This window comes from Faecalicatena contorta, from assembly GCF_021531895.1.
Lineage (GTDB): Bacteria > Bacillota > Clostridia > Lachnospirales > Lachnospiraceae > JAFBIX01.
Genome location: NZ_JAFBIX010000008.1, coordinates 1 through 57,671 on the forward strand (window position 1 = coordinate 1; position 57,671 = coordinate 57,671).

At 42.8% G+C, this 57,671-nt stretch carries 57 protein-coding genes, 2 tRNA genes, 1 pseudogene and 1 other annotated feature (1 of these 61 running past the window's edge); of the genes and pseudogenes, 9 read left to right on the forward strand and 51 right to left on the reverse strand.

The genetic code is table 11. The features are described from left to right. Nucleotides 1–148 precede the first annotated feature (148 nt). A complete protein-coding gene (locus JQM81_RS03870) occupies nt 149–1,015 on the forward strand; it encodes a TSUP family transporter (RefSeq protein WP_235232228.1) in 867 nt (288 codons plus the stop codon). A gap of 392 nt (nt 1,016–1,407) precedes the next feature. Here the strand turns inward: JQM81_RS03870 and JQM81_RS03875 are convergent, their stop codons facing one another. From JQM81_RS03875 to JQM81_RS03905, 7 genes are all read right to left on the reverse strand, one after another. Then, nucleotides 1,408–1,887 carry a glycine/sarcosine/betaine reductase component B subunit gene (locus JQM81_RS03875; RefSeq protein ID WP_235232229.1) on the reverse strand — a complete coding sequence of 160 codons (480 nt, stop codon included), beginning with the start codon at nt 1,885–1,887 and terminating at the stop codon, nt 1,408–1,410. A 17-nt stretch (nt 1,888–1,904) separates the two neighbouring features. Beyond that, nucleotides 1,905–2,672 (reverse strand): proline reductase cluster protein PrdD, encoded by a 768-nt coding sequence (gene prdD / locus JQM81_RS03880; RefSeq protein WP_235232230.1) that lies wholly within the window; start codon nt 2,670–2,672, stop codon nt 1,905–1,907. A 167-nt stretch (nt 2,673–2,839) separates the two neighbouring features. Next, entirely contained in the window at nt 2,840–3,565 is a 726-nt protein-coding gene (prdB, locus tag JQM81_RS03885) for a D-proline reductase (dithiol) protein PrdB (protein WP_235232231.1), read from the reverse strand. A 2-nt stretch (nt 3,566–3,567) separates the two neighbouring features. Then, entirely contained in the window at nt 3,568–3,864 is a 297-nt protein-coding gene (locus tag JQM81_RS03890; RefSeq protein WP_235232232.1) for a CBO2463/CBO2479 domain-containing protein, read from the reverse strand. 16 nt (nt 3,865–3,880) lie between these two features. Beyond that, nucleotides 3,881–5,752 (reverse strand): D-proline reductase (dithiol) proprotein PrdA, encoded by a 1,872-nt coding sequence (prdA, locus tag JQM81_RS03895; protein WP_235232233.1) that lies wholly within the window; start codon nt 5,750–5,752, stop codon nt 3,881–3,883. Between the two features lie 113 nt (nt 5,753–5,865). After that, nucleotides 5,866–7,293 (reverse strand): proline reductase-associated electron transfer protein PrdC, encoded by a 1,428-nt coding sequence (locus JQM81_RS03900; protein ID WP_235232234.1) that lies wholly within the window; start codon nt 7,291–7,293, stop codon nt 5,866–5,868. A gap of 151 nt (nt 7,294–7,444) precedes the next feature. Next, nucleotides 7,445–7,542, reverse strand: a tRNA-Sec gene (locus tag JQM81_RS03905). A gap of 305 nt (nt 7,543–7,847) precedes the next feature. Between JQM81_RS03905 and JQM81_RS03910 the strand changes: the two genes are divergently transcribed. Then, a complete protein-coding gene (locus JQM81_RS03910) occupies nt 7,848–8,882 on the forward strand; it encodes a proline racemase family protein (protein ID WP_235232235.1) in 1,035 nt (344 codons plus the stop codon). Nucleotides 8,883–9,005: 123 nt separating this feature from the next. Further along, nucleotides 9,006–9,593 carry a TetR/AcrR family transcriptional regulator gene (locus tag JQM81_RS03915; RefSeq protein ID WP_235232236.1) on the forward strand — a complete coding sequence of 196 codons (588 nt, stop codon included), beginning with the start codon at nt 9,006–9,008 and terminating at the stop codon, nt 9,591–9,593. A 47-nt stretch (nt 9,594–9,640) separates the two neighbouring features. On the opposite strand, the gene JQM81_RS03920 is transcribed toward JQM81_RS03915, so the two are convergent. The 13 genes from JQM81_RS03920 to JQM81_RS03980 form a co-directional block, all read right to left on the reverse strand. Further along, entirely contained in the window at nt 9,641–9,877 is a 237-nt protein-coding gene (locus JQM81_RS03920; protein ID WP_235232237.1) for a DUF3343 domain-containing protein, read from the reverse strand. Nucleotides 9,878–9,879: 2 nt separating this feature from the next. After that, complete coding sequence (locus tag JQM81_RS03925) at nt 9,880–10,083, reverse strand: sulfurtransferase TusA family protein (RefSeq protein ID WP_235232238.1); 204 nt, start codon at nt 10,081–10,083, stop codon at nt 9,880–9,882. 50 nt (nt 10,084–10,133) lie between these two features. Next, a complete protein-coding gene (gene yedE / locus JQM81_RS03930) occupies nt 10,134–11,231 on the reverse strand; it encodes a YedE family putative selenium transporter (protein ID WP_235232239.1) in 1,098 nt (365 codons plus the stop codon). Between the two features lie 60 nt (nt 11,232–11,291). After that, the gene (locus JQM81_RS03935; protein ID WP_235232240.1) at nt 11,292–12,428 is read right to left on the reverse strand and encodes an aminotransferase class V-fold PLP-dependent enzyme; all 1,137 of its coding nucleotides are present in this window, start codon (nt 12,426–12,428) and stop codon (nt 11,292–11,294) included. A gap of 139 nt (nt 12,429–12,567) precedes the next feature. Further along, nucleotides 12,568–13,479, reverse strand: coding sequence for a selenium metabolism-associated LysR family transcriptional regulator (locus JQM81_RS03940; RefSeq protein ID WP_235232241.1), 912 nt, complete (start codon nt 13,477–13,479; stop codon nt 12,568–12,570). Beyond that, nucleotides 13,479–15,392: a selenocysteine-specific translation elongation factor gene (gene selB, locus JQM81_RS03945; protein WP_235232242.1), complete on the reverse strand. Its 1,914-nt coding sequence runs from the start codon at nt 15,390–15,392 to the stop codon at nt 13,479–13,481. Before selB ends, JQM81_RS03940 begins: the two co-directional genes overlap by 1 nt. After that, nucleotides 15,389–16,807, reverse strand: a complete 1,419-nt coding sequence (gene selA, locus JQM81_RS03950) for an L-seryl-tRNA(Sec) selenium transferase (protein ID WP_235232243.1) — start codon at nt 16,805–16,807, stop codon at nt 15,389–15,391. The genes selB and selA overlap by 4 nt, the downstream gene beginning before the upstream one ends. A 27-nt stretch (nt 16,808–16,834) precedes the next feature. Further along, a complete protein-coding gene (gene selD / locus JQM81_RS03955) occupies nt 16,835–17,875 on the reverse strand; it encodes a selenide, water dikinase SelD (RefSeq protein WP_235232244.1) in 1,041 nt (346 codons plus the stop codon). Between the two features lie 108 nt (nt 17,876–17,983). After that, nucleotides 17,984–18,589, reverse strand: coding sequence for a sulfurtransferase-like selenium metabolism protein YedF (yedF, locus tag JQM81_RS03960; RefSeq protein ID WP_235232245.1), 606 nt, complete (start codon nt 18,587–18,589; stop codon nt 17,984–17,986). A gap of 120 nt (nt 18,590–18,709) precedes the next feature. Beyond that, nucleotides 18,710–19,375: a PHP domain-containing protein gene (locus JQM81_RS03965; RefSeq protein WP_235232246.1), complete on the reverse strand. Its 666-nt coding sequence runs from the start codon at nt 19,373–19,375 to the stop codon at nt 18,710–18,712. Nucleotides 19,376–19,520: 145 nt separating this feature from the next. After that, the gene (locus tag JQM81_RS03970) at nt 19,521–20,231 is read right to left on the reverse strand and encodes a GTP pyrophosphokinase (RefSeq protein WP_235232247.1); all 711 of its coding nucleotides are present in this window, start codon (nt 20,229–20,231) and stop codon (nt 19,521–19,523) included. Between the two features lie 129 nt (nt 20,232–20,360). Further along, nucleotides 20,361–20,909, reverse strand: coding sequence for a cob(I)yrinic acid a,c-diamide adenosyltransferase (locus JQM81_RS03975; RefSeq protein WP_235232248.1), 549 nt, complete (start codon nt 20,907–20,909; stop codon nt 20,361–20,363). Nucleotides 20,910–20,990: 81 nt separating this feature from the next. Further along, complete coding sequence (locus JQM81_RS03980) at nt 20,991–22,055, reverse strand: PTS transporter subunit IIC (protein ID WP_235232249.1); 1,065 nt, start codon at nt 22,053–22,055, stop codon at nt 20,991–20,993. A 154-nt stretch (nt 22,056–22,209) separates the two neighbouring features. Here JQM81_RS03980 and JQM81_RS03985 point away from each other — a divergent pair, with 154 nt between their 5' ends. Further along, nucleotides 22,210–22,473: a hypothetical protein gene (locus JQM81_RS03985; RefSeq protein WP_235232250.1), complete on the forward strand. Its 264-nt coding sequence runs from the start codon at nt 22,210–22,212 to the stop codon at nt 22,471–22,473. Nucleotides 22,474–22,482: 9 nt separating this feature from the next. On the opposite strand, the gene JQM81_RS03990 is transcribed toward JQM81_RS03985, so the two are convergent. Genes JQM81_RS03990 through JQM81_RS04000 form a run of 3 tightly spaced genes read right to left on the reverse strand, consistent with a single transcriptional unit; the run spans nt 22,483 to nt 26,028 of the window. Then, complete coding sequence (locus JQM81_RS03990; RefSeq protein WP_235232251.1) at nt 22,483–23,898, reverse strand: ABC transporter permease; 1,416 nt, start codon at nt 23,896–23,898, stop codon at nt 22,483–22,485. Then, on the reverse strand, nt 23,861–25,315 hold the full coding sequence (locus JQM81_RS03995; RefSeq protein ID WP_235232252.1) for a COG1361 S-layer family protein: 1,455 nt from the start codon (nt 25,313–25,315) through the stop codon (nt 23,861–23,863). Before JQM81_RS03995 ends, JQM81_RS03990 begins: the two co-directional genes overlap by 38 nt. 2 nt (nt 25,316–25,317) lie before the next feature. Next, on the reverse strand, nt 25,318–26,028 hold the full coding sequence (locus JQM81_RS04000) for an ABC transporter ATP-binding protein (RefSeq protein ID WP_235232253.1): 711 nt from the start codon (nt 26,026–26,028) through the stop codon (nt 25,318–25,320). Between the two features lie 158 nt (nt 26,029–26,186). Here JQM81_RS04000 and JQM81_RS04005 point away from each other — a divergent pair. Continuing rightward, nucleotides 26,187–26,257, forward strand: a tRNA-Gly gene (locus JQM81_RS04005). 397 nt (nt 26,258–26,654) lie between these two features. Here JQM81_RS04005 and JQM81_RS04010 read toward each other — a convergent pair. From JQM81_RS04010 to JQM81_RS04045, 8 genes and pseudogenes are all read right to left on the reverse strand, one after another. After that, nucleotides 26,655–27,587, reverse strand: a complete 933-nt coding sequence (locus JQM81_RS04010; RefSeq protein WP_235232254.1) for an AEC family transporter — start codon at nt 27,585–27,587, stop codon at nt 26,655–26,657. An 11-nt stretch (nt 27,588–27,598) separates the two neighbouring features. Next, a complete protein-coding gene (locus JQM81_RS04015; RefSeq protein WP_235232255.1) occupies nt 27,599–28,576 on the reverse strand; it encodes a D-2-hydroxyacid dehydrogenase in 978 nt (325 codons plus the stop codon). A gap of 38 nt (nt 28,577–28,614) precedes the next feature. Next, nucleotides 28,615–28,872, reverse strand: a pseudogene (locus JQM81_RS04020) (DUF1667 domain-containing protein); the annotation flags it as partial. 442 nt (nt 28,873–29,314) lie between these two features. Next, on the reverse strand, nt 29,315–30,448 hold the full coding sequence (locus JQM81_RS04025) for an IS110 family transposase (RefSeq protein WP_235232257.1): 1,134 nt from the start codon (nt 30,446–30,448) through the stop codon (nt 29,315–29,317). A 206-nt stretch (nt 30,449–30,654) separates the two neighbouring features. Further along, a complete protein-coding gene (locus JQM81_RS04030) occupies nt 30,655–31,893 on the reverse strand; it encodes an NAD(P)/FAD-dependent oxidoreductase (protein ID WP_235232258.1) in 1,239 nt (412 codons plus the stop codon). Continuing rightward, entirely contained in the window at nt 31,880–33,346 is a 1,467-nt protein-coding gene (locus JQM81_RS04035; protein ID WP_235232259.1) for an NAD(P)/FAD-dependent oxidoreductase, read from the reverse strand. Before JQM81_RS04035 ends, JQM81_RS04030 begins: the two co-directional genes overlap by 14 nt. Before the next feature lie 2 nt (nt 33,347–33,348). Continuing rightward, a complete protein-coding gene (locus JQM81_RS04040) occupies nt 33,349–33,993 on the reverse strand; it encodes a hypothetical protein (RefSeq protein ID WP_235232260.1) in 645 nt (214 codons plus the stop codon). 10 nt (nt 33,994–34,003) lie between these two features. Then, nucleotides 34,004–34,606 carry a dihydrodipicolinate synthase family protein gene (locus JQM81_RS04045; RefSeq protein ID WP_235232261.1) on the reverse strand — a complete coding sequence of 201 codons (603 nt, stop codon included), beginning with the start codon at nt 34,604–34,606 and terminating at the stop codon, nt 34,004–34,006. Nucleotides 34,607–34,875: 269 nt separating this feature from the next. Here JQM81_RS04045 and JQM81_RS04050 point away from each other — a divergent pair, with 269 nt between their 5' ends. Together JQM81_RS04050 and JQM81_RS04055 are read left to right on the forward strand one after the other, a co-directional pair. After that, on the forward strand, nt 34,876–35,670 hold the full coding sequence (locus JQM81_RS04050) for an IclR family transcriptional regulator (protein ID WP_235232262.1): 795 nt from the start codon (nt 34,876–34,878) through the stop codon (nt 35,668–35,670). Between the two features lie 94 nt (nt 35,671–35,764). Then, nucleotides 35,765–36,061 carry a GNAT family acetyltransferase gene (locus JQM81_RS04055; protein WP_235232263.1) on the forward strand — a complete coding sequence of 99 codons (297 nt, stop codon included), beginning with the start codon at nt 35,765–35,767 and terminating at the stop codon, nt 36,059–36,061. Nucleotides 36,062–36,134: 73 nt separating this feature from the next. Here JQM81_RS04055 and JQM81_RS04060 read toward each other — a convergent pair whose 3' ends face one another. The 19 genes from JQM81_RS04060 to JQM81_RS04145 all read right to left on the reverse strand — a co-directional run bounded on the left by JQM81_RS04060 (nt 36,135) and on the right by JQM81_RS04145 (nt 54,002). Beyond that, nucleotides 36,135–37,775, reverse strand: coding sequence for a Na/Pi cotransporter family protein (locus JQM81_RS04060; protein WP_235232264.1), 1,641 nt, complete (start codon nt 37,773–37,775; stop codon nt 36,135–36,137). 123 nt (nt 37,776–37,898) lie between these two features. Continuing rightward, nucleotides 37,899–38,255: a stage V sporulation protein AE gene (spoVAE, locus tag JQM81_RS04065; RefSeq protein WP_235232265.1), complete on the reverse strand. Its 357-nt coding sequence runs from the start codon at nt 38,253–38,255 to the stop codon at nt 37,899–37,901. A gap of 93 nt (nt 38,256–38,348) precedes the next feature. Further along, a complete protein-coding gene (locus tag JQM81_RS04070) occupies nt 38,349–39,353 on the reverse strand; it encodes a stage V sporulation protein AD (protein ID WP_235232266.1) in 1,005 nt (334 codons plus the stop codon). 50 nt (nt 39,354–39,403) lie between these two features. Then, nucleotides 39,404–39,862: a SpoVA/SpoVAEb family sporulation membrane protein gene (locus tag JQM81_RS04075; protein WP_235232267.1), complete on the reverse strand. Its 459-nt coding sequence runs from the start codon at nt 39,860–39,862 to the stop codon at nt 39,404–39,406. 128 nt (nt 39,863–39,990) lie between these two features. Further along, the gene (locus tag JQM81_RS04080) at nt 39,991–40,407 is read right to left on the reverse strand and encodes a stage V sporulation protein AB (protein WP_235232268.1); all 417 of its coding nucleotides are present in this window, start codon (nt 40,405–40,407) and stop codon (nt 39,991–39,993) included. Next, nucleotides 40,367–41,041: a stage V sporulation protein AA gene (locus tag JQM81_RS04085; protein WP_235232269.1), complete on the reverse strand. Its 675-nt coding sequence runs from the start codon at nt 41,039–41,041 to the stop codon at nt 40,367–40,369. The genes JQM81_RS04080 and JQM81_RS04085 overlap by 41 nt, the downstream gene beginning before the upstream one ends. Before the next feature lie 2 nt (nt 41,042–41,043). Continuing rightward, a complete protein-coding gene (locus JQM81_RS04090; protein ID WP_235232270.1) occupies nt 41,044–41,208 on the reverse strand; it encodes a hypothetical protein in 165 nt (54 codons plus the stop codon). A gap of 72 nt (nt 41,209–41,280) precedes the next feature. Continuing rightward, the gene (locus JQM81_RS04095) at nt 41,281–41,994 is read right to left on the reverse strand and encodes a SigF/SigG family RNA polymerase sporulation sigma factor (RefSeq protein WP_235232271.1); all 714 of its coding nucleotides are present in this window, start codon (nt 41,992–41,994) and stop codon (nt 41,281–41,283) included. Continuing rightward, nucleotides 41,973–42,428, reverse strand: a complete 456-nt coding sequence (gene spoIIAB / locus JQM81_RS04100; protein WP_235232272.1) for an anti-sigma F factor — start codon at nt 42,426–42,428, stop codon at nt 41,973–41,975. The genes JQM81_RS04095 and spoIIAB overlap by 22 nt, the downstream gene beginning before the upstream one ends. Then, complete coding sequence (locus JQM81_RS04105; RefSeq protein ID WP_235232273.1) at nt 42,429–42,740, reverse strand: STAS domain-containing protein; 312 nt, start codon at nt 42,738–42,740, stop codon at nt 42,429–42,431. Nucleotides 42,741–42,842: 102 nt separating this feature from the next. Next, entirely contained in the window at nt 42,843–44,195 is a 1,353-nt protein-coding gene (locus JQM81_RS04110; RefSeq protein ID WP_235232274.1) for a tetratricopeptide repeat protein, read from the reverse strand. 23 nt (nt 44,196–44,218) lie between these two features. Continuing rightward, nucleotides 44,219–44,353 (reverse strand): hypothetical protein, encoded by a 135-nt coding sequence (locus JQM81_RS13570; protein WP_004607343.1) that lies wholly within the window; start codon nt 44,351–44,353, stop codon nt 44,219–44,221. Further along, entirely contained in the window at nt 44,340–45,671 is a 1,332-nt protein-coding gene (locus JQM81_RS04115; protein WP_235232275.1) for a bifunctional folylpolyglutamate synthase/dihydrofolate synthase, read from the reverse strand. The genes JQM81_RS13570 and JQM81_RS04115 overlap by 14 nt, the downstream gene beginning before the upstream one ends. Before the next feature lies 1 nt (nt 45,672). Continuing rightward, nucleotides 45,673–47,880, reverse strand: a complete 2,208-nt coding sequence (locus tag JQM81_RS04120; protein WP_235232276.1) for an LTA synthase family protein — start codon at nt 47,878–47,880, stop codon at nt 45,673–45,675. A gap of 9 nt (nt 47,881–47,889) precedes the next feature. Then, on the reverse strand, nt 47,890–50,547 hold the full coding sequence (locus tag JQM81_RS04125; RefSeq protein ID WP_235232277.1) for a valine--tRNA ligase: 2,658 nt from the start codon (nt 50,545–50,547) through the stop codon (nt 47,890–47,892). Nucleotides 50,548–50,623: 76 nt separating this feature from the next. Next, nucleotides 50,624–50,915, reverse strand: a binding site (T-box leader). A 104-nt stretch (nt 50,916–51,019) separates the two neighbouring features. Beyond that, nucleotides 51,020–51,532, reverse strand: coding sequence for a flavin reductase family protein (locus tag JQM81_RS04130; protein ID WP_328282590.1), 513 nt, complete (start codon nt 51,530–51,532; stop codon nt 51,020–51,022). A 114-nt stretch (nt 51,533–51,646) separates the two neighbouring features. Continuing rightward, a complete protein-coding gene (locus tag JQM81_RS04135; RefSeq protein ID WP_235232278.1) occupies nt 51,647–52,591 on the reverse strand; it encodes an AEC family transporter in 945 nt (314 codons plus the stop codon). 57 nt (nt 52,592–52,648) lie between these two features. Continuing rightward, nucleotides 52,649–53,452, reverse strand: coding sequence for a protein-ADP-ribose hydrolase (locus tag JQM81_RS04140; RefSeq protein WP_235232330.1), 804 nt, complete (start codon nt 53,450–53,452; stop codon nt 52,649–52,651). Nucleotides 53,453–53,504: 52 nt separating this feature from the next. Beyond that, nucleotides 53,505–54,002, reverse strand: a complete 498-nt coding sequence (locus JQM81_RS04145; protein ID WP_235232279.1) for a DNA-deoxyinosine glycosylase — start codon at nt 54,000–54,002, stop codon at nt 53,505–53,507. A gap of 275 nt (nt 54,003–54,277) precedes the next feature. On the opposite strand from JQM81_RS04145, the gene hydE reads away from it, so the two are divergent. Further along, a complete protein-coding gene (hydE, locus tag JQM81_RS04150) occupies nt 54,278–55,336 on the forward strand; it encodes a [FeFe] hydrogenase H-cluster radical SAM maturase HydE (RefSeq protein ID WP_235232280.1) in 1,059 nt (352 codons plus the stop codon). Nucleotides 55,337–55,428: 92 nt separating this feature from the next. Then, complete coding sequence (gene hydF, locus JQM81_RS04155) at nt 55,429–56,643, forward strand: [FeFe] hydrogenase H-cluster maturation GTPase HydF (protein ID WP_235232281.1); 1,215 nt, start codon at nt 55,429–55,431, stop codon at nt 56,641–56,643. A 122-nt stretch (nt 56,644–56,765) separates the two neighbouring features. Here hydF and JQM81_RS04160 read toward each other — a convergent pair whose 3' ends face one another. Next, nucleotides 56,766–57,671: the 3' portion of an aspartate ammonia-lyase gene (locus tag JQM81_RS04160; RefSeq protein WP_235232282.1), read on the reverse strand. The gene runs 348 nt beyond the window's last position; the window shows 906 of its 1,254 coding nt (coding positions 349–1,254); its start codon lies beyond the right edge, outside the window — the gene reads right to left on this strand; the stop codon is at nt 56,766–56,768.

The window sequence follows — 57,671 nt, forward strand, 5'->3', positions numbered from 1 at the left end:
ATATTATACAAATGTTCGTTATATTATTGACATTATTTATATTTTCATGTAAACTACTAATAAGAGATGACCAAGGCCGGTTTCCAATCAGGATACCGGTCTTTTTTGTTTCTGCAATTCATATATTATTTTAAGGAGGATGAGAGATATGAGTGTAGCACATATTTTAATCTTAGTTCTTTGGATACTGACAATTGGTTTTGGTGTTTATTATGTAAAAGACATATTTAAACACAAAGAAGATTTCAAGGAGGTTAAATACGTACCAACTATTATTATTGGTGTGTTAGCTAACTTCTTCGATACTCTTGGTATCGGGAGTTATGCAACTTCAACAACAGCTTTCAAGTTTACAAAGAGTTGTCCTGACGATCTTATCCCTGGTACTTTAAATGTTGCATATGCTATACCAGTTGTTGTGGAAGCTACTGTTTTTATCCAGAAGGTAACAGTTGATCCTTTGACACTTGTTTTGATGATTGGAGCATCTATCTTGGGAGCAGTTATCGGAGCGTCAATTGTATCAAAATGGGATCTTAAGAAAGTACGTATTGCTTTAGGATGCGCATTGATTGCACTGGCTATTGTAATGGTCTGCAAGCTTCTTGGAGTAGGACCTTTTGGTATCATCGGAACTGCAAGTGGATTGACAGGTGTCAAGCTTGTAATTGGCGTACTTGTAAACTTTGTTCTCGGAGCTTTAATGATCGTTGGTCTTGGTCTGTATGCACCTTGTATGGCATTATGTCTGCTTCTTGGATTAAGTGCAGATATTGCTTTCCCAATTATGATGGGTTCTTGTGCTTTCCTGATGCCTTCAGCTGGTATTAAATTTGTAAAAGAAGGAAAATATAATCGTGCAAGTTCTTTAGTACTTACTATTACTGGTGTCATTGGTGTATTGATTGCATGCTTTGTAATCACATCACTTCCACTTACTGTTTTAACATGGGTCGTTACAGTCGTTATGGTTGTATGTGCTTGTATCTTCTTTAAAGATGCATCAAAAGCTTAGCATATTTTGATATATATTCACCATGTTGCATAAAAATAGTTTTTTCTATTGACACTCAAAAATAAAAATGCTATATTTAAAACAACTTAAATGCAAGATAACCAATGGCGGTTTTCCTGACAGGGAAACTGCCTTTTTTGAAAAATCATATGCATTAAGTCAACAACAATTTTGGTTGTTATTGCAGTTGATCCGTTGCCGATCGTTTTCCCCAAGAACGTTCTTGCATCGGTGAACTCCAATTAAATATATACATCCTCTTTATGAGGAGCATTCCCCAGCTTTGTATATACAAAACTGCAATGCAACGAGGAAAACCTCTCAATGACATACCAAAAAGAAAGGGCACGACATACAGGTCGTGCCTTTTCTTTATCATCTGTTATTTCTATTTATTTGTTTTCCTGATCTTTCTTTCTCATCTTAAGCTTCAATAACGCTTTCGCTTTCAGACAGTCAATACGATCCATATTGTTCTCACCGACAACATTTGTCTCTTCACCTGTCGCGCTCTTATTGATATCTACGATCGCATCCAGATAATCATTCACAACTACAAATTGTGCAACCGTACCATTAAAGGTAATTCCCGTAACAGGAATGCCACGCTCACCGATCTGTTCAATCGTATTTGTGTAATCGACATGGCTGTTTCCCCAGCCATCACAGGACAAGATAACACCGTCTGCACGCATACATTCTGCTGCTACAGCCGCTCTCGTACCAACAAGCATCTTGTCTTCGTTACCATCCGGAGAACCGACAAGCATGATTCCCAGCAGATCAAGGTCTGTATCTTCTGCAACCACCTCAAGAAGCGGGTCTCTGAAGTGATGTAATGATGTTTCTTTTGTTGAAGGACCAATTCCCATAATATTCTTCTCCCTTCTTACTGCATGGAACGGATAATTCCGTCTCTATATTCATTCGGTGTAACTATTACCGGCATATTGCCCATATCAATGATGGATTTTGATCCAATCGAGCAAGATGGCTCTTTCGAGAACATATGAGTATCATACATCGCCCCCTGCCCTGCGACCTGTTTGATAATCAAAACACGTTTCTTACCGGGGCGTACTATATCATGATATACATGCTTCTCCGTACACTGATTTCCATTAAATTTTTTCAGTTTTTCTCTGAAAATATTAATGAATTTATCACAAAGCAAATGTGCTTCCGTCGGACCCGGTCGTTCCTGTCCCATACCTGCTGCAAGTGTAACATCGAAGGAAATAATCACATCATTATCTCCCGGAGTACCCGCCTTATTAAGCACGAGCTGCTCTTTTAAGTTACCTTCTGATGATCCAAATTCATGACACTGCTTTCCATTCACATCTACACCGGTAAGCATCACGTATACACCGGTAATTGTATGTGTGATTCCTTCTCCCAATACTCCGAGCACTTTTGTAGAAATCGGAATAATGTCCATGATCGTGTTGGTCCAACGATCATGATCTCCCGGCTGGATTACCTGAATATCAATATCTGTAATATACTTTGCATCCTTTAATAATTCCGGGATAATATCTTTACAAACAGTCATCTTTCCGCCTGTTGTAATATCATTACGATCACCCTCAACAACCGTATCCATATGATATGCTTTAATGGTTAGGCGACGTAATTTCTGTTCCTCAACTGTCATATTTTCTATATCCTCCTTTAGCTTTTTTTGCTACGTAAACTCACTTGTCTTTATTTTATCATACCAGTATACAAAATCAATCCTTTTTTATTACTCTTTCTATAATCAATGAAAGAATCTAAAAAGGGAAATGGACAAGCCATTTCCCTCCTGATGTTTGTTGTATATTAGATTTTAGCAACATACTCGAATGGCAATGGAACGATCTTTCCAGGTGTCTGGATCTCAACCAACTGCTCAAGAGTAGCTTTTACGATAGCTGTCTGCTGTTCCACATTGTGAGGACCACCTGCATTAGCACCCATAGGTACCAACGGAGCAACCGCACGTGGAGTACCAGTCTGACGTACAACTGGTGGAAGAGCTGCAATAATAATTGTAGGAATTCCAGCCTCTTCAATCGCTCTCTGCACCAATACTGCAGAGCGGTGACAGGTACCTCATCCAGCTGTGAGGATAGCTGCATCTACGCCTTCCTCTTTCAGCATTGCTGCTACTGCAGGACCTGTCTCATGTTTGAATTTTTCCTGGTTTCCGCCACCACCCATGAATCCAGCATGGAATGGAGCTGTAGCCTTAATAAATCCTTCTTCTACTAATTCATGAAGTCTATCGATAGGGAACATACAGTTGATATCTTTATTAACATCACTGTTATCATATCCACCATGAGATACCATCAATTTATCAGATGGACATTTATCATCGATCTTTCTCCAAGTAAAGTCACCTGCAAGGTTAAATCTTTCCTGATCTACCTGATGTACACCTGCTGCTGTAGCAAGAGCAACTGTCATATCCTTCAACTCTTTCTCTACTGGTGTCCATACCATCGGTGGAGTAATTGGAACGAAGATTTCTGATTGTAATCCTTTAACAACCGTTAAACTCATTTTTATTCCTCCTCTTTCTTTAAACGAGTGCTCATTTCTGCTTGTTTACGACGCTCTTTTTCTAAATTACTGACGTACTTTTCATGGATTTCAGGACCAAGCTGCTCCGGAAAACTCATATGCCATCCAAATTCCTGACCAATCTTTGGTTCAGTATCACAGATAAACATTCTCTTCGGAGCTTTGAAAAATCCCAATCGTCCTTTTAAATCCACACTGATGCTGCAATCATCAACATCAACACAGATTCCCTCCATGTATATGATTCTGTCACCATATTTCAATCGTTCGTCATTCATTTAAAACACCTTATTCTTAGTTGTATCCTTTATCAATACGTTTCTGGCTAAGTGGAAGTGCCTGCTCATTTTCTACAAGATCAATCTTTGATCCGATAGCATCTTCGATCACTTCAATGTTCGTAGCCTTAACGTTCGGATTCCATTTCTTTTCAGCTGGTTTAATTACTTCACCTGCCATCTGAACTTTGAGCATCTCAAGAGCACGAATTGCATCTTCGTGGCAAAGTGTATTGTTTCCAAGGATTTCGTTCTCAATACCGCCTTCAGATTTGTTGTTATCTACCATTGCTGTCATGTACTTGTTACCAACTACGAGCGCTCCCTGAACTGCACAGTATGAAAGTCCTACTACAGGAACTCCTCTCATACCAATCTGCTCATGATGACTTGCAAAGTCGATATGGTTGTTTCCGAAACCTTCTGTTGTAATAAATGCACCGTCAACGTCCATCATTTCTACTGTCTGACCAAGTCTTTCAGATACATAGAACTTCTCAGCGTTGATCTGTGGAGATCCAACAAAGATTACACCACAAAGGTCAATTTCTGGATCAGCAAGTGCCTCAAGTACAAGTGGCTCTCTCCAGTAATGTCTTGTCATCTCTTTAGATGCAGGTCCGATACATGTAAGAGCGTGGATACATCCATCAAGAACTTCCAATGGGCTCATACATACTGGAAGGTTACCAAGGTCAACGTTAGCTCTTGCTCCAAGAATTCCACATGGTTCTACCGGAAGGATGAAGTTATCATGCATAGCTCCCTGTCCCATGATTTCTTTACAAATAACTACTTTCTTCTGACCTGGGTGACGAACCTGAACGAATTCCTCTGTATCTACTACAAGGTCTTCTTCAAGTTTCTTCAATGCTTCACGGATTTCCTGTGTGATAATATCAAATGCTGTATGTGCAGCCATAGGTCCACGACGTTCCATGTTTGTCTTTTCCTGAACTACGATATTACCTTTGATAAAGATTTCTCCCTTATCTGGACATCCCGGACGTCCCCACATAATGTTTTCATCCATATATCCTTCGGAAGAACCGAACTCACCGATCTGAACTCCACCTTCGTCTGTTCCTGAAAGCATCATGATAGCGCCATCGATTACTCTTGTAACGCCCTGTCCGATCTTAGCATCGCCTTCTTTTGTTGCGATTGGCTGAACATCCATGATTGTCTCAGAATATGTGTGATACTCCTTTGGTGTAACGATTTCAAGATGGAAATCTTTAACAAGATCAGAATTAGCAATTACATCTGCTTCAATACCTTCACGGATTGTAAGAACTGTTCCTTCGATCTTTGTCTCTGGTCCTCTCTTAACTTCTGTGATAGCAAAATGTTTTCTTGTAAGGCTTCTTACAACCTTTCCTTCTTTTGCTACTTCTTCAGCTGCCGGAGCTGCTGCTGGAGCTGCTGCCGGAGCTACTTCTACTACCTCAGCGCCTCCGCCAAGTGCACCAACCGGAATAGAAAGATCAATATCTTTTCCTTCACCAATGTGGATTTTAAGAACTCCGCCTGCAACTGCTGTTGCTGCTGGAGCTGCTGCTACCGGAGCTGCTGCTGGAGCCGCTACTGCTGGAGCCGCTTCCTCTGCTGCTTCCTCTGCTTCTTCCTCTACAGAATCTTTTGCTCCCTCAACAACATCTGCTGTCAGCGGTGAAAGAGAATCAAGAGTTTTTGTAAGTTTTGCTCCTAAAATTTGTCCAATTTTTAAGCATCCATCAAGATTCAATAATCCAGAGTCAACTAACTCATCAAAAATTGCTGGATCTTCAAGATTTGCTGGCTCAATAATGATTCCAGCCTCTGCTCTACAGCATAACACTGCAGGATCATTTGCATGTTGTTTCGCTGTTTCAGCTGTAATAGACATATTGTTCCCTCCTTTTAATTACTTCGCTAATTGTGATAATTAACATATATATAATTGCTTCGTAAAGAGTCATATCGGGGAATCACTCCTTACTTCTGCAATTTATACCATAACTAGTCTTCTACATCAATATCCTGGTCAACCCATTTAGATACTGTAAGCTGACGATACTGTGCGTGACCAACCGCTCTCATAACATGATCTGTCTGATGGAATACTTTAAGTCCCATCTGAGGAGCAGATGCCATAACTGTGTTTGTACAGTCTGAACAGTTACCAATGATAATATATTCGCAGCCATCTTTCTTAAACTGCATATTGTTTTTAACCTGTCCAGGACAGTTTCCAGGACGAAGGCACTTAAGTGGTGCACCCGGTTTATTCTCAATTGCCTGTTTACATCTGCATACAGACACAACTTCACCATGCATTTTCTCTGCGATCACACGCATACGTGCTTCATTACCGCCACATGCACAGACAAGAAGTCCCACTTTCTTACCTGTAAGGTCTGGCATTTTGTATGTTGTAAGGATACCACCTGTTGTCTTTGTCGTTGGCTCATCAAGCTCTACTGCACGTCCTGTGAACGCTCCACCCATGATGATTTCACCAACTTCATCCGGTTTATCCAGTCCGCCGGCTTTTTCGATCATCTCACCAACAGAAACACCGATCGGTACATCCATAAATACATGAGCTGCATTTCCACCTTTGATGTTACCGCGAACTGTCATGTTTTTGCTGATACATGGTCTCTTCTCATCAATTGCCTCAGCAATTCTTGCTGCGGTCTCAAGGTTAACAACAACGGCTCTTGCCGCTGAAGGAAGCTGTGTTGTATCAAGGTTTAATCCAAGGCACTCACGAACAACTGCACGCTCTTCTCCCATCGGGTAAATATCCGGAAGCAGATGCAATGAAATATTCTCTTCATTTTCAATTGCTGCCATCAATGTTTTCACAGCTTTTTTATTTTTCTTTTTAATTGCGAAGATTGCTTTATCAGCCTGTGTGATCTCCATACTGTATTTTACACCACGAAGGCATTTATCACACTGTTCTTCAAGCTGTCTGATGTTGTGTTCAAGTCCCGGCTCACACTCTGCTGCATTTACTAAGATGTAGCTGTATTTACCCGGCTCTTCTACATCATCGATTTCCGGATTAATCTCCGGATTCATTTCTCCAAGAGGTGTCTCAGCAAGGTTGATGTTAAGTTTAACTCCTGTCGGGAATCCAGCGCCTCCCAGACCTACAACTCCGGCTGCTTTAACCATATCAAGCTTTGTAGCATTTTCCGGCAATCCAACTGATTCATCAATTGGCACGAACTCGTCCGGCTGTTCAGCAGCTGGTTCAATAATAATACGATCATCTGTGATCTCAGCTACTTTTCCATAAACACTTGAGAAAATATTTGCTCCAAGTCCTGTAGGTGTAGCAATCAGAGTACCTTTTTTTACGTCTGCCCCTACCTCAACGCACGGTGCGCACGGAGCACCCACGTGCTGACGCAATAAAATCTGTACATTTCCCATGTCACATTCTCCTTTTCTTTTTTAAATATAAGCAAAAACGAAACTCTCCATTTCGTTTACTTATTCCCCAATCATATATTTTTGTATTTTTCTATTTATAAGTTTTATCTATGAGTATTTGCCATTTTTTTAACAGCATTTGCTTCTTTTTTGGCGAGGGCATGTGGGAATCGAACCCACCCAGGACGCTCTTAACGCCCAACACTAGTTTTGAAGACTAGGGGGCACACCAGTCACCCAACTACCCCCATAGATATATTATTTCATGCGAATTAACAATAACACACTTTCCCATATATTTCAACCGTTTTTATTTATTTTTATAATAGCAAAAAAGCATTGACTTTTCAAGGTTTATCCTACATAATGAAATTAGAAATTGAACGCGATACTAGAACTCAGTCTATTTGTTAAAAATCTGTCGTTTTAGAAAAATTAGTTTTATGCAATATGTAAAAAGGCACTAAGAAAACAAGGGGGTTTTCTATGTGTTTTTATAAACGGCTTATAGATATTATCTATGGGTCCAATTAAAAACAAGGAGGTAAAGAGATATGGCTTTACAGGCAAATGTTAATTTCGATCGTTTCGAGGCTGCATTGCAGGTAGTTGATTCTCACACTGTTGGAGAGTTCTGCCGAATCGTTATCGGTGGTTTTCCAGAGCCAGAAGGAAACACAATGATCGAAAAGAAAAAATGGATGGAGAAGAATTACGACCAGGTTCGTACAGCGCTTATGTTTGAACCAAGAGGACACCACGATATGTTCGGTGCATTCCTTTGCAAACCGGTTCACCCAGAAGCAGATTTCGGAGTAATGTTCATGGATACAGGCGGATACCTGAACATGTGCGGTCACTGTACAATCGGTGCTGTAACGGTTGCAATCGAGGCTGGTCTTGTTGAATCTCACGAAGGAGAGAACGAGGTTGTATTAGATGCACCAGCTGGACTTATCCGTACAAAAGCTATCGTAAAAGACGGCAAAGTTGAAAGCGTAACATTAACAAATGTACCTGCTTTTGTTTACAAAGAAAACCAGAAAGTAACTATCGACGGAAAAGAAATCGAATTCACAATTTCTTTCGGTGGAAGCTTCTTCGCATTGGTTGATACTACAAAACTGGATATTGGAGAGATCAATCCTAAGACTGTTCCAGAATACACTAAATTAGGTATGAAGATGCTGGATGTTATCAACAAAGAGATCCCTGTAAAGCATCCATTGCTTGACATTGATACTGTTGACCTGGTTGAGTTCTACGGACCAACACCAAATCCAGACAAAGCTTCTATGAGAAACGTAGTAATCTTTGGAGATGCTATGGCAGACCGTTCACCATGTGGAACAGGAACAAGCGCTAAACTTGCTACTCTTCATCACTGGGGAGAAATCGGCGTAGGCGAAGAATTCATCTACGAAAGCTTTATTGGATCACTGTTCAAGGGCGTAATCAAAGAGACAACTAAGGTTGCAGATTATGACGCTGTTATCCCAATGATCACAGGAAGCTGCTATCTGACAGGTGTTGCTACATACTTGATCGATCCAACAGATCCATTGAAATATGGTTTCCAGGTAGGCTAAATACAATCGGGGTTTTATTAGCATACAGTATAGGACAGAAGCGGATTATATTTAATCCGCTTCTGCTTATATCATGATATCATTTATTTTTATACATTCACCAAGAGAAAGGAATGAGTGCCGATGCCACGTAAGCGCCAATCCACCAAAAGCCGTATTGTAAAAGCCGCATGGAATTTATTTTACAAAAAAGGCTACGATAAGACTACTGTGGAAGATATCATTGCAGCGTCTAAGACATCAAAAGGCACCTTCTATCATTATTTCAAGGGCAAAGAAGCTCTGTTAAATTCTTTATCCTATCTATTTGACGAAAAATATGAGGAACTGGCCGCTGTCATCGACCCTAACTTATCGGCTTACGATAAACTTTTGTTTTTGAACCATGAATTGTTTTATATGATAGAGACAAGCGTAGACATCCATTTGCTCGCTTCCCTCTATTCATCACAATTGATCACAAAGGACAAGAAGTCTTTGTCAGACCACAAACGTTTTTATTTCCAATGGATAACTGAGATTCTGAAAGAAGGGCTGGAACACGGAGAATTCAAGAATACAAGTTCCGCCGAAGAGCTTATGAATATTTACGCCATGTATGAACGTGCCATGCTATATGACTGGGCACTTTTCAAAGGGAAATATTCTCTGAGCGAATATAGTGACAAATTGCTCCCACATGTGTTAGATTCTTTTGTAACAGGAGTATAAATTTATATATAAAAAGTCGAAGCTCATCTGAACTTCGACTTTCTTTTTTATACCATGCATTCATGCATAGCCTCTTCTTCAATTCCAGTCTCTTTCATCATGGATACAATCTGTTCTCTGTCTTCAAGATCTGCGCACCAAGAAAGCCCACAGCCCGCTGATATTGCTCTCGGGACCGGAATGATACGTCCCGGTACATTCTGCTCTTTGCATGCCTTTTCCATTGCCATTGCATCTGCAGTTGTATGGAACGTCACAACTAATTTTAGTTCTTTTTTTCTCATGTCTACTCAATCACCACTTCGAAGTATCCGTCTTTCTCCGTAGAAACTGGTTTTTTACCATGATCTTTCGCATATTTTTCTACATTCATCTTCTGATGCGGCTCTGTAACCAGTACTTTCACCGGCTCAGAAGCTCCTTTTAACGCTTCTGCTGTCAGCATAAGCGGTTCTGGACAAGAAAGACCTCTTGCATCTACTTCCTTCATATTTATTACCTTCTTTCCTAGAATACTATGTATCGGCTAATATTTCAATATTATTTTGCTTCATCTCTCTTATTTGTAAAAGCAATGATGAAACATACAACAATACAGATAATGCATGCAATCTTACCGTTCATCGGCACTGCTCCTGCAACAACTTCCTGTGTTTCAGCATTTAATGCAGTTCCACTTGCAGCAAGACCAAAATTGTGGCATAACGCTGCTCCCACAAACATTCCAATTACAGTCATCGCTGAATCAGAAGAGCCCTGCCCTGCCAGAATCAACTGACGAAGCGGGCATCCACCTGCCAGAACAGCTGCAAATCCAACTGTATACATACCAAGAATGTTCCACAGATGCTCAGAATGTGCGATGATACCAGGTGTATTGAATCCAAGGACAAAACGTCCTGTTGCCACATTAAACACCAACATTACAGCAAACAATCCTGCAATTACACTAAATAAATCAAAATTCTTCATCAAGATAATATCTCTGATACTTCCAGCGAAGCACATTCTGGACTTCTGAGCAAAAGCTCCGAAAATCAGACCGCCAATCAAAGATGCAATAATTGGAGCATGCATACTTCCTGGTCCTGCTTCACTTGCCTTCAGAAGAGATGTACACAGTGCAAGAATCAAAATTCCAAGCATAAGTACCGGAAGAACAACTCCGCTTTCTTTATTCACCAGGTGTGCTCTTCCAAGGCTGAATCCCTTTTTAAGTGCAATAACACCTGTTCCAACTCCCAGTATAAATCCAATGAACGCTACCCATGCATTCAGATCTCCTGCTGACATACGAATCACCATACGCAGAGGACAGCCCAGGAATACCAATGAACCAATGACAATGATCATTCCTAAGATAAAACGGATCATAGGAGATGAGCCTGCTGTAGAACGATATTCTTTCGTTGCTACTGAGATAATAAAAGCTCCTAATACGAGTCCAATAATCTCTGGTCTTGCATACTGTACCACTTCTGCCTGATGCAGCCCCAATGCACCTGCCGTATCACGAATGAAGCAGGCAATACAGAATGCCATATTGGCCGGATTGCCCAATGCTGCCAGACATGCCGCTACAAGTCCACAGATAACGCCGGCCAGCGCTAATTTTTTCTTTGAATCTGATAAATTCATGTTTACTCCTCCTTTAAATTCCTCTCTCTTTCACCAGACACAAAAAATGGTTGTCCCATTCTAGTCTTGTGATAATTCGCGGATCGCTTTTATTGCCGTATCCACCTCTTCTTCCGTATTGTAATGAGAAAAGCTGAACCTTACAGCCCCCTGTTCTACCGTACCAAGTGCTTCGTGCATAAGCGGTGCACAGTGTCCCCCTGATCTTGTAGAAATATTATATTCTGTAAGAAGTGCATCACTCACTTCGGAAGAATCATAATCACCTATATTCAATGTCACGACCGCGCAGCGATTCTTCGTGCTGAAATCCCCATATATTTTCACATTTGGGATATCTTTTACACCTTCATAGAATCTCCACATCAAATCCTGTTCCCGATTCCGTATTGAATCAATTCCTGTCTTTTCCAAATATTCCAATGCGGCATGAAGTCCTGCAATTCCATGACCGTTCAGTGTGCCTGCTTCTAACGCTGTAGGCATTTCTGCCGGATGTATCTTACTATAAGTCTGCACTCCACTGCCTCCAGACTTCAACGGACGAACTGACAGTCCTTCCCGGACATAGATTCCACCTGTTCCCTGTGGACCAAGCAACCCCTTATGTCCCGTAAAACAAAGTATATCAATCTGCATGTCCTGCACATCTATCGGAAATACACCTGCAGTCTGTGACGCATCTACCGCAAACAGGACACCATGCTTATGTGCCATCTCGCCAATCGGCTTTAAATCGATATAATTTCCCGTAAGGTTAGAACCATTCGTACAGATAATCAACTTGGTCTCTTCTGTAATCGCGTCCTCAATATCCTGAATGTTTAGCGTACCCTGCTCATTACTCTTCACAATTGTCAGCTTCACACCCCGGGCTTCCATCTCATACAACGGTCTCAACACCGAATTATGTTCCAACATTGTGGTAATCACATGATCCCCAGGATTAAGGATCCCTTTGATTGCTATATTCAAACTTTCTGTAGAATTATTCGTAAATGCTATCTGCCTTGCATTGGTACCATGAAAAAGATGACATAGTTTTTCTCTGGTATCATATATAATTCTGGAAGCACTTAAAGAGGCGTCATTGACGCCTCTTCCCGCGTTCCCCATTGAACTCATAGCGGCCACTACTGCATCAATTACTTCCTGTGGTTTATGCATGGTAGTTGCTGCGTTATCTAAATATATCATAATTATTGTCCGTCCTTTCCTCTTCAGAAACTCCCAACCGTATACCTATAAGTATATGCTGAATTCCCTGTTCCGTCTAATTGAAATACCTTATAAACAGCGCCAGTTATAGATCACGTCTATAACTGGCGCTGTTTAATTATTTTTCTACCGGATATACTTCTTTCACAACTTTGATAAATCTTTCTGCTGACCGAGACAACTGATAATTCTTGTTGTATACAAGATTAATATCCCTTCCCTTATCGGCCTTTGGAATCGGAAATGCAAGCACATATCCTGCTTCCGCCTCATCAGCTGTTGCCAGTTTGGATAATATAGAGATTCCCATTCCCTGACGGACAGATTTCTTAATCGTCTCCTGATTCTCGATACTTGCAATAATATCCAGATCCGACAAATCAACCCCTGCCTGTTTCAATTGCTTTTCCGCTTCTTTTCGGGTGCCGGAACCTTCTTCTCTTAAAATCACATGTTCTTCTAAAAGCCAGCTGATATCATCCGTCATGTGGTCCTTCAATTTCTGGTATTTCTCTGTATTCGGTGTAATAATAACCAGTTCATCTTTATAGAATGGCATGTATTTACAATGCTTCTTCTCCAACACAGTTCCTGTAAATCCCACATCAACCATATGCTCTACAATCTGTGTTACAACTTTCGCGCTGTCCGTCTCCATAATCTTCAGCTGCTCTTCCGGATATTTTTCATTGAATCGCATCAGCACTTTCGGAAGAAGATACTGTGCCGGTATGGTAGAAGCTGCAATCGTTATACAATGCTTTCCGCCTTCTTCTCTGGTTCCAAATCGTTCATCAATCTTCTTTTCCAGATCTACCATTTGTCTTGCATATTTATACAGATCTTTTCCATCTTCAGACAAACTGACTTCTTTTGTATTTCTAACGAACAGCCTTACATTGAGTTCCTTCTCCAAAGCTGCAACATGTGCACTGATCGTCGGCTGTGTCAGATATAACTTTTTTGCCGCTTTCGAAAAACTTCCTCCTTCTGCCACCTGGACAAAGGCTTCTAATTGCTTTAAATTCATTAGTACGCTACCCTTTCACTCTCTGCTCCTGTTTTCTTGGTTACCTTGATTCCATCCATATATTCAAGTATAGGTTTCGCACTTTTTCTACTAGTCTCAAAAATATCTCTTACCTGCGCAATCGTGATCACAGGATTCTCCTGAAGTTTCTCTTGGATCAGCTCCTTCGCATGCTGCATATATTCACTTAAAGTATACATATCGTCTGTAACCTTAACAATCTTCTGTTCTTCCAGGAGAATATTCAAAATATCATCTACTATATCTCTGGATATTCCTTTGAAATCAATCTCGGAATAACGCACGAAATCATACTTTGCTTTTGCAAATGTATCTCTCAATATCTTAGATACTTTGCCATATATCTCATCTTTTCTTACTTCATATTCCGGTGTACACAAAAATTCTTCCACTCGTTTCAAATGTCCCTCATCAATGAGTTTTTCAATGATCTTGTCAAACACATTCGGTTTGATCTTTGGGAAATGTGTAACCTGAACTTCCGCTTTTTTCATGCCATAACGATACGGATACTTATCTTCATAATTCTTTAGTGCCTGATTCAAGAGCTGGCCAGCCGCTCTTTTGCTGTCGGTATGCCATACATAGGTGTCCTTACGCATCGGAAATACGCAGACTAACCCTTGTTCCTCCAGTTCTTTGACATCTTCCTGTACTTCTTCAACAGAAAGCGCGGTTAATTTTGCCAGTTCTGTCATTGTGATCAATGTATCTTTGTGTTCTTTTACATGAAGTTCAATGACATCTGCTGTAGAACCAGATTCCTTGCGTTTCAATTCTTCGATGACCTCCTCACGGAATCGTCGCTTCACTCCTGGATTCGGTTCCAGAATCACGCCTCCTCCAATCGTTTCCATCGGTGAATAAAAACGGACAACGAACTTATCACCTCGTCTTACCGCAATCTCTTCCTCCAGCCGCAGCTGCACATAGCCACTCTCGCCCGGTCCAATCTCTTCCTTATCAAGCAAGACTGCACGACATAATATCTCACTGGTTCCCGTGAAGAAATGCAGTCTTGTATGGTTCGTCAGTATTCTCATAGATGAATCCAGGATCTGAAGTTTTACATCCAGAAGATCCGTATTCTTCATACTGTTTGGCGGCGCCAACACACAACCTCGTTTGATCTCCTTTTTCTTTACATTAGACAGATTGATTGCCACACGCTGTCCGGCATAGCATTCATTCTTATCTTGTCCATGTACCTGAATACTGCGAATCTTACATTCCTTTCCAATCGGATACATCTCCAGTGTATCTTCTTTCGTTATAGTCCCCGATACCAACGTACCAGTAATAATCGTTCCAAATCCTGACAGTGTAAATGCACGGTCAATCGGAAGTCTTGGAATTGTCTGCACGTCTTTTGATACTACTTCGTCACTGGTCATATGCACAATCGTATCTATCAGCGAATCCAATCCTTCTCCTGTCGCCGCTGATACTTTTACCACCGGTGCATGTTCCAAAAACGTTCCGTGCAGCTCTTCTTTTACTTCTTCTTCCACTAATTCCAGCCATTCTTCATCTACCAGATCACATTTATTCAGTACGATAATGCTCTTTTCGATCCCCAGAAGATTCAGAATATCCATATGTTCTCTGGTCTGCGGCATAATCCCTTCGTCTGCGGCAATTACCAACAGAACAAGATCCATACCTACCACACCGGCAACCATGTTGTTAATAAATCTTTCATGTCCGGGAACATCAATAATTCCGGCACGATCTCCGCTTGGAAGATCAAAATACGTAAAACCAAGGTCAATCGTAATTCCTCTCCTCTGTTCTTCTTCCCAACGGTCTGTATTTCTTCCTGTCAATGCCTTGATCAATGTTGTCTTCCCATGGTCGATGTGACCTGCAGTACCAATAATTATATTCTTCATAACAGGCTGGTCTCCTCCAATATATCCAGTTCTTTTAACTGGCTGATGATTAATTTAAATGTCGTCTTATCCAAAGTACGGACATCCAAAAGAATGGTGTCATTGACCGTCCTTGGGATAATCGGAACCGGAAGATGTCTCATCCGTTCTTCCAACTCCGGTACACTGATCTTGTCTGGATGAATCGTCACTGCCATACTCGGAATCCGTTCCAGCGGAAGTGATCCTCCACCAATCTGTGATTCACATGGCTGCACATCTATTCTGGCCGGAAGTCCCGCACGTTTTAACATGCGGCTAAAACTTCTGGCATCATTCCTGATCTCTTCCAATGGTCTGGTAATCATACGAAGTACCGGTATATTCTGAATTGCTTTCTCTTCAGACAGATACTCCTGCAGCACCAATTCCAATGTTGCCGCTGTAAATTTATCAATTCGAAGAGCACGGGTCAGCTGGTTCTTTTTCATCATATCGATATATTTTTTCTTTCCGATGATGATTCCGGCCTGTGGTCCACCCAACAACTTATCTCCGCTGAAACATACTACATCAGCACCTTTGGCGATTGACTCCTGTACCGTCGGTTCGTAAGTAATCCCATACTTGCTAAGGTCAATCAGCACACCACTTCCCAAGTCTTCAACAACCGGAAGATCATGCTCTTTGGCAAGCGGTATCAATTCATCAATACCTACGGTATCTGTAAATCCCACGATACGGTAATTACTCGTATGCACCTTCAAGAGTGCTTTTGTCTCTTCAGTGATTGCATTTTCATAATCATCATAATGTGTCTTATTCGTAGTACCAACTTCTACAAGTGTGGCACCACTCTGCTCCATTACATCCGGAATACGGAACTTACCACCAATCTCTACCAGCTCACCACGGGATACAACTACTTCTCCGCCTTTTGCCAGTGAACTTAGGATCAGCATCACCGCTGCCGCATTATTATTTACTGCCATGGCAGCTTCTGCTCCGGTAATTTTACATAATAATTTTTCAAAATGAGAATAGCGCTCTCCTCTGCGACCTTCTTCCAGATTATATTCCAGATTGGAATATCCGGTTGCAATTGCTGCAACTCGTTTCATATGCTCCTGGCTGATAGGAGCTCGTCCCAGATTCGTGTGGAGAATCGTCCCAGTCCCATTAATGACCATACGCATATTCGGAGTATGCATAGCTGCTACTGTTCTCTCAATATGCTCTTTCAAAAGATCAATCTGAGTCTTGGCTTTATCTTCCTCATCGCATTGACCGATATATTTTCGAAGCTTATCCATCTCTACATGGATCGCTTCCATGACCGTATCTCTGCTGTAATGAGCAATTAACTCCTGAATCTCTTCATCCTCCAGCAGAACATCTACCTTTGGAATACTGCGATATAATTCCTTCTTGTTCATCGTCTTTTCCTCTACATTCTATTCGTTTTAAAACAGACGGATTAATTTGTCACTTTTTTCTGCTACTTTTCCGATAATCGAAACCGTCGTATCCATACCTGCATTGTCAAAATCACGCAGCATGTCCTGAAGATATTCAGGGGATACGCTGATCAGCAGACCACCGGAAGTCTGCGGGTCATAAAGAAGATCAAGATAATGCTCTTCCACCGAGCCTGCTTCTACCTTACCGATAGAATATCCGCGGTTCTTATATGCACCTGCCGGAACAAGGCCCATCTTGGCATAATCGATCGCATCTGCAAAATAAGCAATATCTTTTACATTTATTTCAAATGTTACATCACTGGCAGAAGCCATCTCTACACAATGCCCCAGAAGGCCAAAACCAGTAATATCTGTACACGCAGAAACATCGTATTTCTCTACAACCTGCTTTCCTTTCTTATTCAGAGACGCCATAACTGTCTGCGCTTCTTTGATGGCGGATGCCGAAGCCATCTCTGCCTTAATGGCAGTATTCACCACACCACTTCCAATCTGTTTGGTAAGCACGAGAATGTCTCCAGCTCTGCAGCCATAATTTTTAAATATCTTATCAGGGTGTACAAAACCGGACACACATAATCCATACTTAGGTTCATCATCTTGTACAGAGTGTCCTCCTACCAGTACCGCACCTGCTTCTTTCACTTTATCCGCGCCACCCGCCAGGATGTCGCCCAAGATCGCCGGATCCAGACAATTCGGAAATCCGACTATGTTAAGTGCCACTGCCGGTTCTCCTCCCATGGCCCATACATCACTCAGGGAGTTTGCAGCCGCAATCTGTCCAAACATATAAGGATCATCTACAATCGGAGTAAAGAAATCTACTGTCTGAATCATTGCAATCTCATCTGTCACTTTGTAAATAGCTGCGTCATCGGACGTTTCAATACCTACTATTAAATTATCATCATGGAACTGGGGCAGCTTACTCAGAACCTGAGCAAGGGTCTCCGGACCTATCTTGGCCGCTCACCCAGCCGTTTTTGATAATTGCGTTAATCTGACATCAGACTTCATACTTTTGTTCCTCCTAAAAATATTTTTGCCCTGCATAGCTTACTATGCAATGAAAAAAGCCAGCTCCTGCTGTCACAGGAGTCTGGCCGTCTTACTATACACCTTACATTATGGTTTAATAATCTTTCCTGCTTTTGCCATCGTCTCAACAATGCTGTACATATTGGTCACAGAACCAACAGCCAGTTTTTCTTTTAATCCATAATAATCCAGGCAAGTTCCGCAAGTCATAATCTCGACGCCTTGTGCCTCAAGAGATTTCAGATCTGCCAAAGAGTCAGATCCTTCTGTTGTCAAAGTAGCTCCTCCATTATAGAACAGCATGGTCTTTGGCAATGTATCAAGCTGAGTTACTGCAAAGATAAATCCTTTGATCAGGACTTTCCCCAGCTCATCATTACCACTTCCCATACGGTCAGAAGAAATGACTACAACAGTGTTGCTTCTTGCGTCCGGCATACAGGTCTCTTCTTCCTGTTCCTCTGCCTTTGGAGCACCTTCCATCTGAATCGTAACTTTAAATTCGGCATCCCCTACTTTTTCAGAAGAAACTTGTCCTCCGGCACTTGCTGCCATCTTTGTTACATTCTGCACAGCAATCTCATTGTCTACCAGGACTTCAATTGTCTCTGGACCTGTAAGTGCCTGCATTGCCTTTTTGGTCTTAATAACCGGGATCGGGCAATTATCTCCCATTGCGTTGACTGTAATCATGACGCTTCCACCTTTCTTTGCAGTCTTTTTACCCTCAACACTTATAGACATATTCTATCATCGTTCGCATAAAAGGTAAATGACTTTTTTGTAATAATATGTAAAAGTTTCCGAAAAAGGCTAGAATCCACAGGTACTATAGCCCCGCCCTCTTTCGTATTCTTTTATATCAATCACACGATATGCTCCATCGGCATAATACGCAGGCTTCATCTGCCCTTTCTTAAATACCGCAAGAAATTCTTGTAATGTATGAACTTCTTCTGGGAAATAGGTCGCACACACTCCAACCTTCTCAGGTACGTGGCAGTCACTGGATCCCAATGTAAAACACCCCAGTTCCATCGCGTATCTTGCCGCTTTCTGGCAGGCCTCTACCGAAGTACTCCCATTCAGAACCTCCAGTCCATCCAATCCCCTTACCGTGCGAAGGTTCTCTTCCAGACCCCGGTTATTATTCCGAAACGGATGCGCCGCAAAACACACTCCACCTTGCGCTTTCACCAGATCAATGAAATCCTGCGCCGGGATTCTCTCTCTGGGATAATCCTCTATTCCAAACGCTACAATATCTCCTTGCAATGAAAAGAATTCAATTCCTACAAATATCGGGAATCCTGTTCTTGCCGAATATTCTGCCGCATAATCCTTCAGTCCCATATCATCATGGTCTGTAATGCAAATGGCTCCCAGGCCTTTTTCTTTCGCAATCTGTACCATCTGATCTAATGTTAGAAAACTATCTTTTGAATATGTCATTTCATGCATATGTGTGTCTATAAACATACCCTATTCTCCTTCGCCACCTTAGTATCCCTTCTCACTATATATTATATAAATCCTTGGCCTCGGCTTCAAATAGAGTTTTTTTATATTTGATGGCTATATATAGATATTATCAATATATTATCCAAAAGAAATAGGTCTGAGATCAACTCAGACCCTGTAGCTCTTGCTGATTAGGCTTCCCTATTTCTTTCCTGTTCGTACTTGCTTTTAACTCTTCCTGCTTTTCTATATATTCCTGAATTGCTTCATTTAATGACAACATCTTTTCATCCAGTGTAGACACCATCTCGGCACACTCTCTCAGATCCCGACTGATATACTCTGGCGCATTCCCTTCAAATTTATAATAAATCTTATGTTCTAGGCTTGCCCAAAAATCCATGGCGATGGTCCGGATCTGTATCTCTACTTTGGTATCGACTACACTGTCCGACAAAAATATCGGCACGGATACCAGCATATGATAACTCTTATATCCACTTTCCTTGGGATTCTTAATGTAATCCTTAATGGAAAGTACTTTCAGGTCGCTCTGATTTCCAATCATCTCTGCAAGTCTGTAAATATCAGATGTGAAGGAACAGATCAGCCTGACCCCAGCGATATCGTTAACATACTTTACCATGTTTTCAATTGATATCTCGTATCCATTTCTTCTTAATTTTTTTACAATACTTTCCGGTGACTTTACCCTTGTCTTGATATGTTCGATCGGATTGTATTGATGTACATGCTGAAATTCGTCATTCAATATATCCAGCTTGGTTCCTACTTCTTTTATCGCGGCGCTATAAAGAAACATAATCGTCTTCCAGCTGTCTACATCTTCATAATTCTTGATTGCATTCTCCATGTAGCATCTCTCCTCTCATCGGGAAGAGCTAATTCTGTACTATGTTAAGTATAACATATGAACCATGGGATGTCATGGATTTCACAATTATTTAAGAAAGAGATTATATTTACACTTCTATGCAAAATTCTAATACTCAATTCCTTCTCTCGCCATCTTTCCCAGATCATAAGGATGCTTTACCTTAACCATCTTTGTGACATAATCTGCGATTTCTAAAAAGTCATTGGATACCTCATGTCCCGTCAATATAATCTCCAATCCGCGAGGCTTATGCTGAAGGAAACTGATAAGCTTTTCTTCACTGAGAACTTGCAGCTGTACTGCACACAGAGCTTCATCCAATAACAACACATCAAACGGTGGACAGAACTTCACGATCTCGTCCAGTGCTTTATTATTATAATGACGCAGTTCTGCCTTCTCATCTCCATTCATTCTGCTTACGAACTTCACAGGTTCTCTTCCAGGAAGGCAGGTAATATTCGAGATGGACTCCAGAATCTTACGTTCATTCGAGGAATTATCTTTCAAAAATTGAAAAACAAGCACCTGAAGCCCACACCCGGCAGCCCTTACTGCCTGTCCCATAGCAGCGGTCGTCTTGCCTTTACCATCTCCATAGTATATGTGTATTCTTCCTGTGCCTGTCATAATCGTATCCCCGCTTTCGTCCATTTTGAAATCATCAACGTTACTCTCATTATAGTATTCTATTGCAAAATTGTATAGCAGAGATTTTATTTTGTTGTCTTTCTACTACATATCCAGCTTCATATCTCCAAACTGAATCCAGCCTTTTTTCCGCATGAATTCAGAGGTACCCAGAGTCACGATTGCCGGCAGAATAATCTGGATGACCAGAATCTTTATCAGAACTACTGATGCTGGTTCTGTCGTGATCATCGTCTGCCACGTCATGATCTGTCCCACGAGACCCGCTGTTCCCATACCAGAACCTGTCGCATTGCTGGTCATATGCAATACTACCGTTCCTACTGGACCTAAAATCGCACTGGATAAGATGACCGGCAGCCAGATCACCGGTTTCTTCACAATATTCGGAACCTGAAGCATAGACGTTCCAATTCCCTGGGCTAATAGACCTCCGATCTTATTCTCCCGATAGCTTGCCACTGCAAACCCTACCATATTACAGCAACATCCTACCGTTGCAGCACCTGCCGCAAGACCGGACAAATTCAGAATAATCCCCAATGCCGCCGAACTGATCGGAAGTGTCAGGATCATTCCCATCAATACGGATACCACGATACCCATCAAAAATGGCTGTTGCTCTGTTCCCCAGTTAATCAGCGAACCAAGCCATGCCATAAATCCAGAGATTGGCGGCCCAAGAATCAATCCCACAGTCGCACCCGTTCCAATCGAAACGATTGGTGTTACCAAGATATCTACTTTCGTCTTTCCAGCCACCATATGTCCAAAGAAAATACCTACATATGCTGCAATAAATGCTCCCAGAGGTTCTCCTGGTCCGGCGTAAACCATTGCTCCATCAACCAGAACCGTTCCAGCCAACAGCTTGCTCGCGAATGCACCGATCATTCCAGCCGTTGCTGCCGAAACCACTACCAATGAGGATTCCTTGAATCTATAAGCCACTGCCACACCGATACCCGCACCAGTCAGCGAAGCTGCTACCTTACCAATTACAAAAATCATATCACCGACTGTACCACCCATCAGTGTGCCGACCTGTTGAATGATTGTACCGATAATCAACGTGGCGAACAAGCCTTGCGCCATCGCACTCAATCCATCAATAAAAATCTTATCTAATGCCTTTTTAAACCTTTCCATACCCTTCTCCTCATAGTCTATGTACTTTTACAACTGTCTTGTCACTTGACAAGTCTAGCATAGTATAAAGTGGAAATCAAGCCATCCCCTTTACAGTTTTTTCAAAAAAATATATACTTTTATGTATTCATAGGGAAAAGCGAGGTATACTTTTATGTTTCGATTATGGGGAAAAGAATTTAAGGACAATAGAATGATCCGGGATACCGTCATCTGTGATGATTCGGACGATACCCGGACCCATAAGATTTTTCACGCGCTTGATGCCATATGTTATGAATTTGATCTGAGCAAACCTATCTGGCTGGATTCTACGATTGCGGAATTCAAACGTCATGACAAAGCGCGGTTTACACAGGATAATTTTGTGGATTCCATTGATTTTGACTACCTGGAAATCCATGTGATAGAAGAATAATACAATCCTCTATTCATTTCGTATTGCAGCCAATGGGCTTAAGTTCATGGCACGAAGTGCCGGGAAGTATCCGGCAGCTACTCCGACCAGCATGGCAAATCCCATGGACAATAATACCAGCCACCATGGTATATAGGATATGTTTCCATCGATTCCCATGGCTGCTCCATGACCAGTCAGGAAGTTAATCACGCCCGACATCAGGAAGCTTAGGATATTGCCAGCAATACCTCCAATCAGGCCAATGAATGCTGCTTCCAGCAAAAACATCTGCTTTATATTTTTAAGGCTGCATCCCAACACTTTGATCACACCAATCTCTTTGGTCCGCTCATAGATGGACATCATCATTGTGTTGGCAATTCCTATGGCGGCTACCAGAAGAGATACTGCTCCGATTCCACCCAAAACAGCTTGAACAATAGCGAACTGACTCTTCATGCTATCCAGATATTCTGCATTGGTCTCCACATTATAGCCCATTTCACGGATGACGGAAGCCACCGCATCCACATTCTCAATATCATCTACCTTGATCTGCGCATAAGAATAACAAAAATCTTTGTATGGTTTTCCTGACTTTGTAGTAGGCTGCCCAGGGATGACTCTTCCTGAGAATTCTTTTTTCAGTATTTGTTTTAGTGTATCCAGATCACAGTATATATTGTAGTAATTGGCATTATATTCTTCCGGACTTCCTTCTACAATTCCACAAGCTTTTACGACATGCTTTTGTACCGATTGTACAACCACCTGCTGCCCGTCGCTTCCATCCCCTGTTCCAGCAGTTGCTCCATTGCTTCCAGATCCATTATTCTGACTGTTATAATAAGCATCCTGATCTAGAATCATGAATAAAGAGTCTTTTGCGAAATCAATATCCGGTAATTCACCAGTCTCATAATACCCCTGATCTGTCCCTTTTTCATAGAACATCGTCGGAATCCCATTTCCATATACCAGCTCCAAGTGTCCGCCATTCGCATTCGGAAGCGTACCTTCATCCAGTGGTATGTTCTTTGCTTTCAGAGCTTCAGGAGTCATGGCAACCAACTGCCCCCAGCCTTCATATTTTCCCTTTAATAAGATAACTGAAAGTTCATATACTGGAGATGCCATAGCCACATGCTCCAGATCTGCCAACTGAGCAACCGATTTGTCATTGATATATTTTGTAGATTCTTCTTCATCAGACGAATGATACATCATGGATTCCCCGGCCTGCGCTCCCGTTACTTTTATAGTAGTAAGGCCGCCAGACTGTTCTACTTCCCGATAGAGAGACTGCTGCATGCCAAGCCCCAGCGAGATCATAACAACAATGGATGCCGTACCGATCAATACCCCTAGAACTGTCAGAAATGTTCTTAATTTACGCCGTTTTAAATTACTGCTGCTCATCCTCAGAAGGTCCATCCAGTTCATCCAGCAACGCCTCCTCTTCTACTAATGTCTGTTTTTTCTTCTTTTTTCGAATGATGATCACTGCTGCCGCGATGACTGCTAATGCAGCAACAAGAATCAAGATTGGAATGACCGGGATTCCTCCCTTATCTTCCGTCTCCATATCCATGGCTGCCAGATCCGACTCACTGGCTTCTGTAACTTCCAACTGAAAGTCCTTCGTCATCGTCTTGACCTCACCGGCTTCATCCTCATAGCTCAATGTCATCGTAATCTTGGCAGGTCCTTTTGTCGCTTTCTTTCCTTCTACCATTGCATCTATAGAAGCACTTGCGCCAGATTCTACATTGCCTACAAATACCTCTTCTTTGTCAATACAGCTTCCTTCAAAAGTAGCCTTTACATTATACAATTTAATCTTTCCAAGATTGTATAGATTACACATCACGTTGGCTTCCTCGCCCACTGCAATGCTCTCCGGGCTAATCTCAAATTCACTGAATTCGAATCTCGCATCCTGCTTGACCGGAATCGATATACTGGACGTTGCTTCAATCTGAGTCGCACTGGAATCCTCATACTTCATGCTCATATCGATACTGTAAGGCTTCTGAAGAAGGTCGGCTTTTGCATTGAGCTGAATGGAAATATCTGCCGTTCCATTAGCTGCGATTCCTTCCAGATAGATAGAACTTGATCCTGACGCCGGAAGAAATGCAGGTGCTGCTGTCTGTTCATCACTTCCTTCTGTCGGTGCACTCAGGTCAAATAACATATTGCTGACTCTTGTAGACTTTGAAGTATTTTTCAAATGAATCGTTAATGTAAAGTTGCTGCCTGCCCGTACTTCTGCCGGATCCGTGGTAAATCCTGTAACGATCACTCTCGGAACCGAACCTGAGCCCGCAGATCCGCCGCCGCTGTATGACACACCACCATTACTGAATCCACCTGCATCTGCTTCCTGTCCTTCCTCCTGGCTCGACTTCTTATCTTCCGGTTTTGCCGTTGTATTCACATAAAACTTCTGAGATGCTTTCACCTCATTCTCTGCCGTTAATACGAACTGAAGCGTATATCTTGCAGATGGTACATCTTCTCTTTGCACAAATTCAAATGTAAAGTCACAGGATTCCCCTGCCGGAATGACATCCACAGACTGCTTATAATCCTGATATTCTGTTTTAAATGGCCAGGACTCGCCGCTATCTCCTAATTCTGGTGCCAGAGTGACCTGACTTAGTGACTGTGATGTACTGTTTGTCACGGTAATCGTCCATTTCTGCGACTGTCCAGCCTGAAATACTGGTACTTTGTTATCTTTTGCTTTGATAGTGATGATTTCCGGCGAAGCTGCCTGTATCTCAGCTGGTTTCACCATCGTCACCACCAATGCTGCCATGCAGAATCCTGCCAATACTTTCTTTAATCGTTTCATGTTCAATCCTCCCTCTCTTGATTGCTGCGGTTATCCTCTATCTTTAATATTTTTCCATCTCGTATATGAAAAACCCGATCCGCATAAGTTGCCAGATGTGCATCATGGGTTACCATAACAAGCGTCTTCTTCTGTTCTTGCACCACCCGCTGCATCAATTCCATTACTTCCTCGGATGTGTGAGAGTCCAGATTACCGGTTGGCTCATCGGCAAATATGATCTTCGGATTCACCACCAACGCTCTTGCCACACCGACTCTTTGCTGCTGTCCGCCAGACATCTGATTCGGCAGATGGTTTTTATGTTTCTTCAGATTTACCAGTTCCAGCATCTTATCTGCTTCTTTCATACGAACTTCTCTTGGCACCCCGCGAAAGCTCAAAGGCAATGCGACATTCTCCAGCGCATTCATGGTACCAAGAAGATGAAACGACTGAAAGATGAACCCGACATTCTCCCGACGGAACCGCACCAGTTGCTCTTCATTCAATTTCTCTATATGATGATGGCTGATGATCACTTCCCCTTTGGTAGGCTTTTCCAGTCCTGCTAACATGTTCAGAAGCGTAGATTTACCTGACCCGGAAGTACCCACGATCGCGCAAAATTCCCCTTCGTAGATCTCAAAGTCCACCCCATCCAGAGCCCGAACAACTTCATCACCTACCCGGTACAACTTATAAAGGTTTTTTACTTCGATTACCTTATCCATAGGCTCCTCCTCTCTTGATTCTGCCTACAGTATACGGTATAAAAACAAATTCTTTCGATAGAAATTCTGAAAGATTTCTTAATATTGCAATTTATGGTGGAAAGTAATATAATAGACGTGTTGACAGAAATGTCACTCATAGATATTCATTGATATAAGCAGATATGGTTCATCGGTAGAACGCTAGCTTCCCAAGCTGGAAAGGCGGGTTCGACTCCCGTTATCTGCTTTAAATTATTTGTCTGCTTTTATGTATATACCATTCGATTCTATTTAAAATTCTATTTTCTTAAAAATCCCAATTTAAAATAATATATTTGCCCAGGGAGCCGTTGAGGTGCTATGTCAGCCGCCGAACACAAGAAAGGAGGTTGATGCTATGGTTACATACAATGATTTATTTACATTTGTAATTATGCTTTGTACCGTTATGACTCTTGTCATAACTATTTTCAGGCGAAAAAAATAGCGCCCCTGTCCTGGTAAGATAAGGCGCTATTCTAAATAACACTTATTTTCCGGCGGTCATTCTTCATCTGACCAACGGCTCTCTCATTAAATATATTATATGCATTTTCCAAAAACGTGTCAACACTTTCTAAATCTATCTCTCCACTCTCTCCATTCTATAATATAAAGGCAAACAGGATTGCGCTTACAAGCGGAATAGTAACCACTGATGCAAGGGTACTGGTGAAGACACAGGCGGATGCCAATGCCTGATCGCCATGGTATTTTGCGGCAAACATGGTCGTACTGGCCGCTGCCGGCATAGCAACAATAATTGCCACAATCCCAATCATAAGTTGATTGGAAATAAACAGCCTCATAATCAGCGCGATGAATATCGGTGCTGCCATCATCCGCAAAACTACTGCCAGATACACCCGCCACATCCGGGTCATGTAGCGCCCAGATGTGAATACCAGCGCACAGCCAATGGAAACCATACTTAGAGGACTTGTTACCTGATCTACAAATCCCAGAAAATCTTTTAAAAAATCCGGAATCTGGATATTTACCATATAAAAGACACAGGCGGCAACGGAACTGATTACCATTGGCGTCAGGAACACTTTTACATCCAGCGGATGATTTTCATCTTTTTTTACGAATAATGTGACACCATATGTATAGGAAAGTGTTGTAAATACCATATTGACCACAGCCGCATAAAAGATCGCATTTTCATCAAATATAATCCGAATGACCGGATAACCGATAAAAGCAGAATTACTGAACAATATCATGAATTCACAGATTCCTTTCTGGATATCAGGAATCTGGAACAGGCAGGTCAGAATTTTCGACAGAATAATCATTATCAACGCAGCAAAACCTGCCATGATAAGGAGGAGGACAACCTGCCCATTACTCAAGACCCTACTGCTCTTAAAAACGGAATACAAGATTGAACATGGCATCGTCAGATTCAATACGATTTTCGAAAGAAGTCCATTGGAATCTTCATTCATGCATCCTGTCTTTGCACCGATGAAACCAAGTCCTACCGTTAAAAACAGGATTGCCATTTGAGAGATAATCGGTATCATATTCATAACAATATACCTTATCCCTTCCGATATCCCACATCAATATCCACGATATTTTCATAATCTTTCCCCTGCATGTACTTCTCATAATTCTGAACAACAAAATCCAGGATTCTACAGATACTTGGGCTGTCTTGCTCATGTACATTGCCGGATACATGCGGCGTAATCATGACCCTCGGCTGCTTCCACAGCGAATGATATTGCGGCAACGGTTCCGGATCTGTGACATCCAACCCAACTCCCCACAGCATTCCTTCTTTCAGCACTTCCAGAAGATCTTCCGTAACAATCAGATTGCCGCGCCCTACATTGATTAAGATCGCATCCTTTTTCATCAGATGGAGTCGCCTTTTATCCAACAGATGTCGTGTCTCCAAAGTATCCGGAAGACTGCAGGAAACAACATCAGCCAGCGGAAGACATTGATCTAGATCATTCAGCGTAATCATCTCATCAAAATAATCGGGATACTCCCGCTCTCTTCTGCGGATGCCTATGATTTTCTTGACAAAAGGACGCAAACGTTTAGCAAGCTCGCATCCAATATCTCCCGCACCAAGAATCAAAACGGTACTTCCTTCCAGTGTCTTATCAAAACCAGCCATTTTCCACAACCCCCTGGACTGGTGGTTCTGATATTGAGGCAGCCTTTTACACAATGCCAGAATCATCGCCATCTCATGCTCTGCAATAGCAGGCCCATAAGCGCCCGTCATATTGCATAGCACGGCCCCTTGCCGGAACACTTCACACGTCACATACTGTCGAACCCCAGACCACGTGGTCTGCATCCATCTAAGGTTCTGACAAGCATTCAAGTCTTCCGGCTCAGGGTCACCGAGCAATACATCCGCACACTGCAGAGCAGAAATATATTCATCGCGCGTCCAGGAGGAATCACAAAAGACTACATCGCTTTTTCCCTGCGATGCTGCCATAATTCTCTTTCGATACTCTTCATCAAGCGGCAAAAGGACTAATGTATTCTGCATCTTTTTTCCTCCTTTTCGTTTCATATTATGAGGCCAGATTATTTTGAAACAGCATCCATATTCTTGGTAACAATCACATCACTGTCGAGTCCACAGACATTGGAGATAACGACCTGATTGATCCGTACCGGTGCTGTCAAACGTACTTTTTGGATTTCCTTCATAACATTAAAAATCTCTTTTTTCGGTATTGCTTTCGTCAGGCGCACACTGCACAGCGGCAGCTCAGCCCCTGAAATAGAAACAGTTGTGGCGATTGTTCTTCTCGGATCTTTCAATTCCTGATTAACGTACTCTTCTCCTCGCTGTTATGAAGTGACCTCTTGTCAAGAGTAAATTTTACATTAACAAACTTTTCTCCCGACAATTGTCACATTTGTTGATTGACAGTATCTGGAAAGAGCCAGATTTAACAGTTCCCGGCATTTGGCCACTCTGTTATTCGTGGATTGGTTACCTACAGGCTAATGGTCCGCCGTGAGTTCTGCTATCTTTCTACGTGGATCACGATTTCTCGTGCCAACAAAGTGAGGCCGCGAATAACTCGAACCTTAAAAGTTATTGGCTCCTCCCAGATACCGTCAATAGGTTTACTAGTTACTTTTTTGAGAGCAGAAATCTGCAGTTTACTGCTTATTTCTGCTTGTTTGCCCATCTCATCATGGGAAGATGGCTGTCAAGAGCTTGCCGCGAAGCGGTGCTCAACACTCTTGACCGGCAGATGAACATGATGTACCTTTATACCGTTTTCACACTGATATTATCCGTCATCATTCCCCATACAAAACATGCCAATTCTCTTGCTATTGCTGCTACAGCTACATTTCTTGCTTTGCCATGTCTTATCAATTTATAGTATCGGCTTCTCAATCTCGTATTCGCTTTATCTGCATACGCAATTATTTCCGCCGTATTACCATTCTGTCTTGCTTTCAATGCTTTTGATTTATGACCTATCGTTCCTTTACAAATTCCACCTGCCGCTTCCACCAATAACTGTCTTAAATGACTGTTACCCGCTTTAGACAAACTGGTTCTATTTGTCTTTGGTCCGCTAGAATCTTCTCCTGGTGCAAGACCTAAATAAGCTGCATAGATATTTCCCTTTGCAAACCTTGCGAAATCCCCGGTTTCCACAATCAGCGATAAAGCTGTATGTGTTTGGATTCCTAAAAAACATCCCAGTTTTTTTACCTTTTCTGCATATTTCTCCTGTGATGCCAATTCTTCAATTCGCTGATCAAATCTTTCTATTTTTGCACACTGTTCTTCATAAGAAGTCATATATTCATCTAATACTTCTCGATATAATGCAGAAAGTTCCAGTTGCTTCAACCACTTCCAATGTGCGATTGTCCACTTGCTCTGGGCGTAATGATGTCCATGTCGTAAGCATAATGCACTAATCTGTTGTTTTATCTTTTTTAGTGCTGTTTTATGATCATCTCTCATACGAATATATTCTTTCACAGAGTCATCTTCTTCGGTTGGAACATACACCGCATGATATCCTCCGTAAGACAAACACTGTGCAATCATCTTCGCATCTCTAGCATCCGTTTTTACACGGGTTCCCTGTGGTGTTAACATAGTGGTTGGCGCTAAAATCACACATTTTACATTTGCCGCCATTAACTGGTTGTAAAGAGAATATCCCAAACATCCGGCTTCATATCCACATTGAATGTCATACTGATTATCAATACCTAATTTCATTTTCAGGTTTTCAATAAACATTAAAATGTTTTTATAGTTCGGTGCTACATCAATTGTTGCAAAAATTCTGTCATCCTCACCAATAATTGGCTCCATTGCACATAAAGTGTAATTTGTACTATGGACATCCATCCCGATTCGTATTATTCTTTTCATATAAGTGGCCTCCTTTGTATGTGGTAATCCCTGTTACCTTTGTTCTTGTTCAAACTCAAGTATACAGGTAAATCCACGTATCTACAAACGTGAGGTCACTTCATATTATCTTACATAGATTACCGGAGACAATGATCTCTTCTCCTTTTTTCTGAGTCTCAATCACACAGCCATTTGGACATATAATACATGTAAAGGTTCTTTTCTCATCTTTCATATACAGACACCTCTATTTTCTCGTCAGCCTTTATTTTTTCTGCCGGAACTACAAACTGAATCATTTCCGCAGGGTTTGCCTTTGGAAGTTTTACTGTCTTTAATTCCACATCTCCCTGCTTCACTGTCACACAACATTTTTTCAATGGTTTGCGCACACGCATAGACAAGCCAAAGTCTTGCTGTCCACTGACTTTCTGTGGAATCACATGACCAATGGCAGCATCTGGTTCTACCGTAATATCGCATTTCGGCAATTCCCCATCTTTCAGATATGCAGCAACACCATCTGCCAGACGTTCTGCTTCCTGAGAAACAAAATCTACCAGATCATGAACATGAAGAACATTTCCTGCCGCAAAGATTCCCGGTACACCTGTCTGATAATTTTCATCGACAACTGCACCTTTGGTCCTGTTATCCAGAAGAACTCCGGCTTCTATAGACAATTCATTTTCCGGGATCAGGCCTACCGACAATACCAGCGTATCACAGGAGACGTCTTTCTCCGTTCCTGGGATTGGGCGCATGTTCTCATCCACCTGTACAACGGTCACTCCCTCAATACGTGTATCGCCTTTAATATTGACTACGGAATGACTCAGATATAACGGAATATCATAATCATTCAGGCACTGCTCAATATTACGCGGAAGACCGCTTGGATATGGCAGTACTTCAAACACAGCTTTTACGTGCGCTCCTTCGAGAGTCATACGTCTTGCCATGATCATTCCGATATCACCGGAACCCATAATAATGACCTCTTTACCAACCATTGTGTTAAACAGATTAATGTAACTCTGGGCAACACCTGCATTATAGATCCCAGATGGACGTGAGCCTGGAATTGCCAGCGCACCTCTTGTACGTTCCCGACATCCCATCGTTAAGATCACTGCTTTGGCCTGGACTTGAAGCAGACCATCCTGAGTAGCTGCCGTCACGATCTTATCTCCTGACAGATCTATTACTGTAGCATTGGTAATATAAGGGATCTCCAATTCCTCTACCATATCAATAAAACGCTGTGAATATTCCGGTCCGCTCAATGTCTCACCAAAACGTGTCAGACCAAAGCCATCATGAATACACTGACGCAGAATTCCACCTAATTGCTTTTCTCTTTCAATGATCAGGATATCATCAATTCCCTGCTGTTTTAATTTCACCGCTGCTGCAAGTCCTGCAGGACCACCTCCGATAATTACAACATCATGCTTCTTCATCTGGTCTCACCTCCCCTACGAACATATAGGCATTCTTCTTATTTAAAAGTATCTCTGTCTTGTCTTTATTCAATTCCTGCTGAATCTGTGCCGTGATTCTGGTTTCACAATATCCGCCCTGACAGCGTCCCATGGTTGCACGAGTACGATACTTAATTCCACTGACTGTGCTGACTCCAAGAATATTATGAATTGCCTGCTTGATCTCGGCTTTTGTAACGCATTCACACCGACAGAAGATCTCACCATAATCAGGATTCTTTTTAATCAGTTGATCCTGAACCTCTTTACTCTGTTCTGCAAAACGAACAATTCCTTTTCGAACAGGATTAAAATCAGGATTTGATGTAAGTTTTTCTGAATTCTTAATCTTTTCCACGACACGTCTTGCAAGCGGAAGAGCACTTGTAAGACCAGGTGACGTAATACCAACAACATTGACGGTACAAGGAACTTCTTCCTTCGTCTGAATCTGGAAATCCAGTTCTTCATCAGAATCCGGATTCTCAAGTGTCGGGAATACACCTGCATAGTTTCGGATGTAATATTCTTTCCTTACATATGGGAACAATTCCGCGCCCATCTTGCCAAGATGCTGGATCATTCCCTGTGTTGCATCGTAGTTCACATTTTTTCCAATCGTCTCAATGGTAGGTCCTACCAGAATATTTCCATCAATCGTTGGTGTTACATGAACATCAAATGCACCTGCTTCATTCGGTGTCGGATAGATTGGACGGGACAGTTTATCACCAACACGTTTGTCCAGAATAATATATTCTCCTTTTACTCTGCTCGGTTTATAAGAATCATATCCCAGCATCTCTGCAATCTTATAAGAATAAAGTCCTGCACAGTTTACGATCCAACGCGCCGAAACTGTTTCTTGTGTTGTTGCAATTTCGTAACCATCTGCACTCTTTGTGATACCTGTCACCTCATGATCAAAGAAATGTTTTACTCCGTTCATTGCTGCATTTTCTGCTAATGCAATCGTATAGGAGAACGGACAGAGAATTCCGGCAGAAGGTACAAAAATAGCAAATTCTCCCTGCGCATTTGGTTCCATCTCTTTCAATTCGGATTCATCCAACATACGAATTCCCGGAATTCCATTGTCTAATCCACGATCATACAAAGCCATCAGACGCTTCCGTTCCTCTTCTCCAGAACCAACAATGAATTTCCCGCATCGTTTGAACGGTACATCCAACTCTTTTGCTACCTGTTCAAATTCTGCATTTCCTTCCATACAGCATTCCGTACGTAAGGTTCCTCGTTTATGCAGAATTCCTGAATGCAGCAGACCAGTATTGTGTCCGCTGACACCGTTGCAAACATCTAATTCTTTCTCCAACACACAAATCTTAAGCTGATATCGTGAAAGTTCTCTGGCAACGGCATTTCCTACTACTCCACCGCCGATAATGGCGACATCAAATCTTCCATCCATAATCAAACCTCTTTTTCTTCATCCAGATAACCGATCTGTATCGCTCCCATTGGATAGATTGCGACAACCGGATCTTTACCTTTGTACTTTTCCATTAGCTGCTCTAAAATTGTGTCCCAGTCTGGATAGACTTCCGGCACTTTTCCTTTATAAAACTGGCGGATATCTATCCGAGAGACTCCGTCTGAATAGATCATTGTCTGAATTCCTCTTAACTCTTGCGGAGGAATATTATCATCATGCGGAGAGAACAATCTCATTCCCGGGCCAAACAAAGAGTGAAATCCCGGACCTTCGCTGGCTGCTGTCATTGCAACGATCGTTCCATCCTTGCGTACACACGCTTCTTTATGATGCCCCAATACTGCAAAACATGTTCCAATCTGTGAATACTCCGTATCTTTCGGGAACGCCGAAAGCACTGAAATATCTGCATCTGGAACCAATTCTGTTTTCAGTAATTTTGCTGCACTTGCACAGGCTTCTCTGTGTGCTTTGATAAAATGCCCTGCATATGCATCTGCAACTTCCATCTTATTATTCAGGACTACATTCAGTATGAAATCCAATCCTACTTCTCCAACAATATGTTCCATGTTCTTACGCATTGGATTATCAGGATTACAAGTGCTTGTCTTAAATGACATACTCTTACTTTTATCTGAAAAGACAAGAGTATACATCATATCCGTAGAAGATAGCGAATCCATCATCGGTCAGATGACGAAGGTTCTGCTGACGGAATACATCTGCCTGACGCTCTTTTACTGCATCGATGCATCCTTCGTTGTACAGCTTAGCCATGAATTTATCACTCAGTAAGCATGTAGAATAGTATGGGTTGTGATATAACATTACAGGAATATTGATTGAATCATGGATTGCTTTGTAGTGAGCAACTAATTCCTTCTCGTTTGGAGCCATATACCAAGGAGTAACAGCCATGATTCCGTCTGCTCCATCTGATTCTGCTGCCTGAGACATCTTGATAACATCCGTTGTACGGTAAGCACCTGTAGATGCAATTACTTTAATGTTGTTATCATGAGCAGCTTCTATGTATGCTTTATTAATTGCGATCTGTTCATCTGTTGTCAAAGCAGTGATTTCTCCTGTACTTCCAGATGGAATGATACCAGTTACACCATTATCAGCCAAGAATTTGGTCAGTTCTTTGATGGCACTGAAATTAATTGATTCATCCTTGTTAAACGGTGTGATGACTGGGATGTAAATTCCATTAAGTTTTTCTTTCTGCATGATAATCTCTCCTTTTCTTTTTGATTTTTGTTTTTGGGTTGGATTTTTATTTTCGGAATACTTGTTCCTAGTTCAACTTACCACAACATATCAGAAAACACAATAAGTTTTTCTTATTTTTGTCGCTATTGCACATTAATAATTATTATATAGATAAATATTTGACATATTTGCACAACATGTATTATATTATATATACCGAAATATATATTCCATACTCTTTCATATTGACCTAAACAACACAATACAGTACAGAAGGGAGGTTCTTTATGAACATACAGACCCCTAAAAATAACGAAACAATAAAAATGGTAGAACGTGCATTACAAGTTTTGGATTTGTTAAGGGCCCCTAACAGTCGTTTTGGTGTAAATGAAATCGCCAAAAAGTGTGATTTGAACCCTTCAACAACCTTCCGCATTTTAAAAACCCTAGAAAAATCGGGATGGGTATTTCAGTTGAGTGATGACCGATATATCAGTGGTGAAAAACTTAGCTTTATTACAGAGAAGAACAATCTCTATCTTGCTCTTCAGGATGTTGCACTTTTTATCATGCAAGACTATACCGACCAATATGGACAGGCAATGAATCTGATGGTACGAAACGGCAAACATTGCGTAATCATCCAACAATCCCGTACAAATCGATTTGTAGACTATGTGCCGCCAATGCATACTGATCTCCCAATCCACGCCTGCGCAGGAGGAAAGATTCTTTTGTCCTCTCTTCCAATCAACTACGCAGAACGGATCATCAACGCCTGCGAACTGACAAAGCTTACCGAAGATACCATCACAGACACGGAACGATTCTGGCAAGAATTAAGGCAGACAGCCACGCAAGGTTATGCTTTTGATCACAAAGAATCAACAGAAAACGGAAGCTGCATTGCCGTTCCTGTCTATGACCGTGAGGGAACCGTGATTGCTGCAATCTCCTTCAGCGGGTTTATAGGAGTGGAGGACACAGACGATCTCCTCAAATACCTGCCCATCTTGCATGAAGTATCTAACAAAATCTCCCACAGCTTATTTCGCGTGGGTACCGAATATTCTGCCTAAAATCGCAAAAGGAGACTTTTCCATTGAAAAATCTATGTTTGCTGGTATACTAATGTTGTGACAACAGATCCATAATATGAAAAGAGGGACTTGTATGATTTCAACGATTGGATTAAATATAAAAGCATTAAAAAAAGAACCTTTTTCAGGTTCCTATCATGGAATGCGTTTTTATCTGTCAGCTTCTGAAGATACTTTGAACACCTGGGTCTACCCGGAGCCCTGGAGCTTTGAGGTTACACCCGATGAGCAGAAAGAACGGAAAGAATTTGCATTTACCCAGGAAGGATTAGACGAAGCAATTGTCTGGATCAATCAATGTTTTGATGAACAACGGACACATTGGGAACAGATTGACAAGGACAAAATGAAGATCGTCCTTGAAGCATAAAAGTGGCGCAGGAGCTCTGAAAATGTCTCAGATTATCCTGCGCCGCTATATTTATTATAAATACTTTCCCTTACTATGCCTGCTGTTCCAGCACTTCTTCTGCGATATTTCGTGCATGGTCGGAAATACGTTCCAGACATACCAGAGCATCCAGGAACACAACACCTGCCTCTGTGTTGCACTGGTTATTCGCAAGACGCTTGATGTGCTTACTTCTAAGCGTAATCTCAAGATCATCTGCCTGCGTCTCTTTTTCAATAACTTTCAGAGCCTTCTCCCGGCTTCTTTCTGTAAATGCTTCATATGCATATTTATAACTATCCGCACATACATCCAGCATTTCTTTCAACTGTGCAGTCCCCACCTCAGAGAAGGACACTTTCTTCTCATACAAGGTCTCCGCAAATTCGGAAATATTTTCGCAGTAGTCACTGATACGCTCAATATCGGAAATCATCTGGAGCAGATGAGCGACATCCTGATGTTCCTTCTCGCTAATCTGCAAAGAACTCAGCTTGATTGCGTAATTTGTGATGCCTGCACTTAATTTATCTACGGTATCTTCTTCTTCCTTCAGAAATTGGATATCTTCTTCTTTTAGTGTAAAGAGTACCTCTTTTGCTACTTCTAAAGACTCTTCCACAATCTTGGCCATACGCGCAACTTCTTTTACCGTTGACTGCAAAGCGATTCCAGGAGTCTCTAAGATACGGTCATCCAGAAGAACAACACTCTGATCCTGTCCATCTTCATCCACACGGCCAATCTTCTTCGCCAGTGTAATAATCCAGCCAGATACTGGGAAGAGAAGCACTGTCGTTCCAATATTGAATGCCGTATGCACCATACTGATCTGTGTCTGACTGATCATTCCTGCTCCCATCGTCGGATTGATAATCTCGAAAAATACAATTGCAAAAACACTAAAAATAACAGATCCAATAATATTAAACAACAGATGCATCAAAGCAGCTGTCTTCGCATTTTTCTTAGCTCCAAGACTTGATAAGATTGCTGTCACACAAGTACCAATATTCTGACCCATGATGATGTAGACTGCTGCGCTGAACGGAACCAGTCCTGCCGCTGCAAGGCTCTGCAGGATACCGACCGAAGCTGAGGAGCTCTGAATCACCGCAGTTACCAACGCACCTGTCAGGATTCCCATAATCGGATTATTTCCTAATGTTACCAGTATTCCACAGAATGCTTCTGATTCCTGCAAAGGCTCTACCGCAGAAGACATGGTTGTAATTCCGATAAAGAGTAGACCAAATCCGATAATGATACTAGATATTTCCTTCGAGGAACGTCTCTTTCCTGTCAGCATGATAACAACACCAAGTATCACTGCGATTGGCGCCAGTTTTGCCGGACTTAAAAACTTTGCCCATTCTACTGCTGATACCAGCCATCCGGTTACCGTCGTACCGACATTGGCACCCATGATGACGCCCATTGCCTGTGTCAGGTTCATGATTCCGGCATTTACAAAACCGACAACCATGACGGTCGTTGCGGATGAGCTCTGAATCACAGCTGTAATTGCCGCTCCCAGAAGAACACCCATCAATTTATTCTTGGTCAGGACCTCCAGCAAAGTCTTCATCTTATTTCCTGCTGCATTTTCCAGGCCCTGAGCCATAATCTGCATACCATAGATGAACATTCCCAATCCACCGACAAATGGTATGATAATGTCTAAGTAATTCATTGGTTTCCTCCTACTAATATATGCACATGTGTTAAACCCACCTTTTTTACAATAACATCTATAAATAGAGAAAACAACAAATTTTTCGATTTTCTTAACAATTCTTTTACTTTTTTCGACCTTTTACTTCTTCATCTTCGGTTCGAAAATCAAGGATGCCAAATAGCCGAAAATCAATGCCGCCGATATTCCCACCGCACTGGCTTTGAAACCTCCCATAAAGATACCGATAAATCCCTCCTGATCCACTGCTTCCTTCACACCTTTCCATAACAGATTGCCAAATCCGGTAAGCGGTACGCTCGCTCCGGCTCCGGCAAACTCCTGAAAAGGCTGGTAGATCTGCAATGCTCCAAGTACCGCCCCGGTACAGACCAAAAGCACCATGACACGCCCCGGCATCAACTTCGTCCTGTCTAATAAAATCTGTACGACGGCACATATCAAGCCGCCGACCCAAAATGCATTTATATAATCCATGTTAACCTCCTAAAGTGGGGACGGGGGTTTTTTCATTTTCCTCCGTCCCAGATGAAAATCTCCGTGTCCCTTTTTCAATTTGCCGTGTCCCCATCAGCAATGTTCGAGTACAATCCCATGTGCAATCCCCGGGACGCTGGCTCCTTCGTTGTAGCTGACGGTGGACATTAGTGCCCCAGTCGGGACAAATAATACTCTTTTCCATTCGCCTTTTTCTATTTTGGGCAGAATATATGCGGACAATGTGGTCGCAGCGCATCCACATCCACTTCCTCCTGCATGGGTATCTTGTAACTGTTGATTGAAGATTGTCATGCCACAGTCCATATGATTGGCTTTAATATCATATCCTTTTCCCCGCATAAGATCGAAAAGAATACTCTGGCCGACGTATCCGAGATCTCCGGTTATGATACGGCTGTAATCTTCTGGTGTACGCTCAAAATCTTCAAGATTTCTTATAATAGTATCGCAGGCAGCCGGTGCCATACACGCTCCCATATTCTGGGAATCTTTCAACCCATAATCAATGATTTTTCCTATGGTGACTCCGGTAATCCTGACATGACTTCTTCTTTTTCCTACGATAAATGCACCGCTTCCCGTCACAGTCCATTGCGCGGACAGTGGTCTTTGGCTTGCATATCCTAATGGGAAACGGAACTCCTTCTCTGCACTGGCGAAGTGGCTGGATGTCACTGCCATCATATATTCTCCATATCCTGCTGCCACACTCATAGACGCCAACGCCAGTGCTTCTCCCGAAGTCGAACATGCTCCGAAAAGTCCGAACATTGGAATCTCCAATTCTTCCACACCCATCGAAGTCGCTACTCCCTGCCTCAAAAGATCTCCCCCGAAAAGATACCGGATGTCTTCTGGCAGCAAATGTGCTTTTTCAAGTGCCAAAAGACAAGCCTCCTTCTGCATAGCACTTTCTGCCGATTCCCAATTATCTTCTCCAAATAAATCCTCTGTCTCTATCAGATCAAACATATTTCCCAGAGGCCCTTCGCCTTCCTTCTTCCCTACCACAGATGCACTGGTAATAAGAAACGGCGACTGCTCAAATGCAATACTTTGTAATCCCTTTTCCATACATTATTCTCACTTTCTTATTGACAATCTATCCATTTTTCCAAGTCAGGCTATACAATACCACTGATTTTCAATATCCAATATCCCAGTCCCAAAAGCCAACTTGTAAAGATTCCATACAAGATAACTGGTCCTGCAATGGTAAATATTTTACAGCCGACTCCCATGACCTGTCCTTCTTTTTTATACTCAATAGCCGGAGCTGCCACTGAGTTGGCGAATCCAGTAATCGGAACCAAAGCACCGGCGCCACCCCATTTTGCGATACTTGGGTAAATATTAAATCCCGTCAAAACCACACTGAGCAGTACCAGAATCATAGAAGTCCAGCCACCGCTGATATCCTTGCCAAGTCCCATCTTCTCACAATAATTTAAGATCGCCTGTCCAATTACACAGATAACACCTCCTACCACAAATGCTTTTGCCATATTTGCAGGGAGATTGTGCACCGGCGTCTTTTGCTTTACATAATTTTCATATGCTTGTTGCTGCTTTTTCTTGTCCACAATTACTTACCTCCATATCATTTCACTATCATATTTTCATCTATTTAAATGGGGACAGGGCAAACCCAAAAAGGGACAGGGATATTTTCATCTGGGACGGGGGAAAATGAAAATACCCCCGTCCCCACCTACCATCTTTCTGCGAAGAATACGAACGCCCCGATTCCTTTGCCAATTGCCATCCCCAGTATAAGGTATTGTATTCCTCTGACCAGCCTGACTCGTCGGATAAAGATGGGGAATACGTTGAGGATTTCTGCCAATGCCATGGCCCAGCACCCCACGAAGATTCCGCCAAACAGACCGAAGACTGGCACCATCCATTCTCCATGTGGGATGGCGATATGGTATATGAAGAAGATATTCCCCAGGATTCCGCCAAGAGCTACGCTGGTCTCGTAGAGAAGAATGTGTTCTCCGGTGTGTGTCCGGTCGGCAAAGTCAGAGATGACGCCGAGACCACTGATAAATGAGAAGAGTCCTCCTGCCACCACTAACCCGGAGCTAAGACCGATGACGGCCAGTATGATCTGTGCTGCCCACATCCAGTTCTTTCTCCTTTCTGGAGTAATTCTCAATCAGGGTGGTCTGAATATCGTTTTCGTATAGTCGCATCTCTACTTCCATAGGTGTTGGGTCAACGGTAAACTTTTTCTTCCCAAAATGATTGAAGAACGTCAATATTCCTATAATCAGTCCGATACAATAAGTAAGCTCGAGTATCGTAAATCCATCAGAAGTCTTACCCGTCAGTAATTGGTAGATCTGTGCGAACATCTTGGTGGTGTCTACATCATTGTTAAATGCCATAATAGAAAATGCCGCCCCAATAAAGCTAATGATCACCACTGCCGTAATCTTCGCATAATGCCAGATACCTCCAGAATCTTTTTGCACTTCATAGGTAACAATAAAATCAGTCTCTCCCATATTCTCCACATTGATATTGGGATATTCCTTGTGGATACACTCAATCACCTTTAAGACAGAGACTGCAACCCGATTCTGATTCTTGTTATCCGTGTGATGAAATTTTAGCAATTTTATAGTGTTTAGTTTGGGTACAATATGTGGATTCGAACATTCCATGGTCAGCACATCTCCCAACGTAACATCTGGGTTGCTCACCTCCACATCCCGGTCTGCCTTAATGTATACTGTCTCATTACTGCCCGCCATCTCTATCTTCCGTCCTCCACAATCTCTTCCTCCAGACGGACCAGCGTCCCTTCACTGACATTATTCTGTTCTCTTACACTTCCAAAATAATAGATGCACCCAACAATGACTGCCACTGCCACAACGCAGATCAGGCATACCCTGAGCTTTTTCCTTGCCTCATCCATACGATCCACCTCTTCATTCTTTTTGCAGATTAGTATGGATGATTTCAGAAAAAAATATACATGGTATGCCTGTTATATTCGTTCCCGCAGATTTTTCAATATTTTCTTTTCCATTCGCGACACCTGAACCTGCGAGATTCCCAATGTCTTTCCGACCTGGGATTGCGTCTGATTGGCAAAATAGCGCAGATAGATCAGTTGTCGTTCTTCTTTGTCCAGATAGGCCAGCAGCTGTTGTAACAGCATGTGATCCAGAATCCGGTCTTCGTTCCCTTCTTTTTCAGGCAGCTTGTCCATTAGACGGATCTCCTGCCCTTCTTTCTGGAAAATCGGTTTGTGCAGGGATTCAATATCGCTGTTGGCATCCAGCGCCATGGTAAGTTCTTCTCTCTCCACGCCAAGCTGCTCTGCAATCTCTGTGACCGTCGGATCCCTCCCCCATTGTTCCTGCAGTTTTTCCTGACAAATATATGCCTTGTACGCCAGTTCCTTCAGAGAGCGACTGACCTTGATCATACCGTCATCCCTTAAGAATCGTTTGATCTCCCCCGAGATCATTGGCACCGCATAGGTGGAGAACTTAACATCGTAAGTCAGATCAAACTTATCAATTGCTTTTAAAAGTCCGATATTCCCCACCTGGAAGAGATCCTCTGCCTCGACACCCCGATTATAGAACCGCTTCACAATACACCAGACAAGACCTGCATTTTCCTCCACTAATCGTGCTCTTGCTTCTTCATCCCCTTCGTGAGATCTCTGAATCAAAGCGATTGTGTGGTCCATAATCTCCGTCCTTTTCCAATTGTTTTTTCCATCTTGACCGTCGTCCCCTTCCCAGGAGCAGATACGACTTCCAGATGATCCATGAAGGCCTCCATAAAAGAGAACCCCATTCCAGAACGATCCAGCTCTGGTTTTGTTGTGAACATCGGCTCCATCGCCTGCTGCACATCCTCAATTCCTTTTCCTTCATCCGATATCTCCAGATAAAGCGTCTTATCCTCAGTACGGCAACGGATACAGATGTTATGTACCTCATTTTCATATCCATGAATGATTGCATTGGTCACTGCCTCAGAGACCGCCGTCTTCACATCGGATACTTCTTCCACCGTCGGATTCAGCGCTGTCATAAATGCCGCCACTGCCACTCTGGCAAATGATTCGTTGGATGAGCGGCTGTCAAAGATTAACTGCATCTCATTGGTATGTTCCATCTACTTATCCTCCTCATATATCTGCATAATTTTGGTTACTCCTGACATCGTCAATATCTTCTTCATTCTTTCATTGGCATGCACTGCACACACCTCTCCTCCCAGCATATAGATTCGTTTATAACGCCCCATGATCACACCGATTCCGGAACTGTCCATAAAATTCGTCTCCGCAAAATCAAAGATGACATACCGGATATGATTGTGTTCAATTAAGTGATCGGATTCCTTCCTGATCTCTTCGGCATTGTGGTGATCCAATTCTCGGGGCAGGAACACCGTCAGACAATTCTCCTGTACCTGATACTTCATATTCGTCTCCTTCCTCAAAGCTGTTCTATACGTAAAAAAGAACAGAAAAAAGGACATGCACATATTATTATGCATATCCTTTTCTTTTGTATATAAAACTCCCTATTCTTCTGTACCGTCTGCATTACCACCGGAATTCTGCGCATCCAGAGCTTCCTGAGCCGCCCTTGCCGCATCTGTATCCGGATAATCTTCGATAATCTTCTGATACTTCATATTCGCCTGATCCTGGTCACCCTTCTTCTCATAGGACTGTGCCAACAAAAGCATTGCTGCCCCGTCATTATAGCCTGCATCCATCTGCATGACCTGTTCCAGATTGGTAATTGCCGTATCATAATTGGCAACTTCATAATTCTGCTGGGATGTTGCAAATAGATTCGAACACATTCTTGGATATAACTCCGATGTAATCTCTTCAAACTTATCCCTTCCAACTGTCCCCAGCGAATCTGCATTCACCTTCAGAAGCTCCTCCAGCATAGCGGCATCACTCATATCCCCTGCCCGGTAATGGGCTGCAATCGACATCACAATCTCATAACTGCTCTGCGTGGATTCTGCCGTGGCCTGCGCGTTCTGCGTCTCTTCACTGGTAGAGCGGTATTCTTCCAGTTCTTTTTTCAGTGCGCTGATCTGCGCCTCCTGAGTGGCAATCTTATCACTGAATTCCACCGTCTGCTGATTCACCTTTTCCTGCCGGGAAGCGTTCATCGCCGGCATGATTAAAAACCACATCACAGCCACGCCTACCAATACACCCAGTGCAATATTCACAACACTGTGCAGCCCGGCATTATCCTTATAACTGGAAGATACCGGTTGAATAATAGTCTCATTACCAATATTGTAGGTAACAGTATGCTTTTCCTTCTTGTCTTTTTCCTTGATCTTCACCGTCCTTGCCTTACGGATCTGATTCAATTCATGCATGTATCGCAGGGTAATCTCATTCGTCGTATCCAGCTTATGAGCGGCACGGATGGATTGCCTTGCTTCTCCATATTGTTCCGTCTTGATATAGAGCAACGCCAGAAGCTGATGCGCTTTTACGAACGTCGGATGGGCAGCCACAGCCTTTTTCAGCTGAATGATCGCCAGGTCCTCACCATTCTGCTGACAGTAGAGCAAAGCCTGATTATATCTACGGATCGCCTGGTTGATCATCTCCAGTTCTTCCTGAGACTCCCGGACTTTCTGAATATAGTAATTAGCAATGTTCTCATGAGACTGAAAATTCTTACTCAAGACCCACTCTACCAACGCTTCTACAATATCTCCTCGCCCATAATACACAAGCCCCAGCAGATTCCTGGATGCAATATTCCCTCTATTATACTGTAAACTCTTCTTCAAAGATGCAATTGCACCGGACAAATCTCGAATCTTCGCTTTCTTCAATCCATCATTATACCAGTACATGGACTGGTAAGACAATTTTGTTGTATAATCCATATACTACCCTCGTACCCCTTCAACTACTTGGTTTGTTCAATCATCTCTCGTAAAATATCCGTCATGTCTGTCAGATCTTCCTGATAGACAGCGTCCTCTATATCCTCTACTTCCAGACTCGGCTGGAACTTCTTTAACTCTTCTTCAAAATTTAGCATGGTAACCGCCTCCTTCCAACAGCTTCTTTACCATTCCCGCAAGGTACAGGGAACCCAGGCAATAGACATCACCGTGTTCACCCCTCTGCTTCTCTGCCGCCTTAAGTGCATCCACTATATCCACTTCACAGATAACCGGCTTCGTCGTATATCTCCTAAACACCTGTCCCAGTTCTTCTGCTGGGACCTTTCTCGCGTCTTCAATCTCCGTAATCACATAGGCTTTCGCATTGAGATTCTCACACAGATAAGCAATCATTTGCTCATACTTCTTGTCACTCACTGCAGAGAACAGAATCACCGGACCTTCTCCTTCATCCGCGCCAAGTGCTTTCATACTCTCTACAAATGCCTCGATTGCTCCGGGATTGTGGGCACCATCAATCACAAGATGCGGTGCCGCCTGCTCCATTCTGCCTTCCCAGTGAATCGAAGCAAGTGCCTTCTGCCACCGGTCTTCATGGATAACTTCTCCTTGCAACAGATATTCCGCTGCTTCCAGTGCAATCTCTGCATTCATTGCCTGATAGCATCCACAGATCGGCACCTGATAGATAACATCTTTATCATACGCATTCGCCCGTGAAAATGCAATATGTTTCCGGGTAACTTCTTGGATTTCGAACGCATTTTTCGATATTTCTCTACAAGGAGCCCCCTGCTTACGGGCTGTCTGACGGATGACCTCAGCAGCTTTTGGATTGCTCCCGTCATAGAAGATCGGGACTCCACGCTTGATAATTCCAGCCTTTTCAGCTGCAATTTCTTCAATCGTATCTCCCAGAATTGCCGTGTGATCAAGACTGATCGACGTAATAATAGAAAGTGCAGGCTGTGGGATGGAATTCGTCGCATCCAGCCTGCCACCCAGACCAGTCTCCAAAATAATGTATTCCACATCCGTACCGGCAAATGCTTTCATACCCATCCCCAGTAAAAATTCAAAATAAGAGGGATGTGCAATTCCCTCTTCTTCCATCTGTCTTACGACTTCCAGCACCTGCAGAAATACCCGAAGAAACGTCTCATTATCTATCTGTGTATGGTCTACTTGTATCCGCTCGTTGACAGATACAAGATGAGGGGAAGTAAAGAATCCTGTTCTTTTCCCCTCTGCCATTAAGATTGCCTGCAAATACGCACACACAGAACCTTTCCCGTTGGTCCCTGCCACATGAATAATCTTCCGGTCCATACCCGGATCACCAAGTCTTCGCAAGAATTCTCTGGTATGTTCCTGCGTGTGCTTTTGCGTAAATTTTGGTATTTCTTCGATATAAGCAGTCGCTTCCTCATATGTGAATGACTCTTTTATCATCTTACTCTTCTTCCTCTTCTGCCTGCTCAACCCAGGATCTTGTCTTATCGGTCGCAGTTCCTTCCTGAACCTTTAATTCACCATCTTGATAAATATATTCATCCGACTTGCGGAACAATGTATTGCTTGATCCCATCTGCTGAACTACGATCACATCGCCGTCTTGCAATTCAATATCTGAGATATCAATTCGCGTATTGTTCAAGAATGAACTCTTCTGCTTTTCTCCATTGACATATACCTTACTTGACTTTGTAAAGTTCTCGCCGTACAGGCTGTAACCGCTCTTTAGATGTGGCACAATATTCGTCAGCGTCACATCCCGGACACCCATGACCATATGTCCTTTTGTAATCGGTTCTTCTCCGTCATACACGTACTGATTGCCATATAAGATATCATATTGCAGAAGTTCCAGATCTGCCAGATAATTCTTGGTCTGTCTTCTTTCCTGATGATAATTGAACACGGTACCGGAATGAATATCCAGACGCTCAAATACATCCGCCATAATCTGGTAAGACGCAATGTTACGATCCACTTTCTCCAGACCAATATTATCCCAGATCACATAATTCGTGTTATACAGGTAACGTCCTTTTAGATCTTCAGCTTTTAATCCCATCGTCGGAAGATGATCTCCATAGAATACAATAACCGTCGGTTCTCCACGCTCTTCGATTGCTTTGACCAGATTGCCTGCAAACTGATCCATCTCATAGACCTGATTTACATAGTATTCCCATTTATTTTTCAAGCCTTCATCTTCAATTCCTTCTATGGTAATCGTCGGATTCTCCAGTACCTTCTCTTCTGGATAATCCCCATGTCCCTGTACACTGACACCAAACACAAAATCCTGCTGCTCAGTGGTATCCATCGCTTCCAGAATATGTTGAATCAGAATATCATCCTTAGCCCATCCATTTTCCGTAGTCTGTAAGATATTCATAAATTCCTTACTGGTAAATGTATCAAACCCGATATTATTATACACCTTCGCACGGCTATAGAAGTTTCCTCCATTATTATGAAGTCCGTGAGTTCCATAGCCTAATGCCGCCAATGCTGTCGCGGCACTCTCACATGTCTGATTCTTTAATACCGTCTTATATGGGTATTCACCTGGTCCAAAATATCTCATATTCATACCCGTCAGCACTTCAAACTCCGTATTCGCCGTACCGGCACCTACAGAAGGTACTTTGAAATAACCAGATGAATAATTATTATACATCTCATGCAGATTCGGGCATGGATCCTGAGATGTTGTAAAGAATTCTGCCTCATCCACATCAAAATACGACTCTAACTGAATAAAGATAATATTCGGCTTTTCTTCATCCGACAATCCTGTCTCACTCTTTGTAATCTCGCCGTTATTGCTGATCTCTGCAATGGTCTCTTCGTTATAATCATTTGGCTCATTAATTCCTGTATTGAACAGACTGGCCATAAAGCAGTATGGAAGACCGTAATCTTCATACGCAAAGGCGATGTTTCCAAAATAAGTTGATACTACCCTCTTTTCCACAGCCAGATCTGAGATGACTCCATAAGATACTGCGCAGATAATGATCCCAATCAGCGCCCATACACGGTGAAGCTTGCCTTCATACTGTCCGCCGCGTTTCCACATGGATATGATCCAGATAATGACTGCCACAATTCCGACAGCCAGAATAATCAATTCAAACCCATTGAAATAATTATTGATCAGCGCAGTCGCATCCTTTGCCATTTTAAGATCCTGTGCATTAAAAGGCGTAACTCGCTTCATAAGCATATATCCGTTGGCAATTCCCAGCACCATCCACAGGACACTGATGATAATACGTACAAACACCCGGCGTTTGAACAGATATACCACAGAAAATGTTATAAATATCATAAATGCATTGTACAGGAACACCACCGGTGTCCCTGTCATATATCCCCACGCTTCCGCGGCAGAATGTCTGGAAATCGCTTCGATCGCGAAATTAATGATGCACGCAAGTAATGCGTGAAATACCAGTGAAAATCGATTCATAAAACGATAGACTGGCTTCATTTTTTTAGCAAAAGCACTGTTGCGCCGCTCCTCTATAATACGTGCACGCCGCTCCTTTTTTGCTTTCCAATATTCCCTCACATCTTCCTTTTTCAGATTCTTCAGTTTATGAATTGCCCCTTTCACATCAGGCTTCTTAAAATGAATTTTCTTCATAATATCCCCTTATGACTGTTTTGCTTTTAATCCTTCCAGCCGTTCTTTTACTTGTTCCATCATCTGTTTGTATGTCTCAAGTTTGTCTCTTTCTTCCTGCACCTTTGCCGCTGGTGCTTTGCTTACGAATTTTTCATTATTCAACATTCCAGACGCACGAGCGATTTCTTTCGTCAGACGTGCCTCTTCCTTCGTCAGACGCTCGATTTCCTGTTCGAAATCAATCAACTCTTCTAACGGTACATATGCGGTTGCATCTGGTACTACGATGGATACTGCATCCTCTGCAATTCCAGTCTTATCGTGCTGAATAACAAAATCATTTGCTGCTGCCATCATAACCGCAGACTGTTTCAGGGACTCAAGTCCCTTACAGAGCATCTCGTCCTCACATACAATATATACTTTTGTTTTTCTGGAATTCGGTACATTCATCTCTGCACGAACATTACGGACACCTTTGACGATTGCTTTGAGATGTTCCGCAATATTCTCTGCATCTGCAAAATTAAGCTTTTCATCATATACCGGCCAGTCGGATAACATCAGTGACTCTTCTTCCGGACAAACCTTTCCATATATTTCCTCTGTCACGAAAGGCATGAACGGATGCAGCAGTTTCAATGACTTCTTCAGTACTTCCCGTAATGTCCACATTGCATCATTTGCACTCTGTGCATCTTCATCCGCATGATAAATACGGTATTTTGCCAGCTCAATGTACCAGTCACAGAACTCATCCCAGATGAAATCATATACTTTCTGAAGTGCGATTCCAAGCTCGAACTTATCCATATTCTCCGTTACATCTTTTACCAGATTATTACATCTGGACAGAATCCAGCAGTCAGCTGGACGAAGTGTGATATCTACCGGCTCAGTGATCTCTTTGCCTTCAATATTCATCAGGATAAAACGAGACGCATTCCATACCTTATTCGCAAAATTACGGCTGGCTTCCACCCTTTCATTATAAAAACGCATATCATTACCAGGTGCATTTCCCGTGATCAATGTCATACGCAATGCATCAGCACCGTACTGATCAATAATCTCCAGTGGGTCAATACCATTTCCAAGAGATTTACTCATCTTACGTCCCTGAGAGTCTCTTACCAGACCGTGGATGAATACGGTATGGAATGGTGATTTTCCAGTGTGTGCATATCCAGAGAACACCATACGGATTACCCAGAAGAAGATAATATCGTATCCAGTTACCAGAACATCTGTCGGATAGAAATAATCCAGGTCTTCCGTCTGATCCGGCCATCCCAGAGTAGAGAACGGCCATAATGCAGAACTGAACCAGGTATCCAGTGTATCTTCATCCTGTGTGAAATGTGTACATCCGCACTTCGGACATTTTTCCGGCATGCCCCTGGAAACTACGATCTCACCACACTCGTCACAGTAATATGCAGGAATTCTGTGTCCCCACCAGATCTGTCTGGATATACACCAATCGCGGATATTCTCCAGCCAGTGCAGATATATTTTATCAAAACGCTCTGGTACAAACTTCAGGTCACCGTTCTTTACAGCTTCGATAGCTGGTTTTGCCAACTCTTCCATTCTTACGAACCACTGCTGTTTTACCATTGGCTCAACGGTTGTGTGACATCTGTCGTGAGTTCCTACATTATGAGAATGTGGAACAACCTTTACCAGATATCCCTGCTCTTCCAGATCTTTTACCATAGCTTTTCTTGCCTCATAACGATCCATTCCGGCATACTTGCCGCCTTTTTCGTTAATTGTAGCATCATCATTCAGAACATTGATCTCTTCCAGATTGTGGCGTTTTCCAACTTCAAAGTCGTTCGGGTCGTGTGCCGGTGTAATCTTAACTGCACCTGTTCCGAATTCTTTATCAACATAATAATCCGCAACGATTGGAATCTCACGATTCACCAGCGGAAGTATGGCTTTCTTGCCAACGATATCTTTATATCTCTCATCATCCGGATGTACTGCGATCGCAGTATCACCAAGCATGGTCTCAGGACGTGTAGTAGCAATCTCCAGGAAATCATCGGTACCAACGATTGGGTACTTAATATGCCAGAAGAATCCATCCTGTTCTTCATGTTCCACTTCCGCATCAGAAAGGGAGGTCTTACATACTGGACACCAGTTGATGATTCTGGATCCTCTGTAGATATATCCTTCTTCATATAACTTAATAAATACTTCTTCTACCGCCTTGGAACATCCTTCGTCCATCGTGAAACGCTCTCTGTCCCAATCACAGGAGACACCCAGCTTCTTCAGCTGTCCTTCGATGGTTCCTGCGTATTCTTCCTTCCACTGCCAGGTTCTCTCCAAGAACTTCTCACGTCCCAGTTCTTTCTTATCAATACCTTCTTCTTTCAACTGGTTCGTTACCTTAACCTCTGTAGAGATTGCGGCATGGTCAGTTCCCGGCACCCACAATGTGTTGTAGCCCTGCATTCTCTTATAACGAATCAGGATATCCTGTAAAGTATTGTCGAGCGCATGGCCCATGTGCAGCTTACCGGTGATATTCGGCGGCGGCATAACAGTTGTAAATGGTTTACGGCTTCTGTCTACTTCAGCGTGAAAATACTTGTTCTCACACCATTTTTCATACAATTTTGGCTCAATCTCTTTCGGATTGTAAGTCGTCTCAAGCTTCTGGCTCATAATTTCCTCCTCACCTCATAAATAAGTTCACATTATTTTCACATTTAAGGGCGAAAAAAAACGCCCTCTACAAAACGTAAAGGGCGACTGTCATCGCGGTACCACCTTTATTTATATAGTAGAAATACCTTCTATATATCTCATCATATTCTATAACGGGAACGACTCCGGGATGGCCTAATATTCTACCTGATCCTCACTTGATCCTGTGATCACTCTCACGAATATCCGCGGTCATTGTCGCAATAGTTCAGCCATCCGGCTCCAAAGCTACCTTCTGCATCCTACTTCCTTAAGCGCCTCTCAACCAGTGGGCTGCTCTCTCTGTCAGGGCAATCATGCATACTCCTCTTCTTCAATGCCTTTATTTCTTAAATTGAACTAATGACTATCATAGCCATCAAAGTAACGTTTGTCAAGAAGTTTAAAAAATTTTCAGAAATCCTTAAGAGTGTCGGAACCCTCTTAATTGTTACTTAAGCTTCGCTCCATCCGCAAAAGCATTGCCAACTTTTACTCCCAGAACATGGTACGCATTATTAAATGGGTCAAAGGTAATCGGTGCAACTTTGTCTACATCTACTTTCCCGTCTGTCATCACAGATTCATCCACACTCACATTGATGATTTCCCCAACCATACGGCAAGTTTCCGGATCATAGCTTTTAAGCTTACACTCCAGGCAAACAGCCAGTTCATTAATAATCGGCGCATCCACTCGTTCACTTTTTTCAACGGTAAACCCTGCTTTTTCCATCTTATTTGCCACTTGATTGCCAGATTCAATTCCAACATAATCACATTCCACAACATGGGCAGCATCTGCCATACTTACGGTAAATGCCTGTCGAGACAAGATATTCTTAACCGTTTTATGTCCCACTGATAAACACATCGATATCTCATTCGATTCACTGATACCTCCCCACGCCGCATTCATCGCATCCGGAACACCATTTTCATCGTAACTTGCGATAATCAGCACCGGCTGCGGATAAGTTTATTGAATTTTTGTCAAATAGGGACGTAGTAAAGTGAAAGAATACCCCGGGGTAAAGTTGCACTTTACCCCGGGGTATTCTTTCACTTTACTACGTCCCTAAATTAACGACATGCTCCTCAATACGTACAGCCATCCTGTCAATGTAAATGCGCTGAATAATGTAGTCAGCATTACTACACTGGAGGACAGTACCCCTTCGTGCCCCATATTCTTGGCCATAACAAAGCTGCTTACCGTTGTTGCGGATCCCAGCATCACGAGAATCGCCACCAGTTCTTCCTGCCGGAAACCGAATTGTACTGCAAGTGGCAGGAAGATTGCACAAAATCCTGCCAATTTAATCAATGTGGCTATGACCGTAGGTTTTACCTTTGCAAAGGCTTTTTTAATATCGAAAGTCGCACCCATTGCCATCAGCCCCATCGGCGTTGCTACTCCGGCAATACTGGTCACCGTCTTTTCCATAATATGCGGCATTGGTATCTGAAGAGCAGACCACAAAAGGCCTGCCACAATTCCAATAATAATCGGGTTGGTTACGATACCTTTCAGCGTCTTTTTTATCACTTTTCTGTCCATACCATTCTGTCCCGGGCGGAATACGGATAACACTACCACCGCCATGATATTATACAGCGGCACACTGCCAATGATCATCAGCGGAGCCATCCCGGAAGTCCCATAGATATTTTGTATAAAAGCAATTCCAAGAAGCGCTGCACTGCTGCGATAGGATGCCTGAATGAACTCGCCCCGGATTGAACGATCCTTCCACAGGAATGAAATCAGAGCCGAAACCGCAATGCACAGAAGCGTCACAACAAAGCAGAACAGCACAAACTTCACATCCCATACCTGACTAAAATCCACCGTTGCCAGATCACTGAACACCAGCACAGGCAATGGCACAGCAAAGACAAACTTATTCATCTTCGCAGCAAACACATCATCAATCCAACCAATTTTCTTAAAAACCAGTCCCAGTACCATCATCAAAAACACCGGAACTGTTGCATTTAAACTAAAGATCAAATTCTCCATCTTGAGTCCTTTCTGAATAGGTGGGGACGGGGTAAATTGAAAAAAACCCCGTCCCCCTTAACGAAATAGTTTCTTATATATATTAAAATCTTCTTCTTTAAATACGTTGAATATTACGCGTTCTATCCTTGACTTGGTCAGGTATCTGTCTACGGTCTCGACAGCAATCTGGGCTGCGAGTTTGTTGGGGAAATGGAATTCTCCTGTCGCGATGCAGCAGAATGCAATGGTTTTTAGTCCTTCCTTTTCTGCCAGTTTCAGGCAGCTTAAGTAGCAGGATTTTAATTCTTCTTTTTGCTTTTCCGTCACTTCCATACCTACGATTGGTCCGACAGTATGAATGACGTATCTGGCGGGCAGATTGTATCCGCCTGTAATCTTGGCTTTGCCGGTCGCTTCTTCGTGCCCTTGTGCTTCCATAAGTTCTGCGCATTCGTTACGAAGTTGAATTCCTGCTGCTGAGTGTATCGCATTATCGATGCACCCGTGGCATGGCACGAAGCAGCCAAGCATCTGGCTGTTGGCTGCATTTACAACGGCATCTGCGGCAAGTCTTGTGATATCGCCCTTCCAGAGTGAGATCTTCTCTGCATTTTTCATGTCAGTACAAGGATAAACACTTTGAATTGCAGGGATCTCTTCTATTGTTACAATCCCTTTTTCCTGATTCTCTTCTTGCAGCAATTCGTCCTGCAGCACAAGGAAATCGTCACCGGCTTCTCCTGGAAAACGCACATTCATAAGGCTTCTCAACAGCCGCCTCTTTCCTTCATAATTAACAGGCTCCTGCAAAGATGCATATCCTTGATTTTCACCTTTCAAATATTCAATCAGATGGCTGACTCTTTCTTCTCTTGTCATCATAGCCTGCGTTACCTCCCATTCATCTGCATGATCTTTAATCATACATCTTTTACAAAATATATTTTCGGATCACCGCATACGCCTCGTATAGTTCTTCGTAAGACATCCGGCAATTTGCCGGGCTTGTAGACGGAAGTGCGATTGCCTCCATTTTGGTGCTCGGATAGCAATACCGCCGATACAACTGCGCTGCCTTTGTTCCGGTCGTGAAGATGGCCTGAATCTTTGCCTGCTTTATTACTTTATTCATATCATTAGGGACCGGATTGCGGATGCTGCTGTCTTCCGCGCCACGGATCTCACATCCCGCCAGCACGTCCCAAACTGCGATCTTATTTCTCAGTGCAAATGCAATCTTTTCTTCTTTCGTCTCCGGCAGCGGTTCTTCGCACACATCAGATACGACCTTCCAGAAACGATTCCTGGGATGTCCATAGTAGAAGCCTATCTCCCGGGATTTGGGAGACGGCATGGTCCCCAGCATGAGAATTCTGGAATGTTCATCAAAAACCGGAGCAAAATCATGCGTCACCTGTTCTATTTCCATTTCAATATCATTCTCCTCAATACATCGATTTATTTTCGCATAGTTTCAGTATAACACACTTTCCGTTCGTGAAAACATTATCTTTTATTGTCTGACATCTGCCAGTGTGTTATAATTTCTTTAGCACGTACTAATCACAAAGAATTACTCTGCGTGAGAAGGCGCACAGATTCAAGAAAAACATATGGACAGTACACTATGCTGTCCTTTAGAACCTGACGCCTGATGTGTCAGGTTTTTTCTTTGAAAATAAAGAGGTTAAGAGTGAAAAATTTATGAAAGAAGACAAAGAATTGCAACAATTGATTGACAAATTACATCGCGAACGCAACCTGTCCCATGCAGAATGGACTACTCTGATTGCCGGACGAACACCAGAACTTGCGGAATACTTATTTTCACTTGCCCGCGAAGAACGGCATCAATACTATGGGCATGGTGTCTATGTCCGCGGGCTGATTGAATTTACCAACTATTGCCGCAATGACTGCCTGTACTGCGGCATCCGTAAGAGCAATCTCAACGCGAACCGTTATCGTCTGACAGAAGAAGAGATTCTATCCTGTTGTCAGTCTGGATATTCTCTGGGATTTCGAACATTTGTCCTGCAGGGTGGTGAAGATGGATTTTATACCGATGATAAGATGGTTCATCTCATTCGCAAGATAAAGACCCTTTATCCAGATTGCGCGATTACACTCTCGATTGGTGAAAAATCTCGCGAAAGCTATCAGCGTTTCTTCGATGCGGGCGCAGACCGATATCTCCTAAGACATGAAACCTATAACGAAGAGCACTATTCCCGGCTTCATCCCGCATGTTTAAACGCTAAGGCAAGGCAACAATGCCTGTGGGATCTGAAGGAAATCGGCTACCAGGTAGGAACCGGCTTCATGGTGGGGTCACCATATCAGACCCCCGAACACCTTGCAGAAGATATGCTGTTTATCCATGATCTGAACCCACATATGGTCGGAATCGGGCCATTTATTCCACACCATGACACAACATTTGCCAATGAACCAGCCGGCACACTGGAACTTACCTTATTCATGCTGGGCCTGATCCGGCTGATGATTCCCAAAGTACTGCTGCCAGCTACCACCGCATTGGGAACTATCCATCCTAGAGGCCGCGAGATGGGAATCCAGGCAGGTGCAAATGTCGTCATGCCTAATCTCTCACCAACCAGCGTCCGCAAAGATTATCTACTGTACGACAACAAAATCTGTACCGGAGACGAAGCCGCCGAATGCCGCCACTGCATGGAACGACGCATGGAATCCATCGGATACCACGTCGTCACCTCCAGAGGCGACTCGTTGAACAATTAGGGACACGGTAAAATGAATTTGGGACAGGGATATTTTAATCTGGGACGGAGTAAATTGAAAAAACCCCCGTCCCCACCTAAGGAGGTTTATATATGAGTTTGAATAATACACCATCTGCGGAGCGTGTTCATATCGGTATTTTTGGCCGAAGGAATGCGGGTAAATCTAGTGTGATCAATGCACTGACGGGGCAAAGTCTTGCGATTGTATCGGATGTGAAGGGTACTACTACGGACCCTGTATTAAAGGCGATGGAGCTTCTTCCTCTGGGTCCGGTGGTTATGATTGATACACCGGGGCTTGATGATGAGGGTGAGCTTGGTGCACTTCGTATTCAGAAGGCTTATCAGGTATTGAATAAGACGGATATTGCTGTATTGGTCGTGGATGGTACGATTGGTATGACCGGTGAGGATTGTGCTATTCTTGATCGAATCAAGGACAAGCAGATTCCTTATGTAGTGGTTATGAATAAGGCGGATCTTATAGAGGACAGAACTTTCTCTGCTCAAAATATTCCTGCTTCGTTATCGTCAGATCATGTAATCTGGGTGAGTGCAGCTGATAAAACGAATATCCATGAATTAAAAGAACTGATTGCTGCTCTTGCACCGACAGAAGACAATAAGTTACGGATTGTGGGAGACTTGATTCATCCTTCAGACTTTGTTGTCCTGGTGGTTCCGATTGATAAAGCGGCTCCAAAGGGTCGTCTTATCCTGCCTCAGCAGCAAACAATCCGTGATATTCTGGAAGCTGACGCTACCGCTATTGTAGTAAAAGAACATGAATTGCGGGAAACTCTTGACTCTCTGGGCAAAAAGCCCTCACTTGTCATTACGGACAGCCAGGTGTTCGCCAAGGTATCCGCCGATACTCCCCGCGATATTCCGTTAACTTCCTTTTCCATCTTATTTGCCAGATACAAGGGCAATCTGAAGACTGTCGTAAATGGAGCCAGAACTTTGGATACCCTGGAAGATGGCGACACGATTCTGATATCTGAGGGATGCACCCATCATCGCCAGTGCGACGACATCGGCACCGTCAAATTACCGCGGTGGATTCAGAATCACACAGGGAAGCATCTGAACTTTGAATTTACCAGCGGTACCGAATTTCCATTGGAACTTGGCAAATATAAACTCATCGTGCATTGCGGCGGCTGTACACTGAATGAGCGAGAGATGAAATATCGTATCAAATGTGCGGAAGATGCCGGAATTCCTATGACCAACTATGGAACCGCCATCGCATACATGCAAGGCATCCTGGAACGAAGCATCGAGATTTTTCCCTTTTTATAGATCTCATAACATCTGAATCCTTTCTATAAAATAAAAACAGACAGCGGATACATCTTTTTTCATATATCCCTGTCTGTTTTTATTTTACTGCTTATTCTATGGAACCTTTTCCATTCCTGTACTTATCTCTCTGCATTCTCATGGAATTCCTGGGACTTTGCAATCTCCGCCGCCTGATCGTATCCGATTTTCACAGACATATGCGTCACATCTGCCAGCGATCCTTCCAGATGTTTTCTACACCCTTCTTTATTGACCCGCAGCGTATCAATACATTTCTTGCGGAAGATCTCCGATGCTCGAATCAAAAGTTCCAGACTTTCCAACAGGCTATCTGCGATCAATGGCAGAAATGCATTCAGCTCAAAGTTGCCGTTTGCAGCGGCATATGCAATCGCCTGATCATTTGCCATGACCTTCATGGCTACCTGGGTCACCATTTCTGGGATGACTGGATTCACTTTGCCCGGCATGATAGTACTTCCTGCCTGCACTTCTTCCAGAATCAACTCTCCCAGACCTCCCTTAGGACCAGAATTCATCCAGCGCAGATCTCCGGCAATCTTCATAAGGTTCACAGCAAGTGCCTTCAGTAAGCCCGAGACTTCCACAAAGACATCGTTATTCTGGGTCAGATCTACAGGATATTCTGCTTTCGCAAGCCCGATTCCCGTCATTTCACGTAGATGTTCTATCACCAGATACATATATTTCCGATCCGCGTTATCCCCAAGTCCGATGGCCGTTCCACCGAGATTGACCTGTCGAAGTCTCTCTTCGACTTTATAGATGCGCCAGCGATCTCTTCCAATGGCCTGGGCATATGCTCCGAATTCTTCTCCCATGGTAATCGGCAGGGCATCCATAAGCTCCGTCCGTCCCAACTTCAGAATATCTTTGTATTCCAGTTCCTTCTTCTGCAGGCTCTCCTGCAGTCGGCTGACCTCATCGCTTAACTTACGCACCAGCCGGATTGCTGCAATACGAAGAGCGGTTGGATAGACATCATTGGTAGATTGTCCTTTATT

Excerpts from the sequence above, each read along its gene's own strand:
- JQM81_RS03870 (WP_235232228.1), top strand. The coding sequence starts at position 149 with ATGAGTGTAGCACATATTTTAATCTTAGTTCTTTGGATACTGACAATT.
- JQM81_RS03875 (WP_235232229.1), bottom strand. The coding sequence starts at position 1,887 with ATGGGAATTGGTCCTTCAACAAAAGAAACATCATTACATCACTTCAGA.
- prdD (WP_235232230.1), bottom strand. The coding sequence starts at position 2,672 with ATGACAGTTGAGGAACAGAAATTACGTCGCCTAACCATTAAAGCATAT.
- JQM81_RS03890 (WP_235232232.1), bottom strand. The coding sequence starts at position 3,864 with ATGAATGACGAACGATTGAAATATGGTGACAGAATCATATACATGGAG.
- prdA (WP_235232233.1), bottom strand. The coding sequence starts at position 5,752 with ATGTCTATTACAGCTGAAACAGCGAAACAACATGCAAATGATCCTGCA.
- JQM81_RS03900 (WP_235232234.1), bottom strand. The coding sequence starts at position 7,293 with ATGGGAAATGTACAGATTTTATTGCGTCAGCACGTGGGTGCTCCGTGC.
- JQM81_RS03910 (WP_235232235.1), top strand. The coding sequence starts at position 7,848 with ATGGCTTTACAGGCAAATGTTAATTTCGATCGTTTCGAGGCTGCATTG.
- JQM81_RS03915 (WP_235232236.1), top strand. The coding sequence starts at position 9,006 with ATGCCACGTAAGCGCCAATCCACCAAAAGCCGTATTGTAAAAGCCGCA.
- JQM81_RS03920 (WP_235232237.1), bottom strand. The coding sequence starts at position 9,877 with ATGAGAAAAAAAGAACTAAAATTAGTTGTGACGTTCCATACAACTGCA.
- JQM81_RS03925 (WP_235232238.1), bottom strand. The coding sequence starts at position 10,083 with ATGAAGGAAGTAGATGCAAGAGGTCTTTCTTGTCCAGAACCGCTTATG.
- yedE (WP_235232239.1), bottom strand. The coding sequence starts at position 11,231 with ATGAATTTATCAGATTCAAAGAAAAAATTAGCGCTGGCCGGCGTTATC.
- JQM81_RS03935 (WP_235232240.1), bottom strand. The coding sequence starts at position 12,428 with ATGATATATTTAGATAACGCAGCAACTACCATGCATAAACCACAGGAA.
- JQM81_RS03940 (WP_235232241.1), bottom strand. The coding sequence starts at position 13,479 with ATGAATTTAAAGCAATTAGAAGCCTTTGTCCAGGTGGCAGAAGGAGGA.
- selB (WP_235232242.1), bottom strand. The coding sequence starts at position 15,392 with ATGAAGAATATAATTATTGGTACTGCAGGTCACATCGACCATGGGAAG.
- selA (WP_235232243.1), bottom strand. The coding sequence starts at position 16,807 with ATGAACAAGAAGGAATTATATCGCAGTATTCCAAAGGTAGATGTTCTG.
- yedF (WP_235232245.1), bottom strand. The coding sequence starts at position 18,589 with ATGATTACAGTCAACGCAATGGGAGATAATTGCCCGATCCCGGTTATT.
- JQM81_RS03965 (WP_235232246.1), bottom strand. The coding sequence starts at position 19,375 with ATGTTTATAGACACACATATGCATGAAATGACATATTCAAAAGATAGT.
- JQM81_RS03970 (WP_235232247.1), bottom strand. The coding sequence starts at position 20,231 with ATGGAGAATGCAATCAAGAATTATGAAGATGTAGACAGCTGGAAGACG.
- JQM81_RS03975 (WP_235232248.1), bottom strand. The coding sequence starts at position 20,909 with ATGGACGAAAGCGGGGATACGATTATGACAGGCACAGGAAGAATACAC.
- JQM81_RS03980 (WP_235232249.1), bottom strand. The coding sequence starts at position 22,055 with ATGGAAAGGTTTAAAAAGGCATTAGATAAGATTTTTATTGATGGATTG.
- JQM81_RS03985 (WP_235232250.1), top strand. The coding sequence starts at position 22,210 with ATGTTTCGATTATGGGGAAAAGAATTTAAGGACAATAGAATGATCCGG.
- JQM81_RS03990 (WP_235232251.1), bottom strand. The coding sequence starts at position 23,898 with ATGAACTGGATGGACCTTCTGAGGATGAGCAGCAGTAATTTAAAACGG.
- JQM81_RS03995 (WP_235232252.1), bottom strand. The coding sequence starts at position 25,315 with ATGAAACGATTAAAGAAAGTATTGGCAGGATTCTGCATGGCAGCATTG.
- JQM81_RS04000 (WP_235232253.1), bottom strand. The coding sequence starts at position 26,028 with ATGGATAAGGTAATCGAAGTAAAAAACCTTTATAAGTTGTACCGGGTA.
- JQM81_RS04010 (WP_235232254.1), bottom strand. The coding sequence starts at position 27,587 with ATGAATATGATACCGATTATCTCTCAAATGGCAATCCTGTTTTTAACG.
- JQM81_RS04015 (WP_235232255.1), bottom strand. The coding sequence starts at position 28,576 with ATGCAGAATACATTAGTCCTTTTGCCGCTTGATGAAGAGTATCGAAAG.
- JQM81_RS04025 (WP_235232257.1), bottom strand. The coding sequence starts at position 30,448 with ATGAAAAGAATAATACGAATCGGGATGGATGTCCATAGTACAAATTAC.
- JQM81_RS04030 (WP_235232258.1), bottom strand. The coding sequence starts at position 31,893 with ATGAAGAAGCATGATGTTGTAATTATCGGAGGTGGTCCTGCAGGACTT.
- JQM81_RS04035 (WP_235232259.1), bottom strand. The coding sequence starts at position 33,346 with ATGGATGGAAGATTTGATGTCGCCATTATCGGCGGTGGAGTAGTAGGA.
- JQM81_RS04040 (WP_235232260.1), bottom strand. The coding sequence starts at position 33,993 with ATGTCATTTAAGACAAGCACTTGTAATCCTGATAATCCAATGCGTAAG.
- JQM81_RS04045 (WP_235232261.1), bottom strand. The coding sequence starts at position 34,606 with ATGCAGAAAGAAAAACTTAATGGAATTTACATCCCAGTCATCACACCG.
- JQM81_RS04050 (WP_235232262.1), top strand. The coding sequence starts at position 34,876 with ATGAACATACAGACCCCTAAAAATAACGAAACAATAAAAATGGTAGAA.
- JQM81_RS04055 (WP_235232263.1), top strand. The coding sequence starts at position 35,765 with ATGATTTCAACGATTGGATTAAATATAAAAGCATTAAAAAAAGAACCT.
- JQM81_RS04060 (WP_235232264.1), bottom strand. The coding sequence starts at position 37,775 with ATGAATTACTTAGACATTATCATACCATTTGTCGGTGGATTGGGAATG.
- spoVAE (WP_235232265.1), bottom strand. The coding sequence starts at position 38,255 with ATGGATTATATAAATGCATTTTGGGTCGGCGGCTTGATATGTGCCGTC.
- JQM81_RS04070 (WP_235232266.1), bottom strand. The coding sequence starts at position 39,353 with ATGGAAAAGGGATTACAAAGTATTGCATTTGAGCAGTCGCCGTTTCTT.
- JQM81_RS04080 (WP_235232268.1), bottom strand. The coding sequence starts at position 40,407 with ATGTGGGCAGCACAGATCATACTGGCCGTCATCGGTCTTAGCTCCGGG.
- JQM81_RS04085 (WP_235232269.1), bottom strand. The coding sequence starts at position 41,041 with ATGGCGGGCAGTAATGAGACAGTATACATTAAGGCAGACCGGGATGTG.
- JQM81_RS04090 (WP_235232270.1), bottom strand. The coding sequence starts at position 41,208 with ATGGATGAGGCAAGGAAAAAGCTCAGGGTATGCCTGATCTGCGTTGTG.
- JQM81_RS04095 (WP_235232271.1), bottom strand. The coding sequence starts at position 41,994 with ATGGACCACACAATCGCTTTGATTCAGAGATCTCACGAAGGGGATGAA.
- spoIIAB (WP_235232272.1), bottom strand. The coding sequence starts at position 42,428 with ATGGAACATACCAATGAGATGCAGTTAATCTTTGACAGCCGCTCATCC.
- JQM81_RS04105 (WP_235232273.1), bottom strand. The coding sequence starts at position 42,740 with ATGAAGTATCAGGTACAGGAGAATTGTCTGACGGTGTTCCTGCCCCGA.
- JQM81_RS04110 (WP_235232274.1), bottom strand. The coding sequence starts at position 44,195 with ATGGATTATACAACAAAATTGTCTTACCAGTCCATGTACTGGTATAAT.
- JQM81_RS13570 (WP_004607343.1), bottom strand. The coding sequence starts at position 44,353 with ATGCTAAATTTTGAAGAAGAGTTAAAGAAGTTCCAGCCGAGTCTGGAA.
- JQM81_RS04115 (WP_235232275.1), bottom strand. The coding sequence starts at position 45,671 with ATGATAAAAGAGTCATTCACATATGAGGAAGCGACTGCTTATATCGAA.
- JQM81_RS04120 (WP_235232276.1), bottom strand. The coding sequence starts at position 47,880 with ATGAAGAAAATTCATTTTAAGAAGCCTGATGTGAAAGGGGCAATTCAT.
- JQM81_RS04125 (WP_235232277.1), bottom strand. The coding sequence starts at position 50,547 with ATGAGCCAGAAGCTTGAGACGACTTACAATCCGAAAGAGATTGAGCCA.
- JQM81_RS04135 (WP_235232278.1), bottom strand. The coding sequence starts at position 52,591 with ATGGAGAATTTGATCTTTAGTTTAAATGCAACAGTTCCGGTGTTTTTG.
- JQM81_RS04140 (WP_235232330.1), bottom strand. The coding sequence starts at position 53,452 with ATGACAAGAGAAGAAAGAGTCAGCCATCTGATTGAATATTTGAAAGGT.
- JQM81_RS04145 (WP_235232279.1), bottom strand. The coding sequence starts at position 54,002 with ATGGAAATAGAACAGGTGACGCATGATTTTGCTCCGGTTTTTGATGAA.
- hydE (WP_235232280.1), top strand. The coding sequence starts at position 54,278 with ATGAAAGAAGACAAAGAATTGCAACAATTGATTGACAAATTACATCGC.
- hydF (WP_235232281.1), top strand. The coding sequence starts at position 55,429 with ATGAGTTTGAATAATACACCATCTGCGGAGCGTGTTCATATCGGTATT.